Source organism: Acinetobacter sp. GFQ9D191M (assembly GCF_011174875.1).
GTDB lineage: Bacteria > Pseudomonadota > Gammaproteobacteria > Pseudomonadales > Moraxellaceae > Acinetobacter.
This window is the reverse complement of the sequence record NZ_JAALGV010000120.1, coordinates 1-43,284: the sequence shown is the minus strand read 5'-3', so window position 1 is coordinate 43,284 and position 43,284 is coordinate 1. Positions and strand designations below refer to the sequence as shown.

General features: G+C 41.7%; 42 protein-coding genes, 1 tRNA gene and 2 pseudogenes. 17 read left to right on the top strand and 28 right to left on the bottom strand.

The features are described from left to right. Positions 1 to 297, top strand: a 297-nt coding sequence (locus tag G5T77_RS15425; RefSeq protein WP_205683247.1) for a hypothetical protein, incomplete at its 5' end; no start/stop codon positions are given. A gap of 53 nt (positions 298 to 350) precedes the next feature. On the opposite strand, the pseudogene G5T77_RS15420 reads toward G5T77_RS15425, so the two are convergent. The 3 genes and pseudogenes from G5T77_RS15420 to G5T77_RS15410 all read right to left on the bottom strand — a co-directional run. Beyond that, a pseudogene (locus G5T77_RS15420) lies at positions 351 to 452 on the bottom strand (transposase domain-containing protein); the annotation flags it as partial. Positions 453 to 500: 48 nt separating this feature from the next. Continuing rightward, positions 501 to 654, bottom strand: a pseudogene (locus G5T77_RS17480) (transposase); the annotation flags it as partial. A gap of 87 nt (positions 655 to 741) precedes the next feature. Beyond that, the gene (locus tag G5T77_RS15410) at positions 742 to 1,065 is read right to left on the bottom strand and encodes a helix-turn-helix transcriptional regulator (RefSeq protein ID WP_166138935.1); all 324 of its coding nucleotides are present in this window, start codon (positions 1,063 to 1,065) and stop codon (positions 742 to 744) included. A gap of 286 nt (positions 1,066 to 1,351) precedes the next feature. On the opposite strand from G5T77_RS15410, the gene G5T77_RS15405 reads away from it, so the two are divergent. Continuing rightward, on the top strand, positions 1,352 to 1,660 hold the full coding sequence (locus tag G5T77_RS15405) for a hypothetical protein (RefSeq protein ID WP_004782586.1): 309 nt from the start codon (positions 1,352 to 1,354) through the stop codon (positions 1,658 to 1,660). Positions 1,661 to 1,868: 208 nt separating this feature from the next. Here the strand turns inward: G5T77_RS15405 and G5T77_RS17390 are convergent, their stop codons facing one another. From G5T77_RS17390 to efp, 13 genes are all read right to left on the bottom strand, one after another. After that, a complete protein-coding gene (locus G5T77_RS17390; RefSeq protein WP_265092717.1) occupies positions 1,869 to 1,991 on the bottom strand; it encodes a hypothetical protein in 123 nt (40 codons plus the stop codon). Positions 1,992 to 2,000: 9 nt separating this feature from the next. Beyond that, complete coding sequence (locus tag G5T77_RS15400) at positions 2,001 to 2,237, bottom strand: hypothetical protein (RefSeq protein ID WP_166138932.1); 237 nt, start codon at positions 2,235 to 2,237, stop codon at positions 2,001 to 2,003. 143 nt (positions 2,238 to 2,380) lie between these two features. After that, positions 2,381 to 2,704 carry a hypothetical protein gene (locus G5T77_RS15395; protein WP_227607462.1) on the bottom strand — a complete coding sequence of 108 codons (324 nt, stop codon included), beginning with the start codon at positions 2,702 to 2,704 and terminating at the stop codon, positions 2,381 to 2,383. Between the two features lie 22 nt (positions 2,705 to 2,726). Beyond that, positions 2,727 to 3,020, bottom strand: coding sequence for an AlpA family phage regulatory protein (locus tag G5T77_RS15390; RefSeq protein WP_086043923.1), 294 nt, complete (start codon positions 3,018 to 3,020; stop codon positions 2,727 to 2,729). A 125-nt stretch (positions 3,021 to 3,145) separates the two neighbouring features. Further along, positions 3,146 to 4,312 (bottom strand): tyrosine-type recombinase/integrase, encoded by a 1,167-nt coding sequence (locus tag G5T77_RS15385; protein WP_166138926.1) that lies wholly within the window; start codon positions 4,310 to 4,312, stop codon positions 3,146 to 3,148. 95 nt (positions 4,313 to 4,407) lie between these two features. Next, the gene (locus G5T77_RS15380) at positions 4,408 to 5,607 is read right to left on the bottom strand and encodes a tyrosine-type recombinase/integrase (RefSeq protein WP_166138923.1); all 1,200 of its coding nucleotides are present in this window, start codon (positions 5,605 to 5,607) and stop codon (positions 4,408 to 4,410) included. A gap of 181 nt (positions 5,608 to 5,788) precedes the next feature. Next, positions 5,789 to 5,865, bottom strand: a tRNA-Val gene (locus G5T77_RS15375). Between the two features lie 47 nt (positions 5,866 to 5,912). Further along, the gene (locus G5T77_RS15370) at positions 5,913 to 7,910 is read right to left on the bottom strand and encodes a DUF3488 and transglutaminase-like domain-containing protein (protein ID WP_166138919.1); all 1,998 of its coding nucleotides are present in this window, start codon (positions 7,908 to 7,910) and stop codon (positions 5,913 to 5,915) included. Positions 7,911 to 7,921: 11 nt separating this feature from the next. Beyond that, positions 7,922 to 8,827 (bottom strand): DUF58 domain-containing protein, encoded by a 906-nt coding sequence (locus G5T77_RS15365; RefSeq protein ID WP_166138916.1) that lies wholly within the window; start codon positions 8,825 to 8,827, stop codon positions 7,922 to 7,924. 12 nt (positions 8,828 to 8,839) lie between these two features. Next, a complete protein-coding gene (locus tag G5T77_RS15360) occupies positions 8,840 to 9,790 on the bottom strand; it encodes an AAA family ATPase (RefSeq protein ID WP_166138913.1) in 951 nt (316 codons plus the stop codon). Between the two features lie 390 nt (positions 9,791 to 10,180). Further along, positions 10,181 to 10,483: a YbdD/YjiX family protein gene (locus tag G5T77_RS15355; RefSeq protein ID WP_004782606.1), complete on the bottom strand. Its 303-nt coding sequence runs from the start codon at positions 10,481 to 10,483 to the stop codon at positions 10,181 to 10,183. A gap of 10 nt (positions 10,484 to 10,493) precedes the next feature. Further along, on the bottom strand, positions 10,494 to 12,593 hold the full coding sequence (locus G5T77_RS15350) for a carbon starvation CstA family protein (RefSeq protein ID WP_034702078.1): 2,100 nt from the start codon (positions 12,591 to 12,593) through the stop codon (positions 10,494 to 10,496). A 170-nt stretch (positions 12,594 to 12,763) separates the two neighbouring features. Continuing rightward, on the bottom strand, positions 12,764 to 13,333 hold the full coding sequence (gene efp, locus G5T77_RS15345) for an elongation factor P (RefSeq protein WP_004782608.1): 570 nt from the start codon (positions 13,331 to 13,333) through the stop codon (positions 12,764 to 12,766). Positions 13,334 to 13,711: 378 nt separating this feature from the next. Here efp and epmB point away from each other — a divergent pair, with 378 nt between their 5' ends. From epmB to G5T77_RS15330, 3 genes are read left to right on the top strand one after another with little or no spacing between them, the layout of a single operon-like run. Then, the gene (gene epmB, locus G5T77_RS15340; RefSeq protein WP_004782609.1) at positions 13,712 to 14,734 is read left to right on the top strand and encodes an EF-P beta-lysylation protein EpmB; all 1,023 of its coding nucleotides are present in this window, start codon (positions 13,712 to 13,714) and stop codon (positions 14,732 to 14,734) included. Positions 14,735 to 14,743: 9 nt separating this feature from the next. Continuing rightward, a complete protein-coding gene (locus G5T77_RS15335; RefSeq protein WP_166138910.1) occupies positions 14,744 to 16,489 on the top strand; it encodes a GTPase in 1,746 nt (581 codons plus the stop codon). Further along, positions 16,471 to 18,636: an EAL domain-containing protein gene (locus G5T77_RS15330; RefSeq protein ID WP_166138907.1), complete on the top strand. Its 2,166-nt coding sequence runs from the start codon at positions 16,471 to 16,473 to the stop codon at positions 18,634 to 18,636. Before G5T77_RS15335 ends, G5T77_RS15330 begins: the two co-directional genes overlap by 19 nt. Before the next feature lie 97 nt (positions 18,637 to 18,733). Here the strand turns inward: G5T77_RS15330 and rpmE are convergent, their stop codons facing one another. From rpmE to G5T77_RS15310, 4 genes are all read right to left on the bottom strand, one after another. Beyond that, complete coding sequence (gene rpmE, locus G5T77_RS15325; RefSeq protein ID WP_004782616.1) at positions 18,734 to 18,958, bottom strand: 50S ribosomal protein L31; 225 nt, start codon at positions 18,956 to 18,958, stop codon at positions 18,734 to 18,736. Between the two features lie 203 nt (positions 18,959 to 19,161). After that, a complete protein-coding gene (locus tag G5T77_RS15320; RefSeq protein ID WP_166138904.1) occupies positions 19,162 to 20,139 on the bottom strand; it encodes a bile acid:sodium symporter family protein in 978 nt (325 codons plus the stop codon). A gap of 145 nt (positions 20,140 to 20,284) precedes the next feature. Continuing rightward, on the bottom strand, positions 20,285 to 20,686 hold the full coding sequence (gene gloA, locus G5T77_RS15315; RefSeq protein WP_166138901.1) for a lactoylglutathione lyase: 402 nt from the start codon (positions 20,684 to 20,686) through the stop codon (positions 20,285 to 20,287). Position 20,687: 1 nt separating this feature from the next. After that, positions 20,688 to 22,841: an MFS transporter gene (locus tag G5T77_RS15310; protein ID WP_166138898.1), complete on the bottom strand. Its 2,154-nt coding sequence runs from the start codon at positions 22,839 to 22,841 to the stop codon at positions 20,688 to 20,690. A gap of 196 nt (positions 22,842 to 23,037) precedes the next feature. Between G5T77_RS15310 and G5T77_RS15305 the strand changes: the two genes are divergently transcribed. Continuing rightward, on the top strand, positions 23,038 to 25,692 hold the full coding sequence (locus G5T77_RS15305; protein WP_166138894.1) for an ATP-binding protein: 2,655 nt from the start codon (positions 23,038 to 23,040) through the stop codon (positions 25,690 to 25,692). Positions 25,693 to 25,777: 85 nt separating this feature from the next. Here G5T77_RS15305 and grxD read toward each other — a convergent pair whose 3' ends face one another. Beyond that, a complete protein-coding gene (gene grxD / locus G5T77_RS15300; protein ID WP_034702064.1) occupies positions 25,778 to 26,119 on the bottom strand; it encodes a Grx4 family monothiol glutaredoxin in 342 nt (113 codons plus the stop codon). Positions 26,120 to 26,279: 160 nt separating this feature from the next. Between grxD and G5T77_RS15295 the strand changes: the two genes are divergently transcribed. Further along, positions 26,280 to 27,491, top strand: coding sequence for an aspartate aminotransferase family protein (locus G5T77_RS15295; protein ID WP_166138891.1), 1,212 nt, complete (start codon positions 26,280 to 26,282; stop codon positions 27,489 to 27,491). Between the two features lie 57 nt (positions 27,492 to 27,548). Here the strand turns inward: G5T77_RS15295 and G5T77_RS15290 are convergent, their stop codons facing one another. From G5T77_RS15290 to surE, 3 genes are all read right to left on the bottom strand, one after another. Next, positions 27,549 to 28,478, bottom strand: coding sequence for a LysR family transcriptional regulator (locus G5T77_RS15290; RefSeq protein WP_166138888.1), 930 nt, complete (start codon positions 28,476 to 28,478; stop codon positions 27,549 to 27,551). A gap of 91 nt (positions 28,479 to 28,569) precedes the next feature. Then, the gene (locus G5T77_RS15285) at positions 28,570 to 29,409 is read right to left on the bottom strand and encodes a peptidoglycan DD-metalloendopeptidase family protein (RefSeq protein WP_166138886.1); all 840 of its coding nucleotides are present in this window, start codon (positions 29,407 to 29,409) and stop codon (positions 28,570 to 28,572) included. Between the two features lie 107 nt (positions 29,410 to 29,516). Beyond that, on the bottom strand, positions 29,517 to 30,293 hold the full coding sequence (gene surE, locus G5T77_RS15280) for a 5'/3'-nucleotidase SurE (RefSeq protein ID WP_166138883.1): 777 nt from the start codon (positions 30,291 to 30,293) through the stop codon (positions 29,517 to 29,519). A gap of 108 nt (positions 30,294 to 30,401) precedes the next feature. Between surE and G5T77_RS15275 the strand changes: the two genes are divergently transcribed. From G5T77_RS15275 to G5T77_RS15260, 4 genes are all read left to right on the top strand, one after another. Further along, complete coding sequence (locus G5T77_RS15275; RefSeq protein WP_166138880.1) at positions 30,402 to 30,773, top strand: hypothetical protein; 372 nt, start codon at positions 30,402 to 30,404, stop codon at positions 30,771 to 30,773. Between the two features lie 159 nt (positions 30,774 to 30,932). Beyond that, positions 30,933 to 31,313, top strand: coding sequence for a hypothetical protein (locus G5T77_RS15270; RefSeq protein WP_004782633.1), 381 nt, complete (start codon positions 30,933 to 30,935; stop codon positions 31,311 to 31,313). 128 nt (positions 31,314 to 31,441) lie between these two features. After that, positions 31,442 to 32,590, top strand: coding sequence for a D-alanyl-D-alanine carboxypeptidase PBP5/6 (gene dacC / locus G5T77_RS15265; protein ID WP_004782636.1), 1,149 nt, complete (start codon positions 31,442 to 31,444; stop codon positions 32,588 to 32,590). Positions 32,591 to 32,693: 103 nt separating this feature from the next. Next, positions 32,694 to 33,224 carry a gamma carbonic anhydrase family protein gene (locus G5T77_RS15260; RefSeq protein ID WP_166138877.1) on the top strand — a complete coding sequence of 177 codons (531 nt, stop codon included), beginning with the start codon at positions 32,694 to 32,696 and terminating at the stop codon, positions 33,222 to 33,224. Positions 33,225 to 33,263: 39 nt separating this feature from the next. Here G5T77_RS15260 and G5T77_RS15255 read toward each other — a convergent pair whose 3' ends face one another. Then, on the bottom strand, positions 33,264 to 33,779 hold the full coding sequence (locus tag G5T77_RS15255; protein WP_166138874.1) for a DUF1543 domain-containing protein: 516 nt from the start codon (positions 33,777 to 33,779) through the stop codon (positions 33,264 to 33,266). A gap of 357 nt (positions 33,780 to 34,136) precedes the next feature. Here G5T77_RS15255 and G5T77_RS15250 point away from each other — a divergent pair, with 357 nt between their 5' ends. Beyond that, entirely contained in the window at positions 34,137 to 35,720 is a 1,584-nt protein-coding gene (locus tag G5T77_RS15250) for an ATP-binding cassette domain-containing protein (protein ID WP_166138871.1), read from the top strand. A gap of 66 nt (positions 35,721 to 35,786) precedes the next feature. Here the strand turns inward: G5T77_RS15250 and G5T77_RS15245 are convergent, their stop codons facing one another. Further along, positions 35,787 to 37,721: an acyltransferase family protein gene (locus tag G5T77_RS15245; protein ID WP_166138867.1), complete on the bottom strand. Its 1,935-nt coding sequence runs from the start codon at positions 37,719 to 37,721 to the stop codon at positions 35,787 to 35,789. 271 nt (positions 37,722 to 37,992) lie between these two features. On the opposite strand from G5T77_RS15245, the gene G5T77_RS15240 reads away from it, so the two are divergent. The 5 genes from G5T77_RS15240 (at position 37,993) to G5T77_RS15220 (ending at position 42,539) form a co-directional block, all read left to right on the top strand. Continuing rightward, on the top strand, positions 37,993 to 38,478 hold the full coding sequence (locus tag G5T77_RS15240) for an NUDIX hydrolase (RefSeq protein ID WP_166138863.1): 486 nt from the start codon (positions 37,993 to 37,995) through the stop codon (positions 38,476 to 38,478). 4 nt (positions 38,479 to 38,482) lie between these two features. Beyond that, complete coding sequence (mnmA, locus tag G5T77_RS15235; RefSeq protein WP_034703632.1) at positions 38,483 to 39,622, top strand: tRNA 2-thiouridine(34) synthase MnmA; 1,140 nt, start codon at positions 38,483 to 38,485, stop codon at positions 39,620 to 39,622. Positions 39,623 to 39,629: 7 nt separating this feature from the next. Next, positions 39,630 to 40,361: a high frequency lysogenization protein HflD gene (hflD, locus tag G5T77_RS15230; protein WP_004782648.1), complete on the top strand. Its 732-nt coding sequence runs from the start codon at positions 39,630 to 39,632 to the stop codon at positions 40,359 to 40,361. Positions 40,362 to 40,418: 57 nt separating this feature from the next. Next, on the top strand, positions 40,419 to 41,807 hold the full coding sequence (purB, locus tag G5T77_RS15225; RefSeq protein ID WP_034703634.1) for an adenylosuccinate lyase: 1,389 nt from the start codon (positions 40,419 to 40,421) through the stop codon (positions 41,805 to 41,807). A gap of 90 nt (positions 41,808 to 41,897) precedes the next feature. Then, a complete protein-coding gene (locus G5T77_RS15220) occupies positions 41,898 to 42,539 on the top strand; it encodes a DUF2238 domain-containing protein (protein ID WP_166138859.1) in 642 nt (213 codons plus the stop codon). A gap of 69 nt (positions 42,540 to 42,608) precedes the next feature. Here the strand turns inward: G5T77_RS15220 and G5T77_RS15215 are convergent, their stop codons facing one another. Both G5T77_RS15215 and G5T77_RS15210 read right to left on the bottom strand, forming a co-directional pair. Continuing rightward, positions 42,609 to 42,848, bottom strand: a complete 240-nt coding sequence (locus G5T77_RS15215; RefSeq protein WP_166138857.1) for a hypothetical protein — start codon at positions 42,846 to 42,848, stop codon at positions 42,609 to 42,611. Positions 42,849 to 42,910: 62 nt separating this feature from the next. Continuing rightward, positions 42,911 to 43,282, bottom strand: coding sequence for a hypothetical protein (locus G5T77_RS15210; protein ID WP_354667263.1), 372 nt, complete (start codon positions 43,280 to 43,282; stop codon positions 42,911 to 42,913). Positions 43,283 to 43,284 lie beyond the last annotated feature (2 nt).

Here is a 43,284-nt window from a genome sequence, read left to right as displayed (position 1 = left end):
TGGGGTTCAGCGGACGCTTACAAATATATTGATATTTTTTCTAAAGATCCGATTGAATCTCGCCAAAAAAAGATGTGGTTTTTTAAAGGCGATACCCGTATTAAAGTCTGTACGGTACACAGTTTTAAAGGTTGGGAAGCTAAGGCGCTATTGGTGGTTTGGGATAAAATCTATCAACTCAAAGACCATGCCTTGTTCTATACCGCAATTACACGTCTTAAAACAGGGAAGAGCAGTATTTTGTATGTGGCAAATGCAGAACCGTCTTTGGCAGATTATGGGAAAGAATGGAATTAGTAGTTTGAACTATCAAAATATTATTTTCGTGATATAGCTAAACTCTAAAAAGATCAGCACATAAAAATACCTGTAAAATGCGTCGGTAACCTTTTCAGCACATCACTGAGATAGGCATACGGATCCAGCCCTTTCAGCTTTGCTGACTGGCTTAATATGAACAGGATTCTACATACACCATCATGATGAATGTTCATGATTCAACGACTGACGAGGTTGCCATTAAGACTATGCTTCAGTGCAACCGAGGCATGAGGATCTTTGCAGGAATTTACAATGCTGAGTTTGAATTCTTTGCTGTATATTCTACGTTTTTTTAGCAACCATATGTCTTGTAAAATATATATCCATACTCATGGACTAAGTCCCCACTTGTTTTTTAAGTGGGAACCAAATTAAGACTTATAAGATCGGTTGGTAATATGAGTTAGCCTGATGCTCACGTTACTTTTGCAAAGACAAGATAAATTTCTGAATCATCTCTTTCTCCAACTCAGGTAACTCTTGAATTGATTTAGCAATAGGATCGTTACCTACATCTGAACAACGTTCTGTACGCCCTAGTAGATAGTCAGCAGACACATTTAAGACAACCACGAGCTTATAAAAATTTTCTAAAGAGGGCTTACGAGAGCCAGCTTCAATATGGGAAATCGACGTAGATGGAATACCAGACTTTTCAGCAAGTTCTTGCTGAGTCAATTTTCTTTGTTTTCTTATTTCTTTGAGCCGAGCACAAAACAACTCAGAATCCATTTCAGCCAGCATAAAACACCATAAATCGACAATAAAACTTGACTATATAGACAATTTTAAATATATATATTGTCAGTATTTTATTGTCTATTTCGACAAAAAGACATCATCAAAAGAAATTAAAAGAGGAAATTTAATATGAAGAATAGTGTATGTGCATGAGTGCCTTATCTCGACAATAAAGCACTCATGCTTTTCATCTCAAATCACTGAAATGAAAAGAATGTAAAATTTCGACATTTTACCTTTGCATTCTTTCATAACAGACCATTTAAGTAAAATTATCTTGGAATCTATTATGAGCAGTTCACCGAGTCATATCCCTTTTTCGATCCACCCAGTAATTCGAAATTTAAATGTCCGTCAAATTTCTAAAATTATTGCGACAAAAATCATTGAAGCTACGGCGCTACAACTTCAGTTCAATCCGATATTTTGCAACAAGTTAGATGTAGCACAACACCTCAATACTTTTGAAGCAGTTGCTTACTTTACAGACAACCAGTACTTTGAAAAATATGGCTTTAACAAGCAAGGGATTATCAATTACCAAGAACTCTCTAATGAGTTATTATCAATTTTTTATATGGTTATACAGTCTGAATAAATCATATTTTTAGAATAGAGAGCACCCCTAAGAATGCTTATCTGCAATTTGGGTGCTCCTCAAGAGATAAAACTGCATACCCAATTTTACCGATACCAAACGATTCATACTCACACCACGATCCGCATCTTCAGACAATCAATAATTGTTTATTTTTTAAATAACTGAAATAGAACCACCCGAAGGTGGTTCATAATTTCATCATGTATTAACTTGCTTGAATTATTGCTAAGAAATCTAACTCTTGAGGTGATAAGGGTTTATCGCCAAACAAGTGACCATATTGGTCTCCAACACTATCTTCATTCAAAGTCTCATAAACTTCAGCCATGGTCATACCTCAATAAAAAATTCCCTCACCACTTGCTTGCATCCAAAATCCCCCCTTTAGGTCGTATCTTTCTTTACTGACATAATATTCATTTTCCTCCCCATATAAATCTTCTTCATCACAAAGGCGGTCATATTCTTGTTGATATGCTTCTGTCAAAAGATAAATATCAGACTTTTTAAAAATTTCACATCCAGATTCTTTAGCATGATTCACAAGAGTGGTGAGTGCTTTGAATTTTTTCATTTTTAACCTACGCTTATTTCAATATTATTGACGTGTACTTTTTTATCGATGCCAGTACATCTCTTCCACTAACAAGGTTTAAATTTTCATAATTGTTTTCATGTAATGTTTCCATTTTTTTAGCTAAAACCCATAATTAATTTTTAGCAGTATTTCATCGTCTGTAGCTCGTATTGTTCGTCGTCAATTAATGCTTTTTTGCCATATAACTGTTTTACGATTTCATCCATTCCGACGTATTTAAGATGCATGTACATACACAACGCCGTATAGCCACAAAATAGATACGTCCCCTTCTTATCCTCAATCCAGAAGCCCTCTTGTAATATGACTGGCTTTTTATTCTTATTTTCTAATATGTCATCAATATCAATTTGATTAACGGTCATATTGATATATGGCTGATACATTTTGGTGACTACAGCGTATTGTTTACTTATCTGACATTTACCATTTTTTTTGGCCACTTCTAGAATCCTCTCTAACTTCTTAAATTTTCTCATTTTGACCTCGGCATCTTTCTTTAAACCCTTGATACCAGGCTTCAATTTCTTCCCGATCAAAATAGACAGCTGCTTGACGTGATAATCCCATTTTTAATGGTTTCGGAAAGCGATCATCTTTCTTCATTAATCTTCGCAATGCGTTTCTTTCTATACCTAGAAGCTTACATACCGTGTTGTAACTCAATAAGAAAGGCTTTATCTGAACAATGTTTAATACTTCAGTCTGTTCAGTGTTTTCAATTAAATTTGATTCGTTTCTATCAATCACACAATCCATTTCTAATCTCAAATAAAGATATTAAATAGAGCGTATCAGAGACCAAAATTTTAAAATTATTTTGATATAAAACTGGAAAAAAAAGTCACCCCATGGGGTGACTCTTAAATTTTCTCAGAGATTGATTAACTCAGTGAATAGACATAGTCTGACCACCACTGCATTAGATCAACTCGTTCTTGGAAATGCTCTGCTTTGTCGTATATACCTTTTGTACCCTGTTTAACGTGAGATAGTGCAGATTCAATAATTTGATATTTTTCACTAAATTTATTATTAAGCGTTGTTGATGCTAAATGCCTAAAACCATGTGGATGCTGTTTATTCTCATAGCCTAAAGATATTAACGCTTCATTGAAGGTATCCACACTCATTGCCATCATTGGGTCATTTCGTAAGGGAAATAAATATGGGGATGGTGTCTGTATCTCTTTTAATCTTTTTAACAATATAATTGCTTGGTCTGGCAAAGGCACACGATGTTCTTTTTTATTTTTCATCATCTCTGCAGGTTTAATCCAAATCTTCCGATGAAAGTCGAATTGTTCCCACTTCGCCTGTTGTAACTCACCAGGGCGTGGGAAGAGTAAAAGCAATAATTCTAAACCTATTGCTGTACTACGACTAGAATATGAACGAATTGCAGACAAAAGGTCTGGCAATTCAATTAAATCGACAAATTTGAAATTTCCACTTTTATGACGTTCAAAAAATCCCTGTACCTCTCGCACAGGATTTTCTTTATATTCACAATATATACAAGCCCAATCGTACGCCTCTCTTGCAAAGCTAAGTAGTTTGCGCATTTGTGCTGGGATTTTTAAATCATATTCTAATCTCGCAAAAAATTCGTACCATTCCATGGTTTTAATCGTTCTTAAATCACGATTTCCAAATTCAGGATAAATATGTTTTTTAATCGATAATTGCATCTTAGAAAAATATTTAGGACTCCATTTTTTTTGTTTTTTATCAAGTAAGCTTTCTATAAGTGAAGATAACTTGTACTTATCAACTTCTAAAAATGTACCTGCTTCTATTTCTTTCAGATAGCCGCTCGCAATTACCCTTGCCTCTTTAGCTTTAATAGTCGGGTAAGCTCCTACCCCTTTCCACCCCCATTTTCCATTTCTTTTTTTATACCTAAACTGCCAACTTTTGCTGCCATTTGCTTTTACAAAAAAATATAAATTTGGACTGTCCCATAATCGATAGTCTTGCATTTCCACTTCTAGTGCAGTAAGAACTGTATCTGCCAAATAACCTTTTTTCTTTAACTCGGTACGTCTCATTACTATGTCTGAAAAATTACGTTAATAGCAGTTGATCACAGCTCTTAAAATCTCCAGAGATTTTTTATTCTAAGTTCAAGAAAAAGGTTTACTTTTTAATTGACCAATTCATCTAAATAATCAGCCCACCACTGCATCAACACACGGCGTTCATCTAAATGCTGTGATTTATCATAAACACCCTTGACACCTTTTTTCTTATGCGCCAAACATACTTCTATCACTTGTTCTTGATTACTGAATGCGTCATTCAAAATGGTACTTGCAAGATGTCTAAAACCGTGAGGATTCTGTTTTCCTTTATACCCCAAGCGATTCAGAGCTAAATTAAATGTCATATCACTAATCGTTTTATTGACAGAAAGACGGCTCGGAAACAAGAACTCAGACTCTGGCTGAATGGATCTTAACTCTGTGAGTAATGTAATGACTTGCTTAGATAGTGGGACTTGATGTTCCTGACGTGTTTTGGTCATTTCTGCAGGTTTGGTCCATAAGGCTTTTTTAAAATCGAATTGCTCCCACTTTGCTATCCTTAACTCACCTGGACGTGGGAATAGCATCATAAGCAGCTCAAGACCAATGCCGATGGCGCGCTTTTTATTATTACGAATTTTCTTAAGTAAAGCTGGTAATTCATCAACAGTCACGAAATCCATGTTCCCTGACTCGTAGGCATCTAGATGTTTGCTCATGCCTTCTATTGGATTTGAATTTATCTTGCCTTTAAACTTTGCCCAGTCATAGCAACCACGTACGTATGAAACCAATTTCTCAATCTGAGTATGAATGCCTAAAGTACGTTGTAGTCCTTGGAAAAAATCAAACCACTCTTTTGGCGTAATCTCTTTGTAATTACCTTGACCAAATACTGGAATAATGTGCTTCTCAATAGATTTTTGAGCTTTCGTGTATGTTGCCTCACCCCACTTACTTGATTTAGTGTCCAACCACTCTCTCATTAGGTTTTCAAAGTAAAAGCTTTCAAGCTCTTTTCGTTCCTCGAGCAGTACTTTCTTCGACTTCAGGCTTTCACCTTTAGAAAGAGCTGAAGTAAATTCTCGTGCTTTTTGACGAGCAAGTTGAGCACTCACTTGAGGGTAAGAACCAAGACCCATCCAAGCCCATTTACCTTCAGAATTCTTGTAACGATACTGCCAATTTTTAACACCTGATTTTTTGACTAAAAAATATAAGCCCGCACCGTCCAGTTCACGATAGTCTTTTTCTTCAGATTCTAAGGATGCTAAGGTTTTTTCACTAAGCGGTCTTTTCTTTATATCTTTCCGTAACATGTATTACACCTTGTATCACCGAGTTAGATTATTAAACAGTGATACACGTGGTGATACAAATAGGGCTGTACTATACAGATCCATATAAATGCATAGAACATAAAAAAAGCCCCTAAATTATTGAATTTAGGGGCTTTTAGTGACTATATATGTACATATAAATACATCTATAATCGAATTATGGTAGGTATATCCAGACTCGAACTGGAGACCTCTACGATGTCAACGTAGCGCTCTAACCAACTGAGCTATACACCTAGAATGCTTGGCATATTATAAATTTTTCGATCCTAAGACAAGTCTTTTCATTTAATTTTCAATATATACGCACAAGTTTTAAGCAAATCTTTGAATTGTTTCAAATCTTGGTCTGAGAATTCCCTGCCTGAATAAATTGATTTTTCAAATAGTCTAATTGCTTCAAAAAATACAGACTGATCTTTATCCTGAACTTGCTGAGATAGCCTTAACATCCATTGATGAAAAGTCTCCGCGGATTGTCTTTTTAAATCTTTGTTCAAAGACTGATTAAACTGCTGAATGGAATAATCAAAAGGCGATTTTAACTGCCGGTTTTTAATATAGATTTTTAAAATATAAAGCAATATAAGTATGCCAATACCGGATATGAGAATGATCACACTGGAATAAACTGAACTTAGACCTAGCTTCGCTAACCAGCCTTGTTGAGATTCGGCATTATAGCCCACGACCTTACTTTGCCATTGATAACTTGCATAATCACTCCAGACTCTTAATTTGGTCAGCCATACATTACGCTGTGATGTCCAGCCAGAATTACTTGCCCATACTCGCTCATCTTGCGAGATTAAATTTTGCATTCCATCATCAATACGTTGTGGAGCTACCATTGCGGTAGGATCAAAACGCTGCCATCTTTGGTCAATCCAGACTTCTGTCCAGGCATGAGCATCTAACTGACGAACCTCCCAACTTTTCCCATCGGGTGCCAATTGTCCACCTTGATAACCTGTGACCACACGTGCCGGGATTCCAACATATCGCATTAGCATGACAAAACTGGAAGCATAGTGCTCACAAAAACCCTGCCGGGATTTAAATAGAAATTCATCAATCCGGTTTTTACCAAGTACGCCTGGTTTCAAGGTATATACAAAATGATTTTGCTGATACCAGTTCAAGACTGTTCGGATATAACGTCGCGGATCCTCCCCACTTTGTAGATATAAGCGCTGTGCCAGCCGCTGTGCCTGAGAGTCCAAATGGGATTGAGTCTGGGTATTTAGTCGCTGAACAAATTGCTCCGGTAAAATACTTTCGGTATTTTGACTACCCAGCCATTGTAAATGGATCGGTTCTACTCGTTGGATTAAACGCCTTGGTACGATACTCCAGTCCTGACGGTTATAATAACGGCGTTCCAAAGGCATCGACTTTTCTAGTCCCATCACCCAGAACACAGAAGTATCAGCAGCCAAATATTGGTAATTCCACCCAGATGTGGATACTGGAACAACTTCTCCAGGCTGACGGATTAAAGGCTGCTGATTAATAAAGCTACTGGTCCAGCGCTGTCCATCATACTCATCTAAAACTAATGCCCGCCAATACAATTCTGAACGTGGCGGCAGTTTACTCACATCACCAATAATCCGGAAAGCCAAAGCATTAGATTGAGATAATTCAGCAATATCTCCCGGTGACATACTGTCACCGATTCCGGTTATGCCTTTATTTTCTGAAATTGGGATATGCCAAAGCGGTGGCAAACGCGGAAAGAAGATGAATAATAAAATAAAAAACGGCAGAGCATAAAGCACAAATCTGCCGACATATTTGGCATCTTGCTGTAAAGCTATACGTGGTGATTGCTGACTCTGCTGAAACTCACTGGTCTGAATCCGGTATAAACCAATTAGACAGCTCAACAAGCATAGAATAATCACAACAGCCATACCAAAAGACTGGCTATATAGAAATGAACTGGCCGCAACAAAAAGCGCAAAATTAAACAGGATAACCAGATCCCGCCGGTTTTTCGTTTCTAATGATTTGGCAAATAAAAAAGTGGAAAGAACCGCGACGCCTGCCTCCACGCCAATAAAACTTTGGTGGCTGAGATAAATACTGCCTAATGCCAAAGCCGTAAGTAGAAAAGTTCCAATTTTAGGAAATGGCTTTTGCCGTTTAAGAAAAATCCAGATACACAGTAAGCTAATGCCAAAGATAATGCTGAGCAGCATCGGGATGAAAGCTACTTGGGCCAGGATGATCAAGCCCAGGGTTAGAACAATCGAAACTCGGATTTTTCCATCAATCATAGATTCACCCGTTATGCCTGAGCCAATAATTGTTTAGCCTTACGCAGTTGTTCTTCACCGGCTCCCTGCGGCAATTCTGCCTGAGGTAAATGCAACGCATATGCACATTGCTGCTGCTCACATTGCTCAATTAGCCCCATCATCAAGCCCAGTTTCTCCTCATGCGACTGGCTAGGCATATGTTCATAATGAATCTCAATGCTATGTTCATCCTGATACTGTTCAAAGACTTTGACATATAAGCCTTGCCCACGTGCAAACTGCTTCCAGGAAACCGCCTGCAATGAGTCTCCAGATTGATAGTTACGTAATTCACGGAACTCATCCATATCCGGTTCAAAGCTATTCTGATAAATCTTGTTTTCCGAAGTATTGTTTTGAGCTTTAGGTGCCACCCAGGCAAACTGATGATGATAAAGGTAGGTCCAGGCTCGAACCAGACCAAAAGGATAGACTGAATAGATCTGAATCACCGGATACTCAAATTTACCGCGACGTTCCGCATAAAATGGCAACACCCAATGCTGCTTTTGTTCAGTCAGATAAACTTTCTCCAACTGATTGCCGGCCTTAATATACAGATAACGCGGCCGGGCTGTGGCTTGCTGAACATAAAAATGCAAATTGAGTGCATGACCCACCTGTCCGATGTCTTCAGCAACCATTTCGATATCCAGATCATGCAACTGTTTAAAGGTCAGATAGAAGCTGACACATAGCACTGCACTAATCAGAAAACAGAAGCCTAAGATCAGGTTATTGGCATAGTTCACGCCAGCAATAAAGGTGATAAAAATCAGAACCAGATATAGATAACCCTGCTGATAAATAAAGACCAGTACATCTTTTTGGGAAAGTCGTTTTTGCTGTGAAAATTGAAAGCGTTTCGCCAGCCAGTTTTGCCAGGTTTTATCCAAGAGCGAACTCCTTTAACTGACTGCAACCTGTTGCATCACATTTGATGTTTCTGCATCGCTCAGCCCCAGACGATGTGCAGCAACTGCCACAAAAACGGCTTGCACATCGTCTGGAGTTACAAAGCTACGTTGCTGAATGATGGCATTCGCCTGTGCTGCACGTTTAAGCGCCAGCAAACCTCGTGTTGATAAGCCTTGGCGTTTCTTACGGGTTTCTTCCGCAAGATCTAGCATATATTCCTGAACCGCTTCACTGATAAAAATCTGATGGGTCAGCTGTTGTAATTCCAACACTTCATTTTCGCTAAACACATGTGCCAAGCTGGCGATCAAGGCAAAACGGGATTCCTGCTGTAATAACAGTTTTTCAGCATGACGGGATGGATAACCCAGAGATAGACGCATTAAAAAACGGTCTAGCTGAGATTCAGGTAAGGCATAAGTACCACTTTGAAATAACGGATTCTGGGTCGCGATTACCCAAAATGGCTTAGGCAATGCATAGCGTATCCCATCCACAGTGGCATAGCCTTCTTCCATCGCTTCCAGTAATGCACTCTGAGTTTTGGGACTGGAACGGTTAATTTCATCTGCCAGCAAAATCTGGGTAAAAATAGGTCCCTGTTTAAACTCAAACTGATGTTCTTTCTGGTTAAACATATTGATGCCAATCACATCGCTGGCCAGCATGTCATTGGTAAACTGAATCCGCTGAAATTTCAGTCCTGCGAGATGGGCTAGGCTGCTTGCCAAAGTGGTCTTGCCCAAACCAGGTAAATCTTCAAACAAGACATGACCGCCTGCAATCAGACAGCATAGCGCTAATCTGGTCTGTGCATGTTTGTCCAGGACAATCGCATTAATTTCTTGGAAAAATTTTTGAATCTTGGGTGCGTAATCAGCCAGCTTCTGTTCCAGCTCATCATTGTTGTGCACAATATCCAGCTTTTCTTTTTGTTTCATGCCCCAGATCACAATATTTTCCCTAATAAAACATGCTGTAGGATTAACATACACTGTTTTTTAAAATTCCCCAAAGATCAGTCATCTGCCGACTTTATTTCTGCAAGAGAAATCAAGAATTTTAGAAATTTTATATGATTAAACCTCTTGTAAGAGCCAATTGAAGCTTTAAGATTAAAGTTTAGAAAAATTACATTTTGATTGGCATATTTATTAGAAAAAACAGGTTATTAAAAACCTTTGAGATCTGAACTTATACCTAAGAGATAAAGACTTTGAAAAATTTAAATTCCCAATGTCAAAATAGATCATAATTTTGTTTTATCTTGTTTGAATCCTAAAATTTTTCCATAAAAAAGCGCCCCGAAAGACGCTCATTTTATTCATCTATTAGCATGGACATTTCTTCATATCTCCACCGGCAGATGGATAACGCGAATCTACACAGTGGCGATAAAATGTTTTAGGGTCCATCGCTTCCAGATCAGGATGGTGCTTTTTCATATGCGCCAGATAAGTCTGATAATCCGGCACACCCACCATCAGGCGGAAACTCTGCTGTAAACGCTGCCACAACGTCGCAATCCGTGACCAGTTTTTCGGGTTCAGGATCAGGTCTTTTTGTGACATCACAGTCATCTTGATGATCTTATAAATGACCGCTTTTCCACCTTTAGCAAACTTCAAGTTCATGCGCTGCTCCTTAATGTCCTTTTGCAGGCTGAATTTCTTCAGGATCGCGATACACTGCTTCTGCTTCATTTACGGTTGGTACAGGGCTCGCCAGGGCACGACGGATCACGCCAATTGCAGCAAATAGCATTACAAACGCTACGATCATAAAGAAACCACAAAGTGCTGCGTTGATCTGGTTCGACATTGCGACAGTCTGCATTTCAGCCAGGGTTTTCGCTGGTGCCAGAATTTCATTATTCGCAATTGCCGTATTGAAACGCTCTGCCTGTGCCAAGAAACCGATTTTCGGATTTTCATGGAAAATCTTCTGCCAACCGGCTGTCATTGAAGTAATAAACAGGAATACGGTTGGAACAATTGTTACCCACACATATTTCTCTTTCTTCATCTTGAACAGGATGACTGTACCCAGAATCAATGCCATTGCAGCCAGAATCTGGTTACCAATACCGAACAGTGGCCATAAGCTGTTAATACCGCCTAATGGATCGACGACACCCTGATAAACGAAGAAACCCCAGCCAGCAACAGCAACGGCTGTACCCAGCATATTACCGAAGAAATTATGAGATTGTTTTACCGCAGGAATCACGATACCAACTGTATCCTGAACCATGAAGCGACAAGCACGAGTACCTGCATCTACTGCTGTCAGAATGAATAAGGCTTCGAACAGAATCGCAAAATGGTACCAGAAGGCCATCATTTCACGGCTGTTAAAGATTTCGGTAATGATATGCGCCATACCAATCGCGAAAGTTGGTGCACCACCCGTACGTGACAGAATCGAGTTCTCACCTACTTCCTGTGCCAGTAATGTCAGTGCTTCAGGTGTTACCACAAATCCAAGATTACGCACTGCTTCAGCCGCAGTATCTACGGTTGTCCCTAGTAGTGCCGCTGGTGAGTTAATCGCGAAGTACACACCTGGATCAAGAATCGCGGCACAGATCAAAGCCATAATCGCAACAAATGATTCCATCAACATACCGCCATAACCGATTATCCGGATATCGCGTTCGTTGTTAACCAGTTTTGGTGTTGTCCCTGAAGAAACCAGTGCGTGGAAACCAGAAATCGCACCGCAGGCAATGGTAATAAACAGGAATGGGAACATTGAACCAGCGAATACTGGGCCTGTACCATCGACAAATTTGGTAATCGCTGGCAACTTCATTTCCGGCATCGCGAACAGAATGCCAATCGCCAGACCGGCAATCACACCAATTTTCAGGAAGGTAGATAAATAGTCACGCGGCGCAAGTAATAACCAGACGGGCAATACCGATGCAATGAAACCGTAAATGATCAGTGCCCAAGTCAGCTCAGTACCCGTTAAGGTAAATAGCTGTCCCCAGTAGGGATGCTGTGCAACGTTTTCACCATAGATAATGCCAAGCATCATCAATACGAAACCAATGATCGAAACTTCTGCAATTTTACCCGGACGGATAAATCGCATGTAGATCCCCATGAAGATGGCGATCGGAATCGTAGCTGCAATACTGAATACGCCCCATGGACTGTTAGTCAGTGCTTTAACAACGACTAGCGCCAATACTGCAAGGATGATGATCATTACGCCCAGCGCACCAAGCATCACGATAATGCCAGCAAAGGTACCCAGTTCCTGTTTTGCCATTTCACCCAGTGAACGACCGTCACGACGAGTAGAAATAAACAGTACCAGGAAGTCCTGTACCGCACCTGCCAGTACCACACCGACCAGTAGCCAGATCGTGCCTGGCAGATAACCCATCTGCGCTGCAAGGATTGGACCGACTAAAGGACCCGCACCGGCAATCGCGGCAAAATGGTGACCGAATAACACACTTTTATTGGTCGGCACATAATCCAGACCATCACCCAGACGATGGGCAGGTGTTAAACGGCGTGCATTCAGTTCAAAAACTTTATTGGCAATAAATAAACTGTAGAAACGGTAAGCGATGCTGTACACACAGGCTGCGGCCAGTACCAGCCAGACTGCATTCACATGCTCACCACGACTGAGTGCAAGTATCCCGAAGGAGACTGCCCCGACTATGGCTACCAGGAGCCAGATGATTTTCGAAGTCATGGTTGACTTCTGTTGTAAAGTTTCCATTCAATCCCTCATTTTGTGAAGCATATAAATCAGCGTGATTTTTTTATTCGAGGTACTGCTGTTTTCCCTTGCGACTTTACGCTTGTTCCTTTCGAATTCCTCTAAGACTTTGGCATAAAAAAAGGGATGATTTTAGTCATCCCCTTTGATAATAGTCTATTTTCCGACCATTATGCACGTTCTAAATAGTCACCAGTACGAGTGTCTACACGAACGCTTTCTTCTTGCTGAACGAATAATGGAACACGTACTACTGCACCTGTTTCAAGTTTCGCTGGTTTACCGCCACCACCAGAAGTATCGCCACGAACGCCTGGATCAGTTTCAACAATTTTTAATACTACGAAGTTTGGTGGGCTTACTGTTAAAGGTACGCCATTCCATAACATGATAGTACATTTTTCATTTGAATCGTCTTTTAACCATTTTGCAGCATCGCCCATTGCTGTTTTATCAGCAGCGATCTGTTCGAAGGTTACAGGATCCATAAAGTTCCACATTTCGCCATCGTTGTACAAGTATTCCATTTCTACTTCTACGATGTCTGCAGCTTCTAGAGAATCACCAGATTTAAAAGTTTTTTCCAAAACTTTACCACTGCGAAGGTTACGTAATTTAACGCGGTTGAACGCCTGGCCTTTACCTGGTTTAACGTATTCGTTTTCCATGATTGAACATGGGTTACCATCAAGCATAACCTTCAGGCCAGACTTGAAATCGTTCGTAGAATAATAGGCCATGATTGGCTCACTCCAAACTTACTAACTTTAAGCTATTGATGCTATGGGCTGTTGCAATGTCATTTAGCAAGTCTGACACGAACATGAGTTGCCACATGCACATTCATTTAATGTTGCGTATTCTAAATGAGCAATACACCAAGTCGCAACGAAAAAATCGGTTTTAACTTGCTGACACTGCTTAACTTAGCATCAGCTATTCCAATACTGGTGCACAACCAGTCTTCTAAGCACATAAATGTCTCTATGCTTTTGCATACCATAGCAAACTGATCGTGTTTAGAGAAATTTTAGCCAGCTTTCACATTCCCATCTGTAGACAAACTGCTAAACTGCGCACTTCTGGCTATCGCCTTCATCTTTTTTTGATCTTCCGGCATGACACAGTATTTATATCAAGAAGCAAATTGGCAATCGCAACTGAGTGATCTGATCACTGATCCACAAGAACTACTACAGATTTTACAGCTTTCTCCAGATCAGCTGTTATCTGGTGCTCTGCTGGCCTCTCAAGCCTTTAAATTACGTGTGCCGCGAGCTTTTGTTTCCAGAATGCAGCCAGGCAATCCTCTAGATCCACTTTTATTACAAGTGTTACCGCATCATCTGGAACTGGAAGATCATCCGGGATTTGTCACCGATCCCCTAGGTGAAGAACAGGCCAACCAGCAGCCTGGTGTTCTACATAAATATAAGTCACGTTTTCTACTGACCTTGACCGGTGCCTGTGCAGTCCACTGTCGTTACTGTTTCCGACGCCATTTCCCCTATCAGGAAAACCTGCCTAAAAATGAGGACTGGATCAATATCAAACAATATCTGGAAAGCCAGCCAGATATTAATGAAGTAATTCTAAGCGGCGGCGATCCACTGACCTTATCTAACCGAAAATTAAAAACCTGGATTGAACGACTAGAATCGGTACCACATCTCAAATTTTTAAGAATACATTCACGAGTTCCTATTGTGATCCCAAACCGGATCGACGAAGAGCTACTAAGCATGTTAAAAAACAGTAGGCTACGTATTATTCTAGTGGTACACTCGAACCATGCATCAGAGCTGGATGACCTGACCTGTAAGCAGCTTAATCAGCTGGTTCAGCATCAGATCACGGTACTCAATCAGGCAGTTTTATTAAAAGGGGTTAATGATTCTGCTCAAGTTTTGATTGATTTAAGCTATCGCTTGTTTGATGCTGGCGTGATGCCCTATTATTTACATGTACTTGATAAAGTAAAAGGTGCGCATCATTTTGATTTACCTGCTGAGCACATCAATGAGATTTATACAGAAGTTTTAGCGAACCTACCGGGGTATCTGGTTCCTAAACTAGTTCGAGAAATAGCGGGCGAGAAGAATAAGACACCGCTTTTTGGGGTTTCAACATTTTTGAGTTAAATAATAAAGATGAGTAAGCATACTGCAGACATTTTTCAGACAACGGCTGAACTCACCATAGAACAGCTAAGTTTTTGTCCCACAAATGCCAAAGCATTACAGGAATGGGTCGCAGGAATTTCAATCCTGCAATTGGGGAATTCATCCAAGTCTCTGTTCAGTGCTTTACTGGAAATTTCCGAACTGAAATGTGCGGAAACCTTGCGTTTTGACCTGATTCAGGTATTGCACCCTACCCTTGAAAATGTTTTGGCCAGTCTTGAGAAACATTTCGTCAATCAGGGTCTGATCACGACGGATCGCAATGACCAGATTATTGAACTGGCCATGCTGTTACGCAGCTATTTTGCCAATATCTATATAGATATTGCCAAACGCTGTAATCATCAGCTGAATCATCAAAAGTTTTCACTATTTTCCCTGGGCAAAAAGAAAAGCCTGCAAAGTGCCCGGATGGTGTCCATCTACTATGGCCTGCAACAGTTAAGCCTGCTGCTCTATCAACAGCATATGCTGTATAGCACACCTGGCGCCGGTCAGTGGTTGGCAGCACATCAGTTGCTTGAATGTGCGATGGAAAATAATTTCTATCAGACCAACATCAATCAGGTTCTTGGCACCCAGCACGAAATCCAGAATATTGCCCAAGCCTATGCACGACTGATTTTGCTGGATATTTTCAATACCCATCAGATCCGTCCAGCTGAAATTCAGGGTTTATATTTATGCAGTGCGGACTGGGCAAAACTGGTTCAGATTCTGCCAAAAGAAACCACACTGTCACGTTATGTGGTCGATGCCAACAAAGATCATCCGCCTATACTGAATTCTCATCAGGGTCAGCATTTCCAGCCGAGCTTCTATATTTCGACACAAAACCTGATGGAACACCTGACCGGTACGCAAAGCAAAAATGCCCAGTATCTGTCACGTAATGAAAAACTGTTCCTGACACCTGCTCTGCATTTTCATATCTATAACCTGCTTTCGAATAATGTCGAACGCCGTCATGAACGTTATGAATATTCCGCACAGATCAATATCTGCTTTGGCTTAACGGTGGCGCATTTTTATCTGTCTAAGGGTAAAAACTTTAATGAAACGCTGGAACTGGAAGGTAATTATGGTTTCCAGAGCGAAAGCAGTTTTGTCAGCTCAATGCATAATGCCGTTCCAAGCGGATTCAGCAGTATCAAGGCGCTCGATCGCGAAGCCAAACAGATTCATACCGCTGAAGTTCTCGATATCAGTGTCAATGGTTACCGGATTAAATGGTCAGGTATCACGCCTGCCAATCTGAAAACTGGTGAATTTATTCTGGTTCAGGAAAAATCTCAAAGCCAGTGGCGTGGCGGAGTCATTCGCTGGATCAAACAGTCAGCAGATAAAAGTCTGGAAATTGGCCTGGAAATTCTGGCACAGGAACTGTTCCCTTGCGCAGTTTATGCCCGTACCGACAAACACAGTATCAATTATCAGCCAGCTATTCTGGTACAGATGACCCAGCTCGATCAGGTCTCAACCAGTATTATTGTCTCTGGCTCACAAATGTTTAGGGAAAAACAAACCATTCATTTACGACTTGGCCAAAAAGAACTCAGAATCTACCTGACCAAGGCACAGCTCATTACACAAAGTTTTATCCGTTTCGACTATGAATTATTAAATGATCAAGAAGAAGATGTCATCGAAAACTTTATACATAAGCAATTGAATGAAACTAAAAATCACGATTTATGGGAAGCATTGAAGTGAGAAATCCATTATTGTCTAAAAAGTTAAAACGTACTGAAACACGTTTACTGATCATTGATGATAATCAAATTAGATATAACCAAATCCGTGATCTCTTAACCAGCAATGAATATCAGGTCGATGCCGTTCTGCTTGATGATCTGCAATCTTTTGAAAAACAGTTAAACTTTAACTGGGACCTGATTATTTTTGGTCGTGCTTATGATCTGAAATATGAACAGGCCTTAAGTCTGGTTCAACTTTCGCAGCAACCTGATCTTCCTATTCTTTTGTTAAAGCCGGAAGATTATCAGGCTGAACAATATGCCCAATATATCCGTAAAGGCATTTTTGACATTCTGAATCTGGATTATCAAGACCGCTTCTTCCTGAATCTGGTACGTGCCCTTTCCTTTAGCCGTACCATGCAAGCCCAGCGCCATTTAATGGAAGAACTGGAAACTGCACAAAACCAGGCACAATCACTGGTAGAAGACAGTAACCGTGCGGTCGCAACCATTCAAGAAGGCATCCATATTCAGGCCAATGCCGATTACCTTAAACTGTTTGGCCTTAAAAGTGAGGACGATATTATCGGTCTGCCGCTTTTAGACCTGTTACAGCCGCAAGATTTAAACGATTTTAAATCCCGCTTTAAAAAGATTTCTCAAGGCCAGTTTGATTTAGGCCGTTTTGATATTACTTCTTCAAATCCAAATGTTGCTGCTGCCAATCCATTAAAACTGGAATTTCTGGCATCTAGTGCTGAAGAAGATGCACTACAAATTACGATTGATACGGCGACTACGCAGGCAAGTGCCTCTTCTGAAAAAGTTGCAAACAAGCCAAATACCTTACAGTCACTTAAGCGTGAACTCAATCGTGAACCGGCCAAAGCCAATGCATTGCTCACTTTCTCCTTTGCTGCGTATGAGCCGCAAGTCCTGAATGGTGATTGGGCGACCTACATGGGTTATTTCCATGAAGTTGAGAAATTTCTAAAAGAGCAGGTTCGTATTCCACTCTTCAAACTGGAACATGATGTTCTGGTGGGGATCATTCAGGCAGATGCGCAAGACATTCTGGAATCCAAACTTGTTGGGTTAGGTTCATTGACCAAACCACAGCTTATTACAGTGAATCAGCAAACTTATCCGCTCAATCTACGCATCGGTTATACCCTGCTTGACGGTGAGTTGCGTGATGAAAGCCATTGTAATGAATTAGTCGGTCGGGCCTTCTCTACTCCTTTACCACAAGCACAAAAAACGTCTGAATTTGTTCTGGATATTCCCACAACGACTCAGGAATCGATTTCAATGCCAAGCATTGACTTCACGGTCTCAGAACCTGTTGTTTCAGCGCCTGAGTCCATACCGGTCAGTCCGGCAGTCAGCGCTGTACCACTCACAACCTCTCCGGTATTAAAAGCACTGCGTGAATGTCTGGAACGTGGTGAAATTCATCTGAAATATCAACAGCTCTATGATAAAGAAGATACCAACCTCTACATGTATGAGGTGACCAGTGGCTTTATCTTTGAAAATAAATGGCAGGATATTTCTTCCTTGATGGAACTCAATGAAGATGATGAATTGTCTATTAAACTCGATCGCTGGATTCTGGTTGAATCAAGCAAGCAGTTGCACAACTTCATTACCCAGTATCCGGATGCCCGTTTAATCGTGAACCTGAACCGTGCGGTGCTATTTAAGGACCGTACTTTCCCTGAGTTTATTTCTAAACTGATTACGATTATTCGCAGTAAAGTCGAGCATCCTTTAACTTTACAGTTCTCTGAAGAAGATATTCTGATGAACCAGCAGGATGCGCAGAAATATCTACGTACTTTACGTGAACATGGCGCGCGGATTGCGATTCGTAACTTTGGTCACTCAATGTATAGTGAAACCCTACTACGTGAGTTCGATATCAATGGTCTGAGCCTGGATAGCAAACTGACCAAGATGCTGAACAATGATACTGAAATTGAACAGCTACAGGAAAAAATCACCACGTACAATGAAATCAAACCAGTGAATATCATGATTCGTGAACTGAATGACATGACCTTATTTGCGAATGCCTGGAACGTCGATGCCCGCTTTATTCAGGGTGATTATTTCCAGAAAAAACTGGATCATCTGATTGATGTACAAGACCACTAAGGTCTTGTACTCGCCTTTCAATCTAGAAACGTGAAATGATTTTCTAAATTGCAGGCACAAAAAAACGGGCATAAAGCCCGTTTTTTCATTTTGGGTATTAACGTTTAACAGAACGTGACATACCAGCAAAACGTTGTTTGAACTTGTCGATACGGCCGCCAGTGTCAACGTTCTTTTGCTTACCAGTGTAGAATGGGTGGCAAGCTGAGCATACGTCTAGGTAAAGAGTTTCTTTACCAACAGCTGAACGAGTTTCGATTACGTTACCACATGAACAAGTAGCAACTAGTTTTTCGTATTTTGGGTGAATATCGGCGCGCATCGTCGATTACTCCATTAAGATGAAAGAAGGTTTTGCTGTCATCGCAATTGATCACTCTCAAGTATTGAGGAAGGGCCAGAATCAGGATTCAGGCAGATCAACACCACAACAGACCATTCTTTTGGCCCACCGAGACGGATACCGTCAGAGCTAAGCACAACAAGTTGGGCGGTATTATACGGCAAACAAATACAATAAGCGAATTATTCTTCTGTATGTACCGCCTGTTTGGCCCAGAGATTCGCAATCACACCACAGGCCATGAGCTGGATTTGATGGAAAATCATAATCGGTAAAACGATCATGCCAAGTGGCTGACCAATAAACAGAATCTGTGCCATCGGTACACCACTGGCGAGTGTTTTTTTGGAACCACAAAAGAATACCGTTTTCTGGTCGGCACGATTAAAGCCCAGCCAGCGTGGAATAAATAGCGACAACAGCATCACAATGGTCAATAAAACCGAACATGCCAGCAGCAGCAAGAGCAAAGTACTTAAGCTGACTTCACGCCAAAGCCCAGCCACCACCGCGCTGCTAAATGCTCCATAAACCACCATCAGAATTGAGCCCTGATCGAATACCTTGACGATCTTGGGCATTTTCTGCATTTTTGGGAAAATCCAGGGACGTAATAACTGACCTAAAATAAAAGGCACCAATAACAGCAGCGTAATCTGCAGGATCGATGCTGTCGGATCAAAGCCATGCTGAGATTTCCCAAGGATAAAGAATGCGACTAGCATCGGTGTAATAAACATCCCGATAATATTGGAAAATGAAGCACTACAGATCGCACCAGCAATATTCCCTTGAGCCACTGAGGTAAAGGCGATCGAAGACTGTACGGTTGATGGCAGGAAGCACATAAACAGGAATCCCCAATATAATTCCTGCCCCAACATTGGCAATAATATTGGTTTTGCCAGCAAGCCTAAAATTGGAAAGAGTGCAAAGGTCAAGGCAAAGACCAAAGTGTGTAATTTCCAGTGCATCAAGCCTTCAATTACGGCTTCACGCGAAAGCTTGGCACCATGCAGGAAAAACAGGATCGCAATGGCTGCTGTCGTAATCCAGCTAAAGACTTCAGCTGCCTGCCCTGACACTGGCAATACACTGGCCAGTAACACCATAACAAAGAGCAAGATCGTAAAGCGGTCCAATGCCAGCAGTTTAAGCATCTGATGTCCTTCCCTCAAAATTTTATTATTCGATAAAAAAATACCCGGCTATCTTAACAGATGCCGGGTCCATGTTATGCATTCAGATTGATGTAATATTTTCATCCATACATGAATACATTTCACATATATCGCTCTATAACACTTAGTTATTACGTGCGTTGTTTTCTTGCTGGATTAGCTCGATTTTGTAGCCGTCTGGATCTTCTACAAATGCAATGACAGTCACACCGCCTTTCATTGGGCCAGCTTCACGAACAACATTGCCACCACGTGCCTTGATTTCTTCACATGCTTTATAAGCATCATCTACCGCAATCGCAATATGACCGTAGCCATTGCCTAGGTCATAGCTTTCTGTATCCCAGTTATGGGTCAGTTCAAGCACAGTGTGATTTTCCTCATCGCCATAACCCACAAAAGCCAAGGTAAAACGACCTTCTTCATAATCACGCTTACGAAGTAAAGTCATACCAAGAACTTCAGTATAGAACTTGAGTGATTGTTCCAGATTGCCTACACGTAACATGGTATGCAGCATGCGCATATTAATCATCCTTATTTACAGATTGTTTTTGGTGTTCACCGAGCAATTTTGCCACCCAAACGACCAGAATCAGGATTGGAATCCCGATTAAAGTGGTCATCAGGAAGAAATTCGGATAACCGATATTGGTCACTATAGTACCCGAATATCCACCTAAAATCTTAGGAGTCAAGGTCATGAGTGAGCTAAAAATAGCATACTGAACAGCGGTAAAGGACACACTGGTCAGACTGGACAGGAAGGCAATAAAAGCAGCGCCTGCGAGACCTGCGGCCAGATTATCGACAATAATTGCAAAATATAGCCACCATGAACTATACGGTTTAATCACCTTACCTTGAATTTCAACATTCTCGCCTGTTCCAATTGTAATCGGCTGAATATCAATATCCATCGGATTGGCCTGAGTCTGCAACAAGTCCACAGCATATGAATGCTGCTGGGTAACCATCGGTTGCTCCTGTTGCATTAAGCTTGCATTGATTTGCTTCATAGGTGCCGTAATCAGTTTCTCGGCAGGAATAGCAGCACTAAAGACACGCCCTTCATCCAGCTTGGCATCGAATTTATCGCCATTCAGCTCTAATACAATTTTTTGCTCTGCAGTTAAATCCGGCCCTAGATACTGACCGCGAACCACGATGCTATTTTCCTGTTCATTGGCACTGATCAGGTTATCTGTGGTAACAGGCAAAAGCTGTAATTGTGCTGCTTTCGAAGCATTCTGTTGCAAATAAGGCAGGTTAACTTGTACTGCATCTGCCGGATGATTCAGATAATGTGCACGGACCTGAATCTGTTCGGCCTCTTTGAAGGCAGTAGTGGGTACATTCAGTTTCCAGTAACCGACTTCATCTGTATCTGCCTGAAAGGTTTGCTGGCCTACCTGAACTTCGACCTGTCCCAGCTTTTCACCAGACTTTACTAAGCCAATAAAAATCAGATTGGTTGAACAGGCCAAAATCGCGCCTACAAACATCAGTTTCATGATGTTCATTTTCTGAGCCAGCAAGCCACCTAAAAAACCGCCAAGCAGGGAGAAAATTACCCCATACACTTTCACGGCTTCAGCAATCTGCTCCTTGCTGAAATTCAGATCCTGATAGAACACATTGGAAATCACACCGGCAATAATATCGGAGACCCGATAAAAACCGATCAACAATAACAACACTAAAGCCAGCTTTAAGCCATAGCGATCAAAGAAATCCGCTACGGGATTCACCCAGGTCTCGAATGCCATCTGTTTATTCACAGCACCCATTTTGACCAGAATCGTACCCACACCGAAAGCGACAGCACCTGAACCGATAAAGCGTAAAGCCTCAAAACAGAACAAGGCAAAAGTATCCTGAATCGCCCATTGTTCAGTGATACTCGATACCAAGTCACCGGAATAGACATAACTCAGAACAAAGCTGATAACTGCCACAAAAAACACGCCGACGAGACGAAAATAATCACTGCGCTGATAATCTTTACGTACTCGATCCACTTGAGGCTCACGGATGACCAATGTGGTGATAATCCCAACCAGCATAACCGCCGCCATCGCCAGATAAGTCCATTTCCAGGCATCATAGATATAGTTGCCTTTGGCTGTACCTAAATATGCCGCCAGAAACAGAGCTCCAGCGCCAGCCACAATCATCCCGATCCGGTAACCCGCATTATAGGTGGAAGCCAGTACGGTCTGCATCTGGGTTTCGGCCAGCTCGATACGGTAAGCATCAATGACAATATCCTGCGTTGCCGCTGAGAAGCCTAGCAGAACGGCACCTAGTGCCATCTGCTGTAAATGTGCCTGCCCCAATGCTGGATCTGAAAAAGCCATAATTGAAATCGCAGTTACAATCAGGATCTGGGCAATCAATAGCCAGGCTCTTCGTCTACCCAAAGCTTTAGTCAAAAATGGGACAGGTAATTCATCGATGAGTGGCGCCCAGACGAACTTGAATGAATAGCCAAGGGCAGCCCAGCTGAAAAAGGTCACGGCACTTTTACTGATTCCGGCTTCACCGAGCCATAAAGACAAACTGGAAAAAATCAAAAGAATCGGGACACCGGCTGAAAATCCGAGAAACAGCATGATCAGGGCACGCCGATCCAGAAATGCTGTAAATGCGGATTTCCAACCCGTCGTTTGTGTTGTCATTGCCTTGTTATTTTCCACGAAAACCAATTGCTGCTATTCAATCCTTTAATAACGTATCTTTCAACAAAATTTATATATTTCTCGCATGCCCGATTTTTTATTTTGTGGCAAAACTGACATGTTGGCTTGAATTTTTCAAGTAAATCTGTATACCTTAAACCTTATCCACGTCATATTTCGTTTTGGACTTTCAACAGTGACTCAGAGACTCGATCAAATTTATTCTTCAATTTCAAGTAATACAACTATATCTCAACAAAACATCAGCTCCGACCTACTTATCTCAGCCTTTGAACAAAGCGAAATTACACCAACCCTTGAAAAGACATGCCTGAAACCGGCACAACTGACGCGTATTGCCGATCCGGATAAAATCCCGGCATCGACCAAGCGAATCAAGCCTTTAAATAATTTTCTAGGCCAGGACCGTGCCCGTGCTTCGGTTGAAGCCGGTATTGCCCTGCCATATTCAGGCTATAACATCTTTGCCGTGGGTACAGCTGGACTCGGCAAACGCACTATGGTGAAGCGTTTGTTGCAGCAACATGCCAAAACCATGCAAACGCCAAATGACTGGGTCTACGTCAATAATTTTCAGAATCCTCGTCAGCCTATCGCACTGGAATTTCCAGCCGGTCAGGGGCCCAAGTTTCAGGCGATGCTGCATCAAAGCTGGCAATCCATTCTAAAACAGCTGGAGCGCCGTTTTACTGCGGAAAGCTATCACAACCGGATTGAAATGATTCGCCAGGAAACGGGTGATGAACAGCAACTCGCCTTGATCGAACTAACCCGTGAAGGTGAAGAACTCGATCTGAAACTGATTTCCCGCAATGATGAACATTGTTTTGTGCCAATTCATCTGAAAGATGACAAAGTACAGGAAATGTCTCAGGAAGATCTGAATGCTTTAAGCAATAAAGATCGTGCTGAGATTGCTTCTAACATGCGTTACATGGACAAGAAACTGGAACGCCTGGGACTTCATTTGGGTGACCTGGAAGATGATGCGCGTGACCGTGTTCAAGTATTGAACCGTGATATCGCTAAACAGGTAGTCATGCCACGCGTTGAGCAGATGCTGACTAAATTCAAGCATGTCGAAGGTCTGGAACAATATCTGAAGCAATATGCTGAAGACATTATTAATAATGTCGAAATTGTATTAGAACAGGAAGAAGATGATTTTACCCCTGCCCAGTTTAGCCGCGTACCAGCGCGCTTCCAGGCCAATGTGATTGTCACCCATAAGCCAAATAGCGGTGCACCCGTTATTTTTGAAGATTTCCCGACGCATTACAATCTATTGGGTCATGTGGAACAGTTGACCCAAAATGGTACGATTACTACAGATTTCACACTGATCCGTCCCGGCTCCTTGCATAATGCCAATGGCGGTTTCCTGATGCTTGAAGCTGAACAATTACTGGAACAGCCATATGCATGGCAAGGTCTGAAACGTGCCCTGAAATCTGGGCATCTCAAGCTTTCATCTTTAGAGCATATGCTGACTCTCACCGGTAGCATTTCCATTGAACCAGCTTCTATTCCGCTGAATATCAAAGTGGTGCTGCTGGCAGAGCCAGAAATTTATTATGAAATTCTGGAACTTGAACCAGAACTAGGCAGTATCTTTAAAATCCGTGCCGATTTTACCGACACCCTGCAACGTAATGATGAAAATGAGCAAGCCTATATGCAGCTGATTGCTGACTATGTGCAATCAGATAAATTATTACCTTTTGACCGTTCTGCATTATCTGCCCTGCTGACCGATTCAAGCCGTCAGGCTGAAGATCAGAGTTCCCTGTCACTGCATGCATTGACGCTGGGCGACCTGATTCGTGAAGCGCATCATCATGCATTCGAAGCGGGTGATAAGATGGTGTCAGAAAAGCATATCAATACCGCACTGGATCATCGTAAATATCGCTTAGGCTATTTACGTGAGCTATTCTGGCAAGATCTGACCCGTGGCACTCAACTGATTGAAACTCGCGGTCATCGTCTAGGCCAAATCAATGCGCTGTCTGTGATTCATTATGCAGATGTTGAATTTGGTCTACCTTCACGCTTAACTGCTTCTGTATATCAAGGTGGCGGTGATATTCTGGATATCGAACGCAGCGTAGAACTTGGCGGTTCTTTGCATGCTAAGGGCGTGCTATTGATGGCCTCCTTTCTAAAAGCCCATTTTGGTCGTGAACAGACCCTGCACTTCTCTGCCGCTTTAGCTTTCGAACAAAGCTATGGTCAGGTGGATGGTGACAGCGCGACAGTCGCCGAACTTTCAGCGCTGATTTCTGCGATTAGTCAGTTACCGATTGACCAGTCCTGGGCGATTACCGGTTCTATGAACCAGCTTGGTCAGGTACAACCGATTGGTGGAGTTAATGCGAAAATTGAAGGTTTCTTCGATGCCTGTAAGTTGCAAGGCCTGACAGGTAAGCAGGGTGTGATTATTCCACGACAAAATATGCAGCATCTGATGTTACGTAAAGATGTCATTGCTGCAGTCGAAGATGGTCAATTCCATATTCATGCCATTGATAATATCGCGCAGGCTTTGGAAATCCTGATGGCACGTCCGGTCGGGACTATGGACAAGAAAGGCCGTTATAGCAAAAACTCGATCTTTGCTGCTGTGATGGAACAACTCGAATACTGGCAAGCCATTGAAGATGGTGCCGAGTTTGAGGAAGAACCTAAGAAAAAGAAAAAAAAGAAGAAAAAGAAAAAAGATAAGGCGCCTATAAAGGAAGTTCTGACCGATCCAGATACCTTAGCTGAGGCCTTGGTTGCTGAATCAAAAGAACTAGAAAAATCTGAGGGTCAGCAGGCAGAAGATTAATTCTGCCCCCTGCCTCACTATTCACCCATAAAAAAAGCGCTTCTCTCGGAAGCGCTTTTTCACATCTATCAGTTTAATCCAAGGATTAAGCTTCAGGTGCTGGACTGTATTGCTCTACTAAAGGCTGTAATTCACCTTTTTGGAACATTTCGAGCATGATGTCACTACCACCGATCAATTCACCATTGATCCAAAGTTGTGGGAATGTCGGCCAGTTCGCAATTTGTGGCAGAGTTGCACGAATATCCGGGTTTTCCAGAATATTAACATAAGCAAATGGACGACCAATTTGACTGAGTGCTTCTACCGCACGTGCAGAAAAACCACATTGTGGAAATTGTGGTGTGCCTTTCATATAAAGAAGTACTGCGTGCTTGGCAATTTGGTCACGAATTAACGCTTCGGTATCGCGTGCTTGTTCAGTCATTGATAAATCCTCAACTAATCTGTCTCGCATTATACCCAAAACAGAGAAAAACAGTACGTCTAAAGTAATAAATCCATTTTTATTTACAATTACTCTTTAAATCTGACCAAGTTTTTGCTTATATAAGTTTTTCTTTCCACCTAACAGTAAAGAGTTAGTCATGAACAATATTACCCTCGCTCCGGTACAAACTGATCAACCTTCACATTTGATGCCAGTCTTTGGTCGTCAACCGATCAGCTTTGTCCGAGGACGAGGTGCATATCTTTATACCGAAGATGGTACAGAGTATTTAGATGCCTTAACAGGGATCGCCGTTTGCGGTTTGGGTCATGCTCATCCAGTGATTGCTGAAGCAATTGCGGAACAGGCTGCAACCCTGATTCATACCAGCAACCTGTTTGAAGTGCCTTGGCAAACTGCTGCAGCACAGAAACTGGCTGAAGTCGCTGGCATGGAAGAAGTTTTCTTCTCCAACAGTGGTGCAGAATCGAATGAAGGTGCGATCAAAATTGCGCGTAAATTCGGTCATATGCAAGGCATTGCAACACCAAAAATTATTGTAGCCGACAAGTCTTTCCATGGCCGTACGCTGGCAACCCTGTCTGCAACGGGTAACAAAAAAGTTCAACAAGGCTTTGGCCCATTGGTTGAAGGCTTTATTCGTGTACCTTTTGGCGATATTGAAGCTATCGAAGAAGCAGCAATTAACCATCCGGATATCGTGGCTATTCTGGTTGAACCGATCCAGGGTGAAGGTGGTGTCAATACAGCACCGCAAGGCTTTAGTTACCTGGAAGAAATCCGTCAGATCTGTAATCAGCACAACTGGTTGATGATGCTGGATGAAGTACAAACAGGTAATGGCCGTACCGGTAAATATTTTGCTTATCAGCACACCAATATTGTGCCCGACGTATTGACGACTGCTAAAGGTCTAGGCAATGGCTTCCCGATTGGTGCCGTGATGACTCAAGGTCGTGGTGTCGGTGTTTTAACTGCGGGGAACCACGGTTCGACTTATAGCGGTACTGCACTGGGTTCACGCGTGGTTTATACCATCATCGATATTATGCAAAAAGAAAATATCGTGGCTAATGCCGCTGAAAAAGGTGCATATATTGTTGAGCAGTTACGTAGCCAGCTTGCAGATCATCAAGTGACTGTACGTGGTTTCGGCCTGATGATCGGGATTGAGTTGCCTAAAGACTGTGGTGAGCTGGTGGATATTGCACGCGATGAGTACAAAACCATTATCAACGTGACTGCAGGTAATGTTGTTCGTCTGTTGCCTACCCTGAACATTACTCAGGAACAGGCTGATCAACTGATCGAACGTTTAGTGAAAATGATCAAAGCTTATCTTGCTTAAACCTATCTTGAAAAACAAAAAAGCCGCTTTAAAGCGGCTTTTTTGTTTATAGGGAATTTACGATGCGACTTGTAACAAACGTCCACCAGAGATCTGGCTAAAATATTGTTTCAATGTATCCAGACAGCGCAGGACTTTAGTCGGTTGCTGTTCTCGATTAAACATAACTGCATAAAGGGTGACTGGCGGAAGTTTCCATTCAGGCAAGACTTCAATCAGTGAACCATTTAATAAATCTTTTTTAACATCAAGATATAAAATCTTGGCAACCCCATTGCCTTGCAGGCACATGGCTTTTGCAACCAGGCTGTTATTGGTACTAAAGCGTGAGCTTAGTTCAAAGTCGACCTTTTCTGCGCTATGCACATGTTGAAAACTGAAATTCTGATGATTTTTAATATGCGTTAAAGGCAAAACATCATGGTGTTTCAGGTCTTCAGGACGCGAGATAATTGCGGTCTGGTTAATATAGCTTGGCGCAGCAACAAGAATCTGTTCAATCTGCATTAATGGCACAACCTGAAGGTTGTGGTCATCATCGTTCTGGTCAAATCGCAGGGCAATATCAATACGCCCTTCCAACAAATCAACCTCATGATTGTTTGTTTCCAGGTGGACTATCAGGCCACGGTGTGCGGACATCCAGTGAGAAAGTGCAGGAATCACATGATTCGCACACACTTCCGGTAAGGATACAATACGAAGTTCACCAACAAGATCGTCACGTAACTCGTTAATGCGAACCTTTCCACGCTCAGCAGCAGATAACATTTCCTGGCAGCTGTGAAAAAAAGCTTGTCCCGCTTCGGTCAGACTTAATTTTCTCGTAGAACGATTTAGAAGTACAACTTCCATATCCTGTTCTAAAGAGCGAATTTGTTGACTCACGGCGCTGGTTGTAATCCCTAGCTCACGTGCAGCACCGCTAAACGAGTTCTTTTCCACAACACAAGCAAAGACACCCATTGCTCGAAGTTGATCTAACATAAATTCCCCTCTAAACTTATGAGATGCTTCATCTTTTGATAAAAGCAACTCATTGTATTATACGGTGAAATTTACGTTTTGCATTATTTATTTAATTATTTGGTAAAACTGCTGTTGGATTAATCGGTTTTCCGTCTAAGCGAACCTGAAACTCAAGCATAGTGCGGGTTGTACCAGTCGCCCCCATCTCGGCAATTTTTTGACCAGCCGTTACATTTTGGCCACTTTTCACGCTTAATTTACTGTTATGCGCATAAGCCGTGATATAGCCATTAATATGTTTAACTAGTACCAGATTACCGTATTCCTTCAGACCATCTGCTGCATATACCACCTGCCCATCTGCTGCAGCAAAGACCGGATCTCCGACATTACCGCCATAACGGGTACCTTTGATATTTGCAGCCAGATCATAGTTTTGTAATACCGGACCATTTGATGGCTTGACCCAACGTAATCCCGCTGCTGTCGATACTGGGGTAATCGGTGCAGAAGTAGTGGTGGCAGGTTTTGGCGTAGTCTTAACAGTTGTTGGAGCGGGAGTGGTTGGCGCTGGAATCGCAATCGTTTGACGCTGAATCGGCGCAGCTTGGGTAACAGGTTGAGTCGCTGTAGTACGGCGAGCAGTAGTGTTATTTTTCAGGCGAATCGACTGACCCACATAAATACGATACGGTGGAGCAATATCATTCATCTCTGCCACACTGATATAGCTCAGACCATAACGTGCAGCAATGCCACTCAAAGTATCCCCAGAGCGTACCGTATAGAAGTCAGGCGCTGCGGCATAGCGGGTCATATTATTGACCTGAGGTTTAGTGGCACAACCAGTAATAATCAATGTGGAAACAACCACAGTGGACAAAACCAGAGTTTTGATGAAGCTGGATGGTGAAGCATGAATGAAGTATTTCGGTGACACCAAGGACATTATCTTCCTCTCTAACATCTATACGGTTGCAAAAACCCAGTAAGATTAGCAAAGTTTTACTACAATATACTTGTAAGCTTTCATTTTTCACAAACTTATAACATTCATTAGATTTTATTTAGAATCTGGGCTTGCAAAGTGTGAAGTGTGTCATAGTTTGTAGCATCCATCTGAATTGGCGTCACGCTTACATAGCCATTGGCAATTGCAAAAAAGTCTGACTCGATTTCAGTTCCTTTATGTTTTGGCATTGCGACTGCTTCACCCGATAGCCCAATCCAGTAAACCTGGCGACCACGTGGATCTACATGACTGGTAATCGGCTTGGACTGGCTACGGCGTCCCTGAAAGGTCACTTTAGCTCCTTTCAGCTCAGCCACATCAGGAATATTCACATTAAAAATATGACGCTCAGGCAAAGTTGGCAAACCTGCCGCAATAAAATCATGCACCCATTGCGCTGCGATGCGATACTCTTCTGGTGAGGTATAAGATCGAACGTTTTGCCCACATAGAGAAACTGCTAATGCAGGTTGTTTGGCCAGCCGACCTTCAAATGCGGCACCCACCGTCCCTGAGTACAGCACATCATCTCCCAGATTGGCGCCACTGTTAATGCCGCTGACCACCAGATCGAATTCAACATCAAATAAGCCATTCATGGCCAGATAGACACAGTCAGCCGGCGTACCATTCACTGCCCATACATCGGGAGAAATCTGGATCGGTCTTAATGGTCGGTCTAAAGTCAGTGCACTGGAAAATCCGCTACGTTCACTTTCTGGAGCTACAACCACAACGCGTCCTAAAGGTCTCAAGGCCTGCGCCAGTGCCTGTATACCCGGTGCAAAAACGCCATCATCATTGGAAATTAATATATTCACTGCAAAATCTCGTTGAGCAAAAAAATGACTCGCTAGGACATTTCATTGTATTAGTTCAGGAATTATATATATTTGTAGCACGATATCCATTAATACATATGGCTTAAGATGATGAAAAAATTCTCTCTTTGGGGTGCTTTGGCTTTAAGTTTGGCAACTTTTGTTTCTCCTGCAGTTATTGCCAATGATTTGACAGCTGAAGAAAATGACATGATCGTGAAAGAAGATGTTGCGTCTGCACAGGTAATGATTGAAGTATGCCCAGGCATTATTGGTCAGAATGCAAAATTCGATACAACGATTCAGCAGCTGATTCAATCTTATCTAAAAGAATACTCAGACAAATCGATGACCTATCAAAAACTTCAGGCAGACAGTGAATATAAGACTGTGCTTGAAGAAGCGCGTCAAGGTGCAAAACAGACTGCAAAAGACGAACAAAAAACAGCGTGTGAAGACGTTTTAGCCTATCAGGAATAAAGTCTTTCTCACTGAAATGAGACGATGCCAGCATCGTCTTTTTTCTCTTACACATTTCTTCATAATTCTACAGCTTCACTACATTTCCCCTCTTTTCAATTTTGAAAATATCTTTAAGCTAACAAATTATTGTTCTACATGTAATTTTTGAGTTTTTTGATGAAACATACATTAATTAAAAGTTTAAGTTTATCTGTTGTTGCTGGTATGACACTTTGGGGAAGCTCGGTTTATGCAGCAAATGAAAATATTGAAGTCACCCCGAGCCAGGAAATCACCAAGCAAGAATTGGCTGCAATTTATGTCCTTTCTGAAATTTGCCCAAGCATGGTCAAAGACAAAGCAAAATTCAATCAGGGTTATAATCAGTTGGTGACTGAATATCTACCGGGCCAAAAAAATCCGGTAGAACGCCTGAACCAGATGGTAAAACAGTCAGATTTCCGTAACATTCTGGCTGAAGCACAGAGCGATGCCAAAAAGGCTGGCAAGAAAAAGAATCAGGCCATTTGCAATGAGTTGGTGAGCTACAGTAAATAATCCACTTTTTGAGTGATTGCTTACAATACTTTTGAAATAACCCCGGGTTTCCCATAGAAGTCAGCCTAGCTTTGTCCTAAAATGCTAGGCTCTTCGTGCTTACATCAAGATATTGGAACCCACTAGAAATGACCCAAAAAACTGCCCTTGCTGCATTATTATTAATTCCTAGTTTTAGCTTTGCAGCAACTGTCTTATCTGCACCACCAGAATTGAATAATAAATCTTATGTGCTAATGGACTACGAGACAGGGCAAATTCTCGCATCAAAAAATGAAAATGAAAAATTAGCCCCTGCTTCAATGACCAAGATGATGACCAGTTACATCATCGAGCAGAAGTTATTAAGTGGTGAGCTGACTGAAGATGAACAGGTTCGCATGAATGAATCTGCATGGTGCCGTGGTAGCAGTGCAGAATCATGTATGTATGTGCCTTTAAACGGTACGGCGACTGCACTAGAAATGTTGCGCGGGATTATTATCCAGTCTGGTAATGATGCGTCTAAAGCGATGGCTGAACATATTGCAGGGAACGAGGGTACCTTTGCACATATGATGAACCAGGAAGCGAAACGGATCGGCATGACCAATACCAGCTTCATCAACTCGACTGGTATGCCAGCTGAAGGCCATTATTCGACTGCGAAAGATATGGCAACTTTGGCTCAGCACATCATCAAAGACAGTTCAAAATACTATCCAATCTACTCTGAAAAAGAGTTTACTTTTAACGGGATTAAGCAAGGCAACCGTAATGCCCTGCTCTATACTGATCCAAGTGTAGATGGTTTGAAAACTGGTCACACCGATGAAGCCGGTTACTGCTTAACGACTTCTTCTAAACGTGGTCCGACTCGTCTGATTTCAGTAATTTTTGGTGCACCAACCATGAATGAACGTGCGTCGCAAACACGTGAACTTCTGGCTTGGGGTTATGCGAACTTTGAAACCAAAAATGTTCAGCCTGCTAAACAGGTTCTAGCCAAATCTAAAGTCTGGTTTGGTAAGGAAAATGAAGTTCAGATCGGTCTTGCAGAAAACTTTAACGTGACTATGCCTAAAGGTCAGGCCAATGCCATCAAGACTCAATTGGTCGTTCAGCCTAAACTGACTGCGCCTTTACAACCAGGTCAAGTCGTAGGTAAATATGTGGCGACTTTAAACGGTAAAGTAATTGCTGAGAAACCACTTGTTGCACTGAAAGCAGTTGAAGAAGCTGGTTTCTTTGCCCGTATGCTGGATCATATCAAACAATTCTTTAGCAACCTGTTCTAATATTTATTATCAATATTAGCTCCGACTAAAGCCAAAGCACACATTCATCGAATGTGTGCTTTTTTATTTTATAATGCTTATAAACTTTCAGGATGATACTGACATGAGCCAAAACATTCGCCCTTATCTGGATACTCGCCCGCAAGTCGCTGACTCCTGTTATATCGATCCGATGGCGGTGATCGTAGGTGATGTTGTTTTAGGCGAAAATGTATCTGTGTGGCCTTTTGCTGTCATTCGTGGTGATGTGAATCATATTCGTATTGGCAAGAACTCGAATGTACAGGATCATTCCATGTTGCATGTGAGTCATAAAAAAGCGGATAAACCTGAAGGTTCACCACTGATCATTGGTGAAGATGTCACGATTGGTCATCATGTAAAATTACATGGCTGTACCATCGGTAATCGTGTTTTAGTGGGTATCGGTACAATTATTCTCGATGATGTAATTGTTGAAGATGATGTGATGATTGGAGCAGGTTCACTGGTACCACCGAATAAGGTATTAGAAAGTGGGTACTTGTATGTAGGCAGTCCAGTCAAAAAAGTGCGTCCACTGACTGAAAAGGAAATAGCTTTCTTGCCTTATTCAGCACAAAACTATGTGAAAGTCTCAGGCCATTACAAATAAATCGACAAACTAAGGCTACTTTACGTAGCCTTATCTTAATTAAGGAATAACCACATAATCATTCTTAAAACTATTGGCTTCAAAGTCTCCCTCTACCAGATACACAAATTTCTGGTCAATCTTGTTCAGCTCTAAGCAATCATCCACATCAATCACGGCATCGGTATGAGGTTTAAACCAGGTCTTTTCAATGGCCAGCTTGCCTTGTGCTTTAGCTTCAGTCTTATTTTTAGCAGCAACTACCAGATATTTATGGATTTCACCAAACTGATCTGGCACATAAGCACCCAGATTGATCAGGAATAATTTTAAATCCTGTTTTACAGGTGTGTCCGTCACCTGAACCTGATAATTCAGATCCTGATAGCTAACACCATTGATCATCATCCAGCCATCGACATGCAGACCTTTTTGCACACCAAACCATTGCTGCTTCAAATATGGGAAAGCTGTCTTAATATCTGAACTAATGACCGGAATTACATCATGTACTTCTACATTGGCTTTTTCATGCTTGCCACCCAATAAAGCAATATAGAGCTTGAGTTCAGACATAAAAAAATCCTTTAAAAGTAAAATAGAGAAAACTTTATCCGCATAGTGTAAATGAAACTTACTCGTTCAACTTCAAGTCAATCATCTCATATTTTAAAATCCTGAAATTTACTTAAATCAGCCTCAATACAAGGGATGAAAAAATCCTAATTTGATCTATTTTTAAGCAAGCTTATTTGTATTAAAATAAGGTCCAAATTCCCCTTCTCTTATAAGTGAGTCACGCCAATGAAGTAAGTCTATTTTTCTCATCAACGATTATTTTTAGATTGATGTGCAAAATAGATCGTCTGGCTTGATCTTTTCTAGAAAAAATCTCTTGTTTATTTTGTGCATCCTGTATTTATGAGGTTATTTATGACTCAACAGGCATGTGTAATATCCAGTCTGACTTTAGAATTCCCGTCCAAAGTCATATTTCAGAATTTAAATTTTACCCTTCCTAAAGCTCAGGTCAGCGCTTTAATTGGCCGTAATGGACAAGGTAAGTCTTTGCTCATGCAGCTTTTGTATCAGGCTCAGCATTCTTCTCCACATTGCTCAGGTCAAGTTTCCTGGCAAATGCATCATGCCTATCTACCACAATTGCATCGGTTAAAGGCAGCCACAATTGCTGAAGCACTCGAAGTAAGTCAATTACATCGTGCTTTTAAAAATGTTGAACATGGTACAGCCAGTTTCGAGGATTATGAGCTACTTGAGGATAGTTGGCATTTACCGCATGAATGGCAGCAACTGTTGAGCTCAGCACAATTACCCACCGATCTGGACTTTCCTGTGCAATATTTGAGTGAGGGCCAAAAGACCAAACTTGCTTTATGTAGCTTGTTCTTAAAGCCTGAATATTATTTATTGCTGGATGAGCCAAGCAACCATCTGGATCGTGAAGCACGGACATGGTTAATAGAGTATTTAAAGTTACATCCTGCTGGTGCGTTGATCATTAGTCATGACCGGACTTTACTAGATCAGGTTGATCATATTTATTATTTAAATGAGCATGGATTACAGCACTTTACTGGAAACTATGCGGAGTTTTTTGAACAGTATCAGAAAAATGTCACTTCACTCGAACAGTCAATTCAGCAGAGTCAGCGTGATATTAAACAGATGAAGCACAAGCAGCATGACGTTTTAATGAAAGCACAAAAGCGGGAACGTGCCGGAAACAAATTACGTGATTCGAATTCCCAAGCCAAAGTGCTTTTAGACTTTAAAAAAGAACAGGCTGGTCAAAGTATAGGTAAAGTTCAGGCACAGCACCAACGGCAAATTTTGAATGAACAATCTGAGTTAAAATTTCAAAAGCAGCAACTCGAAAAGATAAAACCTCAGCTATTTCAATTTCCAGACCTTAAACCACAGTCTGGTGAAATTCTGCGGGTTAAAGAGTTAAAGCTTCCTTGTGGTACTCCACAGCCTGTGAATCTTGCTTTAAGTGCAGCTGAAAAGATCCATATTATAGGCCGAAACGGAATTGGTAAATCCACTTTGCTGAAACTGATCGCCCAACAAAAGCAGCAACCTTTGGATCAAATCTTTCTGGCACGAAACTGTTTTTATCTGGATCAAAATTTTAGTTTTCTCAATGAGACATTAAGTACAATTGAAAATTTAAGGCAGATGAATCCCGATATTCCGGAAGTGGAATGGCGTAATTTATTAGGCCAACTCAGAATTCGTGGTGATAAAGGTACTTATCCTTTGTCTCAGTTAAGTGGTGGTGAAAAGCTGAAAGTGGCGTTATTAGGTCTTAGCCAGGTCTCCCCTCAACCCGAACTTTTATTATTGGATGAGCCAGAAAATCATCTGGATATTGAGTCTAAAGCTTTGCTGGCAAGTGCAATTCGGTCTTATAAAGGCGCTGTAATTTTAGTTTCACACGATGAACAGTTTGTGCGTGATTGCGAGATCACTGAAGTATTCAATATGAATGAATAATTTTCATTAAACTTATATATGTAAAAGCCACCTCAATGGGTGGCTGATCAATCACGGGAAATAAGCTTATTGTTTTGTAGTCACACCCTGAGAATATAAATTTAATAAGTATTTTGACAGTATGGTATTCCCTACAAATAGAGAGCCTGATTCACTTAAGTGACCATAATCCACCTGAAGCAGATCTTCTCCTTGAGCTGCACGAATCCGACATTTGTATTGCTGCTGAACATCATCTTTTTTACATAAATGATCAATGAGGGATATATAAGTAACCCCCTGAGGATATTGTAATTTTTTCATTTTCTCGTCTACCTGAACTGCTCTTAAATCCAGTCCGGCATCAAATATAAAATCTTCAGTACTATTCCAGTTTTTCGGTTTCACCATCACTTTCGGAAGTGAAGGTTTCCATTGCGAAATTGGCCCCACAATGACGATATTGGATACGCCAAGCTGAAGTAAACTTTTCCCGATATTTTCCCAATTGGTTTCGTCGTGCTTCAAGGCTTGGGTGATGACCACAATTTTGGGCTTCAGTTCTGCGATGCTCTTTAGTGCCAGTTTATTGGAATAATCACAGGCTTCTTTATAAGCCCCTTTATGATAGTTAATCTCGGTCAGCGATGCCCTGCAAATGGAAGAGGTTTTCTGATAAAAAGGGATATCATTGGATTTCAGTAATGTCCTCAGCCCTAAAGAAAGTGCTTCAGCATGAGAATCTCCCCATAAGAACACCCCGCCTTCCTTTTGTTTCGTGATACAGACCGGATCAGGATCATAACTATTATGCTCAGTCAGGCTCACGTAAGTATCACATTTCAGCCAGTACGCATCCCTTAAATTTTTGAATTTTTCATTATAATAATCTAAGAATTTTGCCTGTTCTGAGGCTGCGCCTTGGCGCAGATCTGTATTAAAACCATTAAATATATTTAAAGTAATTCCTAAGCTCATGAGCACTAGAGAAAAATAAAGTGGTTTTATACGATAAACATCTTTCCACTGGTGATATGAAGGTAATTTAATCTGCTCAATATACTTGTAGCTCAGAAAACCCAGAATTATAGAAAGGGCTATTCCGGCATATACATAATACTCAGGCAATGAGTAGATATAGATCAGCACCACCAAAGGCCAGTGCCAGAGGTAAATAGAATAAGACCAGGCTCCTAGTTTTTGAAATACAATATTATTGGTAATAACGCTGTCATTTTGATGTGCCTGAATCATCAGGAAGGTACCGATAACAGGAAAAACTGCCAGATAGCCAGGCCACAAATCTTCTGCTGAAATGAAGAAGTAAGACCCCAGTATAAGTGCCAATCCCGTTCTTTCCAGCAACCTTTTCTTATTTTCCTGCAAGTTCAAAGGGTAAAGATAAGCAATTCCCCCGATCATCATTTCCCAGGCTCTGGTAGGTAACAGGAAATAAGCCGGATTTGGCCATTTGTAGGTAGCGATCACAGATAGAATGAATCCTAAAATTGTTCCTGCCAGCAGCACAAATTTCATGGTCTGGATGGACATGAACTTGCGCATGGCAATGAGAACGAGCGGATAAATCATATAGAATTGCCATTCGACGGAAAGTGACCAGGTATGTAATAACCACTTTTCGTGAGTGCCTGCCTCAAAATAACCGGATTCCTTCCAGTAACTGATATTGGATAAAAAAGTCATGCTACTCGCTGCATGCTTACCCAATAACTTGTAATCAAAAGGTGTCAGATAAAACCAGCCAAAAATCATTAATACCAGACACAGCGCGGCCAAAGCCGGAATAATCCGATTCGCACGAGCCACATAAAATTTCAGAATAGAAAATTTTTCATGTTCTAAATCTTTAAATATGATTCCAGTCATTAAAAAGCCTGAAATCACAAAGAAGACATCTACCCCAACAAAACCGCCAGGCAGCCAGGCCGCATTAAAATGAAATAGCATGACTGCAATCACTGCAATTGCTCTGAGGCCATTGATGTCTGTTCTGAATTTCATTGGAGTCCTGTCCTATAAAGCGTGTTATTTATTTTAATTGTTATGAAATACTGCTAGTTTTTATTAAATTATATTTTAAATCAAATTCTTATATTAAAGCGTAGAATACAGATATTACTGTTTTAGTATTTTATGCACCCATTATATTCTACGCTTTCTTTTTCGCCAAATGCCTTTATTGTTAATCATCTAAATTAAAATCCCGAGTATCGACATAGCCACCGCCGCCTAAATTTTGTAGAATACAGTTTTTATTCCATGGTGCTCCTCTATGACCGCTTGGACTGCTCACGTCACTGTCGCAACTGTCGTCGAAAATAATGGAAAATTCCTCTTCGTTGAAGAACATACTGAAGGTGTCACTCATACCGTATTTAATCAGCCAGCAGGCCATGTTGAAGCAGGTGAAACCATTGTCGAAGCAGCCATTCGTGAAACCATGGAAGAAACCGGCTATCAGGTTAATGTCACTGATCTGATCGGCATCTATACCTATACCCCACCGATGTTCCCGGATCGTACCTATTTCCGTTTCTGCCTGAGAGCAGAAGCCATCAGCCATGATGAAAATGCTGAACTGGATACCGGTATTGTCGGTGCAGTCTGGATGACGCTGGATGAACTGGTTGAAACCGCACGTGCCCGTAGCCCATTGGTGATTAAAGCCGTGCAGGATGCCCAAGCTGGCAAACGCTATCCTTTATCGCTCATTTACGAGCACCAAAATTCTCCCTTAATTTCAAATTTGGATGCTTAATCCTATGCAACAACGTGTCATCGTCGGTATGTCTGGTGGTGTAGACTCATCTGTGTCTGCAGCTCTCCTCCTTCAACAGGGTTATCAGGTTGAAGGTCTTTTCATGAAAAACTGGGAAGAAGATGACGGCACAGAATACTGTACGGCAATGGAAGATCTTGCCGATGCACAAGCCGTTTGCGACAAGATCGGGATCAAACTGCATACTGCTAACTTCGCAATGGAATACTGGGATCGCGTGTTCGAGCATTTCCTGGCGGAATATGCTGCTGGCCGCACCCCAAACCCGGATATTTTGTGTAATAAGGAAATCAAATTCCGCGCCTTCCTGGATCATGCGATCAATCTCGGCGCTGACTTTATTGCCACCGGTCACTACTGTCGTCGCGGCGAAACCATGACCAATTCACGCGGTGAGCAATATGCCCAATTACTGCGTGGTTATGACAATAATAAAGACCAGACTTACTTCCTGCATGCAGTTCATGGTCGTGAAATTAATAAGACCCTGTTCCCTGTTGGTGAAATTGAAAAACCGCAAGTCCGTAAAATTGCAGAAGAATTAGGTCTAGCTACAGCCAAGAAAAAAGATTCTACGGGTATCTGTTTTATCGGTGAACGTCGCTTCAATGACTTCCTGAAGCAATATTTGCCGGCTCAACCTGGAAAAATCGTGCTGGAAGATGGCAAAGAGGTTGGTGATCATCACGGCTTAATGTACTATACGCTCGGTCAACGCGGCGGGATCGGTATTGGTGGTATGAAAGGTGCTGAAGAAGGTGCCTGGTTTGTACTGCATAAAGATATTGAAGGTAACCGTCTGGTGGTGGGTCAAGGTCATGAACATCCACTGATGCAAAGTACCATATTGTGGTCTGAAGCGATTGACTGGGTAGCCGGTGAACAGGATATTCCTGAATCAGGTTTCCGCTGTACGGCAAAAACCCGCTACCGTCAGCCTGACCAAGCGTGTACTATTTTCAAGGATCCAGAAACACCAAACGGTGTTCGTGTTGAATTTGATGAGTCGCAACGTGCTGTGACCCCAGGTCAAAGCGTTGTATTCTACTCAGGTGAAGTTTGTTTAGGTGGTGGCGTGATTCATCATACCAATGCGCCTAAACCTGATTTTATTAAAGGATGATTTCGGCATGACGGAGTTACCGTTTCAACAAGCCACAACGTTGAATGTTCGTCAAAATCGTGCGTTGGCGCTGGCGGGGGTTTTTCAGGCCACCCAGCTGACGCATATGACTGCATTGACGGGACAGCAAAGCATTGGTGAAAGCGGTAATTTCTATTTTGAACAGTTGATTAAAGCCAGTTTAAATATCCGTCCAAGTGGCAAGTTAAATGCCCAGACCTTAGACTTCTTTAATCAGCTGGCCGATATTTCCCTCGGTTTAAAAACCCTGGAGAGCAGCATTACCCAACCTTTTAATACTTCCCCAAAATCCCGACTTCCAAAACTTTCATCGACCAAGCTTCCAATGTCTTATGCCATGGCACTTCTTCAGTTAGAAAAGAAGGTCTATAGTAATCCCAAGTTTGTTGAAATCATCGAACAATCCCAGCAAAAAATCCTCAGACAGCTCTCCTTCTTCGATAACAATTACATGCACCCCAGCATCATTGCCAATCTCGCTCAAACCTATGTCGATACCGCCGGCCAGATCAATCCGCGGATCATGGTGCGTGGCAATGCTGAAGCCTTTAAAGATTCCGGTCATACTAACCGCATCCGTGCTTCACTCTTTACTGGACTGCAGATGGCGCACTTATGGCGTCAGCTTGGCGGCAGTTCATGGGGCATGATTTTTGGCAAGCGCAAGCTGCTACAGGATATCCAAAATCTCGCGCGCTTACAGTTTCAGGTGATCTAAACCATGTTGTTGTACGCGCACCGTTTTTCGTTTAATTCCAAAATCTAGGGAATCGATATGAACGCTTTAACTGCACTTTCTCCATTAGATGGACGCTACGCTAGCAAATGTGATGCGCTGCGCCCTTTTCTTTCTGAGTTTGGTCTGATCCATGCTCGTGTGACTGTTGAAGTGCGTTGGTTACAAGCGCTTGCCAACCGTCCTGAAATCACTGAAGTGCCAGCTTTCTCATCTGAAACCAATGCTGCACTTGATGCCATCGTTGCCAACTTCTCTGAAGAAGATGCCAACCGCATTAAAGAGATCGAACGTACTACAAACCACGACGTGAAAGCGGTTGAGTATTTCCTGAAAGAAAAAATTGCAGGGATTGAAGAGCTAAAAAATGCGGGTGAATTCATTCACTTTGCATGTACCTCTGAAGACATCAATAACCTGTCTCATGCGTTAATGCTGAAAAATGGCCGTGATGTTTTAATCGCATCTATGCAACAAATTATCGATTCAATCGTGGCTTTGGCTGAGACTCACGCTGAACAGCCGATGCTGTCTCGTACCCACGGTCAAACTGCCAGCCCAACCACTTTGGGTAAAGAAATGGCGAACGTGGCTTACCGTCTGGCTCGTCAAATCAAACAGTTCAAAAATGTTGAACTGCTAGGTAAAATCAACGGTGCTGTAGGTAACTACAATGCGCACTACTCTGCTTATCCAGAAATCAACTGGCCTGCTCATTCTCAAGCTTTCGTGGAATCTTTAGGTCTGACTTTCAACCCATATACGACTCAGATCGAACCACATGACTACATGGCGGAACTGTTTGATGCGCTTCGTCGTTTCAACACGATTCTGATCGACTTTAACCGTGACGTTTGGGGCTATATCTCTCTTGGCTTCTTCAAACAAAAACTGAAAGAAGGCGAAGTGGGTTCTTCAACCATGCCGCATAAAGTGAATCCAATCGACTTCGAAAACTCTGAAGGTAACTTGGGTATTGCCAATGCTGTATTGGCTCACTTGGGTGAAAAACTGCCTGTATCTCGCTGGCAGCGTGACCTGACTGACTCTACTGTTCTGCGTAACATGGGCGTTGGTTTTGCACAAAGCTTAATCGCGTTTGAAGCATGCTTAAAAGGTATCGGTAAACTTGAACTGAATGCTGCTCGTATTCTTGAAGATCTTGACCACGCGCAAGAAGTTCTGGCTGAACCTATTCAAACGGTAATGCGTCGTTACAACGTTGAAAAGCCATACGAAAAACTTAAAGCCCTTACTCGTGGTCAAGCCATGACTCGTGACATGATGGTGAGCTTCGTGAATGGTAATGAGCTGGAAGCTGTTCCTGCTGCAGACCGTGCGCGTCTGGCTGAAATGACACCTGCAACTTATACAGGTAATGCTGCTGACCAAGCAAAACAAATTAAAGACTTAATTTCTAAAATCTAATTTAGACAATTAAGACCAAAAGCGAGGCTCCGGCTTCGCTTTTTTATTTATAATTATTTTCAACTTTAAAACAAAATGATAGATAACAAGATGATGGATCATCGATTAAGCGGCAAACATTTTATCAGCCTGGGAATTTTGGTAGCTGCGATCATTGTTGCCAGCATTCAACCTTTAGAAATGCAATCCTATTTACTGCATCAGACCGGTACTATATTTATGATCGGTATGCTGACTTTCTGCCTGTATAAAATCGGACTGAGTTTCCTTAGTTTTAATCTGTATATTCTGTTTTTATTCATTCATATCGTTGCAGCACATTATCTGTATTCTTATGTACCTTATAATGACTGGATTCAGACACTGTTTGGCTTTGACCTAAATACTCTCATGGGCTGGTCTCGCAACATGTTTGACCGTTTTGTACATCTGGTTTTTGGCCTGTTGCTCTATCCTGTTTTTTATCAACTGTTTCAGGTCTGGTTACCCCAGCAAAAGCCATTCACTATTTTTCTTTTAGTCATTCAATTCGTGATGGCGACTAGTCTGATTTATGAATGGATTGAATGGCTGATCGCCATTGGCTTATCACCCGAACAGGCTGAAAGCTATAATGGCCAGCAAGGTGATATGTGGGACGCGCATAAAGACATGTTACTCGCAACAGTCGGTGCGATGTTTACGGGTGGATTCATGTTGTTTGTATCACATCAAAAAAGCTCATCCAAGTGAGCTTTAATTCTGGAAAACAAGTGAATTAATTTTTCAGATGATGAACCGGAAGATATTTATCGCATGACATTATGCAGGCGGATAATAGCGCACAAAATCATCTTTCATTTTTTGCAATTCATTACCCGTCAATATTTCGCTGTAATAAATAAAATAGGTGGCATCAGGATATTGAATCTCATGTCTGTACATGATTCCACGTAGAGAAACAGGCAACTCTTTAGGAAAATCATCCGCTAAATTCAGTTCTTCAAATTCATAGTTAAAGTAACAATTTTGGATTGCTAAAAATGCTTTAGCCACGGCCATCTTTCTGCTCTTAATGGAAATATGCTGCATTTTAGCTGATGAGCAGTAACCATGGCTGATATTTATGAAGGTTCAATCCACTTAACCAGCTTAGATTCTGCCAAATGCCGATATTTGAACTTATCTAAATATTCAAAGCAGACTTTATGACCTTCAGGAATTTTCTTTAGATGCTTATCAAAAAATAGATGACGATTATATTGAGTACCATCAAAGCGGATGCTGACACGCTCAAAGTAACCACTCCGACGAGCATTGAATTGGTAAAATTGAATCACGCCACAGTCCTCTGATGGAATCACAGGTGGAGCATCTGGCTTTAAAAATGCGTAGAGTAAAAAGATTGAAGTGCCGGGAAGAAAGCTGAGCCAAAATAACATCTTCTTTGATTCATCAGTGGTTAATTTCGCTTCAGATTGACATACTCCCACCACTT

Excerpts from the sequence above, each read along its gene's own strand:
- G5T77_RS15330 (WP_166138907.1), top strand. The coding sequence starts at position 16,471 with ATGGGAAGCATTGAAGTGAGAAATCCATTATTGTCTAAAAAGTTAAAA.
- G5T77_RS15220 (WP_166138859.1), top strand. The coding sequence starts at position 41,898 with ATGATGGATCATCGATTAAGCGGCAAACATTTTATCAGCCTGGGAATT.
- hflD (WP_004782648.1), top strand. The coding sequence starts at position 39,630 with ATGACGGAGTTACCGTTTCAACAAGCCACAACGTTGAATGTTCGTCAA.
- G5T77_RS15310 (WP_166138898.1), bottom strand. The coding sequence starts at position 22,841 with ATGACAACACAAACGACGGGTTGGAAATCCGCATTTACAGCATTTCTG.
- G5T77_RS15355 (WP_004782606.1), bottom strand. The coding sequence starts at position 10,483 with ATGAACTTGAAGTTTGCTAAAGGTGGAAAAGCGGTCATTTATAAGATC.
- G5T77_RS15400 (WP_166138932.1), bottom strand. The coding sequence starts at position 2,237 with ATGAAAAAATTCAAAGCACTCACCACTCTTGTGAATCATGCTAAAGAA.
- G5T77_RS15370 (WP_166138919.1), bottom strand. The coding sequence starts at position 7,910 with ATGATTGATGGAAAAATCCGAGTTTCGATTGTTCTAACCCTGGGCTTG.
- G5T77_RS15295 (WP_166138891.1), top strand. The coding sequence starts at position 26,280 with ATGAACAATATTACCCTCGCTCCGGTACAAACTGATCAACCTTCACAT.
- mnmA (WP_034703632.1), top strand. The coding sequence starts at position 38,483 with ATGCAACAACGTGTCATCGTCGGTATGTCTGGTGGTGTAGACTCATCT.
- G5T77_RS15285 (WP_166138886.1), bottom strand. The coding sequence starts at position 29,409 with ATGTCCTTGGTGTCACCGAAATACTTCATTCATGCTTCACCATCCAGC.
- rpmE (WP_004782616.1), bottom strand. The coding sequence starts at position 18,958 with ATGCGCGCCGATATTCACCCAAAATACGAAAAACTAGTTGCTACTTGT.
- G5T77_RS15390 (WP_086043923.1), bottom strand. The coding sequence starts at position 3,020 with ATGGATTGTGTGATTGATAGAAACGAATCAAATTTAATTGAAAACACT.
- gloA (WP_166138901.1), bottom strand. The coding sequence starts at position 20,686 with ATGCGCATGCTGCATACCATGTTACGTGTAGGCAATCTGGAACAATCA.
- G5T77_RS15260 (WP_166138877.1), top strand. The coding sequence starts at position 32,694 with ATGAGCCAAAACATTCGCCCTTATCTGGATACTCGCCCGCAAGTCGCT.
- efp (WP_004782608.1), bottom strand. The coding sequence starts at position 13,333 with ATGGCCTATTATTCTACGAACGATTTCAAGTCTGGCCTGAAGGTTATG.
- G5T77_RS15380 (WP_166138923.1), bottom strand. The coding sequence starts at position 5,607 with ATGTTACGGAAAGATATAAAGAAAAGACCGCTTAGTGAAAAAACCTTA.
- G5T77_RS15255 (WP_166138874.1), bottom strand. The coding sequence starts at position 33,779 with ATGTCTGAACTCAAGCTCTATATTGCTTTATTGGGTGGCAAGCATGAA.
- G5T77_RS17390 (WP_265092717.1), bottom strand. The coding sequence starts at position 1,991 with ATGGCTGAAGTTTATGAGACTTTGAATGAAGATAGTGTTGGAGACCAA.
- grxD (WP_034702064.1), bottom strand. The coding sequence starts at position 26,119 with ATGACTGAACAAGCACGCGATACCGAAGCGTTAATTCGTGACCAAATT.
- epmB (WP_004782609.1), top strand. The coding sequence starts at position 13,712 with ATGACACAGTATTTATATCAAGAAGCAAATTGGCAATCGCAACTGAGT.
- G5T77_RS15360 (WP_166138913.1), bottom strand. The coding sequence starts at position 9,790 with ATGAAACAAAAAGAAAAGCTGGATATTGTGCACAACAATGATGAGCTG.
- G5T77_RS15290 (WP_166138888.1), bottom strand. The coding sequence starts at position 28,478 with ATGTTAGATCAACTTCGAGCAATGGGTGTCTTTGCTTGTGTTGTGGAA.
- G5T77_RS15405 (WP_004782586.1), top strand. The coding sequence starts at position 1,352 with ATGAGCAGTTCACCGAGTCATATCCCTTTTTCGATCCACCCAGTAATT.
- G5T77_RS15215 (WP_166138857.1), bottom strand. The coding sequence starts at position 42,848 with ATGGCCGTGGCTAAAGCATTTTTAGCAATCCAAAATTGTTACTTTAAC.
- purB (WP_034703634.1), top strand. The coding sequence starts at position 40,419 with ATGAACGCTTTAACTGCACTTTCTCCATTAGATGGACGCTACGCTAGC.
- G5T77_RS15250 (WP_166138871.1), top strand. The coding sequence starts at position 34,137 with ATGACTCAACAGGCATGTGTAATATCCAGTCTGACTTTAGAATTCCCG.
- G5T77_RS15320 (WP_166138904.1), bottom strand. The coding sequence starts at position 20,139 with ATGCTTAAACTGCTGGCATTGGACCGCTTTACGATCTTGCTCTTTGTT.
- G5T77_RS15385 (WP_166138926.1), bottom strand. The coding sequence starts at position 4,312 with ATGAGACGTACCGAGTTAAAGAAAAAAGGTTATTTGGCAGATACAGTT.
- G5T77_RS15270 (WP_004782633.1), top strand. The coding sequence starts at position 30,933 with ATGAAACATACATTAATTAAAAGTTTAAGTTTATCTGTTGTTGCTGGT.
- G5T77_RS15335 (WP_166138910.1), top strand. The coding sequence starts at position 14,744 with ATGAGTAAGCATACTGCAGACATTTTTCAGACAACGGCTGAACTCACC.
- G5T77_RS15410 (WP_166138935.1), bottom strand. The coding sequence starts at position 1,065 with ATGCTGGCTGAAATGGATTCTGAGTTGTTTTGTGCTCGGCTCAAAGAA.
- G5T77_RS15275 (WP_166138880.1), top strand. The coding sequence starts at position 30,402 with ATGATGAAAAAATTCTCTCTTTGGGGTGCTTTGGCTTTAAGTTTGGCA.
- G5T77_RS15350 (WP_034702078.1), bottom strand. The coding sequence starts at position 12,593 with ATGGAAACTTTACAACAGAAGTCAACCATGACTTCGAAAATCATCTGG.
- dacC (WP_004782636.1), top strand. The coding sequence starts at position 31,442 with ATGACCCAAAAAACTGCCCTTGCTGCATTATTATTAATTCCTAGTTTT.
- G5T77_RS15245 (WP_166138867.1), bottom strand. The coding sequence starts at position 37,721 with ATGAAATTCAGAACAGACATCAATGGCCTCAGAGCAATTGCAGTGATT.
- G5T77_RS15240 (WP_166138863.1), top strand. The coding sequence starts at position 37,993 with ATGACCGCTTGGACTGCTCACGTCACTGTCGCAACTGTCGTCGAAAAT.